The organism is Streptomyces sp. SID8352 (assembly GCF_009862265.1).
Classification (GTDB): Bacteria; Actinomycetota; Actinomycetes; order Streptomycetales; family Streptomycetaceae; genus Streptomyces.
In genome coordinates this window covers 57,672-115,342 of sequence record NZ_WWGX01000095.1, presented here as the reverse complement: position 1 = coordinate 115,342, position 57,671 = coordinate 57,672, and the positions used below count along the sequence as shown (strand labels likewise).

Annotated in this window: 42 protein-coding genes and 2 pseudogenes (1 of these 44 only partly in view); 19 read left to right on the top strand and 25 right to left on the bottom strand. The window is 74.5% G+C overall.

Annotation, left to right across the window (positions count from 1 at the left end):
* Positions 1–250 carry the start of a two-component system response regulator AfsQ1 gene (gene afsQ1, locus GTY84_RS28875; RefSeq protein ID WP_158101933.1) on the bottom strand. 428 nt of this gene lie to the left of the window's left edge, so 250 of the gene's 678 nt are visible here — the first part of the coding sequence; the start codon lies at positions 248–250; the stop codon falls past the left edge of the window.
* 334 nt (positions 251–584) lie between these two features.
* On the opposite strand from afsQ1, the gene GTY84_RS28870 reads away from it, so the two are divergent.
* Entirely contained in the window at positions 585–1,373 is a 789-nt protein-coding gene (locus GTY84_RS28870; RefSeq protein WP_161229348.1) for a SigE family RNA polymerase sigma factor, read from the top strand.
* A gap of 502 nt (positions 1,374–1,875) precedes the next feature.
* Here GTY84_RS28870 and GTY84_RS28865 read toward each other — a convergent pair.
* Positions 1,876–2,478, bottom strand: a complete 603-nt coding sequence (locus GTY84_RS28865) for a uridine kinase (protein WP_161229370.1) — start codon at positions 2,476–2,478, stop codon at positions 1,876–1,878.
* Positions 2,479–2,669: 191 nt separating this feature from the next.
* On the opposite strand from GTY84_RS28865, the gene GTY84_RS28860 reads away from it, so the two are divergent.
* Positions 2,670–3,074, top strand: coding sequence for a hypothetical protein (locus GTY84_RS28860; RefSeq protein WP_161229347.1), 405 nt, complete (start codon positions 2,670–2,672; stop codon positions 3,072–3,074).
* A gap of 94 nt (positions 3,075–3,168) precedes the next feature.
* Here the strand turns inward: GTY84_RS28860 and GTY84_RS28855 are convergent, their stop codons facing one another.
* From GTY84_RS28855 to deoC, 3 genes are read right to left on the bottom strand one after another with little or no spacing between them, the layout of a single operon-like run.
* On the bottom strand, positions 3,169–4,059 hold the full coding sequence (locus tag GTY84_RS28855) for an aldehyde dehydrogenase family protein (RefSeq protein ID WP_161229346.1): 891 nt from the start codon (positions 4,057–4,059) through the stop codon (positions 3,169–3,171).
* A complete protein-coding gene (locus GTY84_RS28850) occupies positions 4,052–5,497 on the bottom strand; it encodes an aldehyde dehydrogenase family protein (RefSeq protein WP_161229369.1) in 1,446 nt (481 codons plus the stop codon). The genes GTY84_RS28855 and GTY84_RS28850 overlap by 8 nt, the downstream gene beginning before the upstream one ends.
* 11 nt (positions 5,498–5,508) lie before the next feature.
* Positions 5,509–6,510: a deoxyribose-phosphate aldolase gene (deoC, locus tag GTY84_RS28845; RefSeq protein WP_202551951.1), complete on the bottom strand. Its 1,002-nt coding sequence runs from the start codon at positions 6,508–6,510 to the stop codon at positions 5,509–5,511.
* A 469-nt stretch (positions 6,511–6,979) separates the two neighbouring features.
* On the opposite strand from deoC, the gene GTY84_RS28840 reads away from it, so the two are divergent.
* A complete protein-coding gene (locus GTY84_RS28840) occupies positions 6,980–7,642 on the top strand; it encodes a PH domain-containing protein (RefSeq protein ID WP_161229345.1) in 663 nt (220 codons plus the stop codon).
* A gap of 385 nt (positions 7,643–8,027) precedes the next feature.
* Here GTY84_RS28840 and GTY84_RS28835 read toward each other — a convergent pair whose 3' ends face one another.
* The 3 genes from GTY84_RS28835 to GTY84_RS28825 form a co-directional block, all read right to left on the bottom strand.
* Positions 8,028–9,719, bottom strand: coding sequence for a phospho-sugar mutase (locus GTY84_RS28835; protein WP_161229344.1), 1,692 nt, complete (start codon positions 9,717–9,719; stop codon positions 8,028–8,030).
* 818 nt (positions 9,720–10,537) lie between these two features.
* Positions 10,538–11,362 carry a purine-nucleoside phosphorylase gene (locus tag GTY84_RS28830; protein WP_161229343.1) on the bottom strand — a complete coding sequence of 275 codons (825 nt, stop codon included), beginning with the start codon at positions 11,360–11,362 and terminating at the stop codon, positions 10,538–10,540.
* 94 nt (positions 11,363–11,456) lie between these two features.
* The gene (locus GTY84_RS28825; RefSeq protein ID WP_161229342.1) at positions 11,457–11,894 is read right to left on the bottom strand and encodes a gamma-glutamylcyclotransferase; all 438 of its coding nucleotides are present in this window, start codon (positions 11,892–11,894) and stop codon (positions 11,457–11,459) included.
* An 84-nt stretch (positions 11,895–11,978) separates the two neighbouring features.
* Here GTY84_RS28825 and GTY84_RS28820 point away from each other — a divergent pair, with 84 nt between their 5' ends.
* Both GTY84_RS28820 and GTY84_RS28815 read left to right on the top strand, forming a co-directional pair.
* A complete protein-coding gene (locus tag GTY84_RS28820; protein ID WP_161229341.1) occupies positions 11,979–13,427 on the top strand; it encodes an NAD(P)H-quinone dehydrogenase in 1,449 nt (482 codons plus the stop codon).
* A gap of 188 nt (positions 13,428–13,615) precedes the next feature.
* A complete protein-coding gene (locus GTY84_RS28815; RefSeq protein WP_161229340.1) occupies positions 13,616–14,584 on the top strand; it encodes a DeoR/GlpR family DNA-binding transcription regulator in 969 nt (322 codons plus the stop codon).
* A 422-nt stretch (positions 14,585–15,006) separates the two neighbouring features.
* Here GTY84_RS28815 and GTY84_RS28810 read toward each other — a convergent pair whose 3' ends face one another.
* Positions 15,007–16,779 (bottom strand): biotin carboxylase N-terminal domain-containing protein, encoded by a 1,773-nt coding sequence (locus GTY84_RS28810; RefSeq protein WP_161229339.1) that lies wholly within the window; start codon positions 16,777–16,779, stop codon positions 15,007–15,009.
* A gap of 373 nt (positions 16,780–17,152) precedes the next feature.
* Between GTY84_RS28810 and GTY84_RS28805 the strand changes: the two genes are divergently transcribed.
* Positions 17,153–17,647: a hypothetical protein gene (locus GTY84_RS28805; RefSeq protein ID WP_161229338.1), complete on the top strand. Its 495-nt coding sequence runs from the start codon at positions 17,153–17,155 to the stop codon at positions 17,645–17,647.
* Here GTY84_RS28805 and GTY84_RS28800 read toward each other — a convergent pair.
* From GTY84_RS28800 to GTY84_RS28790, 4 genes are all read right to left on the bottom strand, one after another.
* Positions 17,616–18,239 carry a nucleoside triphosphate pyrophosphatase gene (locus tag GTY84_RS28800; RefSeq protein ID WP_161229337.1) on the bottom strand — a complete coding sequence of 208 codons (624 nt, stop codon included), beginning with the start codon at positions 18,237–18,239 and terminating at the stop codon, positions 17,616–17,618. The two genes, GTY84_RS28805 and GTY84_RS28800, sit on opposite strands and share 32 nt — an antisense overlap.
* Positions 18,240–18,278: 39 nt before the next feature.
* Positions 18,279–18,407 (bottom strand): hypothetical protein, encoded by a 129-nt coding sequence (locus GTY84_RS34785; protein ID WP_265293717.1) that lies wholly within the window; start codon positions 18,405–18,407, stop codon positions 18,279–18,281.
* Between the two features lie 140 nt (positions 18,408–18,547).
* On the bottom strand, positions 18,548–18,754 hold the full coding sequence (locus GTY84_RS28795; RefSeq protein ID WP_161229336.1) for an acyl-CoA carboxylase epsilon subunit: 207 nt from the start codon (positions 18,752–18,754) through the stop codon (positions 18,548–18,550).
* Positions 18,755–18,763: 9 nt separating this feature from the next.
* On the bottom strand, positions 18,764–20,356 hold the full coding sequence (locus GTY84_RS28790) for an acyl-CoA carboxylase subunit beta (protein ID WP_161229335.1): 1,593 nt from the start codon (positions 20,354–20,356) through the stop codon (positions 18,764–18,766).
* 111 nt (positions 20,357–20,467) lie between these two features.
* Here GTY84_RS28790 and GTY84_RS28785 point away from each other — a divergent pair, with 111 nt between their 5' ends.
* Positions 20,468–21,334 (top strand): biotin--[acetyl-CoA-carboxylase] ligase, encoded by an 867-nt coding sequence (locus GTY84_RS28785; RefSeq protein WP_161229334.1) that lies wholly within the window; start codon positions 20,468–20,470, stop codon positions 21,332–21,334.
* Positions 21,335–21,843: 509 nt separating this feature from the next.
* Positions 21,844–22,983 (top strand): adenylate/guanylate cyclase domain-containing protein, encoded by a 1,140-nt coding sequence (locus GTY84_RS28780; protein ID WP_161229333.1) that lies wholly within the window; start codon positions 21,844–21,846, stop codon positions 22,981–22,983.
* Positions 22,984–23,479: 496 nt separating this feature from the next.
* On the opposite strand, the gene GTY84_RS34780 is transcribed toward GTY84_RS28780, so the two are convergent.
* The gene (locus tag GTY84_RS34780) at positions 23,480–24,241 is read right to left on the bottom strand and encodes a hypothetical protein (RefSeq protein WP_161229332.1); all 762 of its coding nucleotides are present in this window, start codon (positions 24,239–24,241) and stop codon (positions 23,480–23,482) included.
* Positions 24,242–24,500: 259 nt separating this feature from the next.
* Here GTY84_RS34780 and GTY84_RS28770 point away from each other — a divergent pair, with 259 nt between their 5' ends.
* From GTY84_RS28770 to hutH, 3 genes and pseudogenes are all read left to right on the top strand, one after another.
* The gene (locus tag GTY84_RS28770; protein ID WP_161229331.1) at positions 24,501–25,301 is read left to right on the top strand and encodes an enoyl-CoA hydratase-related protein; all 801 of its coding nucleotides are present in this window, start codon (positions 24,501–24,503) and stop codon (positions 25,299–25,301) included.
* 301 nt (positions 25,302–25,602) lie between these two features.
* Positions 25,603–26,745 (top strand): annotated as a pseudogene (locus tag GTY84_RS28765) (GGDEF domain-containing protein); the annotation flags it as partial.
* 1,011 nt (positions 26,746–27,756) lie between these two features.
* Positions 27,757–29,295, top strand: a complete 1,539-nt coding sequence (gene hutH / locus GTY84_RS28760; protein WP_161229367.1) for a histidine ammonia-lyase — start codon at positions 27,757–27,759, stop codon at positions 29,293–29,295.
* 126 nt (positions 29,296–29,421) lie between these two features.
* Here the strand turns inward: hutH and GTY84_RS28755 are convergent, their stop codons facing one another.
* Entirely contained in the window at positions 29,422–29,784 is a 363-nt protein-coding gene (locus GTY84_RS28755; protein WP_161229330.1) for a hypothetical protein, read from the bottom strand.
* Between the two features lie 568 nt (positions 29,785–30,352).
* On the opposite strand from GTY84_RS28755, the gene GTY84_RS28750 reads away from it, so the two are divergent.
* Together GTY84_RS28750 and GTY84_RS28745 are read left to right on the top strand one after the other, a co-directional pair.
* The gene (locus tag GTY84_RS28750; RefSeq protein ID WP_161229329.1) at positions 30,353–31,603 is read left to right on the top strand and encodes an Ig-like domain-containing protein; all 1,251 of its coding nucleotides are present in this window, start codon (positions 30,353–30,355) and stop codon (positions 31,601–31,603) included.
* 315 nt (positions 31,604–31,918) lie between these two features.
* Positions 31,919–35,272 carry a S8 family serine peptidase gene (locus tag GTY84_RS28745; RefSeq protein ID WP_237532745.1) on the top strand — a complete coding sequence of 1,118 codons (3,354 nt, stop codon included), beginning with the start codon at positions 31,919–31,921 and terminating at the stop codon, positions 35,270–35,272.
* A 544-nt stretch (positions 35,273–35,816) separates the two neighbouring features.
* On the opposite strand, the pseudogene GTY84_RS28740 reads toward GTY84_RS28745, so the two are convergent.
* The 3 genes and pseudogenes from GTY84_RS28740 to GTY84_RS28725 all read right to left on the bottom strand — a co-directional run.
* Positions 35,817–36,572: pseudogene (locus GTY84_RS28740) on the bottom strand (MHYT domain-containing protein); the annotation flags it as partial.
* 1,325 nt (positions 36,573–37,897) lie between these two features.
* Complete coding sequence (msrA, locus tag GTY84_RS28730) at positions 37,898–38,566, bottom strand: peptide-methionine (S)-S-oxide reductase MsrA (protein WP_161229327.1); 669 nt, start codon at positions 38,564–38,566, stop codon at positions 37,898–37,900.
* 376 nt (positions 38,567–38,942) lie between these two features.
* A complete protein-coding gene (locus tag GTY84_RS28725; RefSeq protein WP_161229326.1) occupies positions 38,943–40,061 on the bottom strand; it encodes a hypothetical protein in 1,119 nt (372 codons plus the stop codon).
* Between the two features lie 97 nt (positions 40,062–40,158).
* Here GTY84_RS28725 and GTY84_RS28720 point away from each other — a divergent pair, with 97 nt between their 5' ends.
* Entirely contained in the window at positions 40,159–41,313 is a 1,155-nt protein-coding gene (locus GTY84_RS28720; protein WP_161229325.1) for a cystathionine gamma-synthase, read from the top strand.
* 142 nt (positions 41,314–41,455) lie between these two features.
* On the opposite strand, the gene GTY84_RS28715 is transcribed toward GTY84_RS28720, so the two are convergent.
* From GTY84_RS28715 to GTY84_RS28705, 3 genes are all read right to left on the bottom strand, one after another.
* Entirely contained in the window at positions 41,456–41,713 is a 258-nt protein-coding gene (locus GTY84_RS28715) for a hypothetical protein (protein WP_161229324.1), read from the bottom strand.
* Positions 41,714–41,816: 103 nt separating this feature from the next.
* Entirely contained in the window at positions 41,817–42,323 is a 507-nt protein-coding gene (locus tag GTY84_RS28710) for an RNA polymerase subunit sigma-70 (protein ID WP_161229365.1), read from the bottom strand.
* A gap of 125 nt (positions 42,324–42,448) precedes the next feature.
* Positions 42,449–42,949 carry a MarR family transcriptional regulator gene (locus GTY84_RS28705; protein WP_161229323.1) on the bottom strand — a complete coding sequence of 167 codons (501 nt, stop codon included), beginning with the start codon at positions 42,947–42,949 and terminating at the stop codon, positions 42,449–42,451.
* Positions 42,950–43,120: 171 nt separating this feature from the next.
* Here GTY84_RS28705 and ilvA point away from each other — a divergent pair, with 171 nt between their 5' ends.
* The 3 genes from ilvA (at position 43,121) to GTY84_RS28690 (ending at position 46,879) form a co-directional block, all read left to right on the top strand.
* The gene (gene ilvA / locus GTY84_RS28700; RefSeq protein WP_161229322.1) at positions 43,121–44,350 is read left to right on the top strand and encodes a threonine ammonia-lyase; all 1,230 of its coding nucleotides are present in this window, start codon (positions 43,121–43,123) and stop codon (positions 44,348–44,350) included.
* Between the two features lie 697 nt (positions 44,351–45,047).
* Positions 45,048–46,037, top strand: coding sequence for an ATP-binding cassette domain-containing protein (locus tag GTY84_RS28695; RefSeq protein WP_161229321.1), 990 nt, complete (start codon positions 45,048–45,050; stop codon positions 46,035–46,037).
* Positions 46,034–46,879, top strand: a complete 846-nt coding sequence (locus GTY84_RS28690; protein ID WP_161229320.1) for an ABC transporter permease — start codon at positions 46,034–46,036, stop codon at positions 46,877–46,879. Before GTY84_RS28695 ends, GTY84_RS28690 begins: the two co-directional genes overlap by 4 nt.
* A 128-nt stretch (positions 46,880–47,007) precedes the next feature.
* Here GTY84_RS28690 and greA read toward each other — a convergent pair whose 3' ends face one another.
* Together greA and GTY84_RS28680 are read right to left on the bottom strand one after the other, a co-directional pair.
* Positions 47,008–47,505: a transcription elongation factor GreA gene (gene greA, locus GTY84_RS28685; protein ID WP_161229319.1), complete on the bottom strand. Its 498-nt coding sequence runs from the start codon at positions 47,503–47,505 to the stop codon at positions 47,008–47,010.
* A 166-nt stretch (positions 47,506–47,671) separates the two neighbouring features.
* Entirely contained in the window at positions 47,672–48,070 is a 399-nt protein-coding gene (locus GTY84_RS28680) for a DUF4307 domain-containing protein (RefSeq protein WP_161229318.1), read from the bottom strand.
* Positions 48,071–48,229: 159 nt separating this feature from the next.
* Here GTY84_RS28680 and mca point away from each other — a divergent pair, with 159 nt between their 5' ends.
* Both mca and GTY84_RS28670 read left to right on the top strand, forming a co-directional pair.
* Positions 48,230–49,111 carry a mycothiol conjugate amidase Mca gene (gene mca / locus GTY84_RS28675; protein ID WP_161229317.1) on the top strand — a complete coding sequence of 294 codons (882 nt, stop codon included), beginning with the start codon at positions 48,230–48,232 and terminating at the stop codon, positions 49,109–49,111.
* Positions 49,104–49,361, top strand: a complete 258-nt coding sequence (locus tag GTY84_RS28670; protein WP_161229316.1) for a hypothetical protein — start codon at positions 49,104–49,106, stop codon at positions 49,359–49,361. The genes mca and GTY84_RS28670 overlap by 8 nt, the downstream gene beginning before the upstream one ends.
* A gap of 604 nt (positions 49,362–49,965) precedes the next feature.
* Here GTY84_RS28670 and GTY84_RS28665 read toward each other — a convergent pair.
* Positions 49,966–53,466, bottom strand: coding sequence for a tetratricopeptide repeat protein (locus tag GTY84_RS28665; RefSeq protein ID WP_237532744.1), 3,501 nt, complete (start codon positions 53,464–53,466; stop codon positions 49,966–49,968).
* Positions 53,467–54,186: 720 nt separating this feature from the next.
* A complete protein-coding gene (locus GTY84_RS28655) occupies positions 54,187–57,123 on the bottom strand; it encodes an AfsR/SARP family transcriptional regulator (RefSeq protein WP_161229315.1) in 2,937 nt (978 codons plus the stop codon).
* Positions 57,124–57,671: the final 548 nt, after the last annotated feature.

Sequence of the window (57,671 nt, the reverse complement as noted above, 5' to 3'; positions counted from 1 at the left end):
CGTCGTTGCGCGCGGTGAGCAGGATGATCGGAAGCTGGTCCGTGCGCCGGATGCGCCGGCACACCTCGAACCCGTCGATGCCGGGCAGCATCACGTCCAGCACGATCAGATCCGGGCGCTGCTCGCGCAGCAGCTTCAGACCGTCCTCGCCGCTGGCAGCGGTGGCCACACGGTGTCCCTGGCGGGTCAGGGAGAGCTCCAGGGCCGTACGGATGGCGTCGTCGTCCTCGATCAGCAACAGGGAAGGCACAGGCTCATTCTGGCCCATGAACCGGCCGGTGTTTGACCCGCGGGCCGGGAACGGGCCCGCGGGAGGGCCGGGCCCTGTGAAGAAAGGGTGAGGCTGTCGTGCGGAGGCCCTGTGACAGGCCTGTGACAGTCGGCGGACACGGCCATGAAGTGGCCCCGGCAAGCTTCTCGGCACAGGCAACAGAGCGGCACACGCACCACAGCGGTGCGGACGGCACGGGCACCGGAGACGGTGTCGGCACAGGCAGTACGGGCACCGGACGGCGCGGGAACGCCGGACGGCGCGGCACAGCGGCGGAAGCCGGCACCGGACAGTCCACGACGGGGGGCGCGAGATGAACACGCTGAAGGGCACCAGCACCAGCGCAGTGGTCACGCGTCTGCACGACGTGCACGGACACCGGGGGCCGGAGAAGCCCGGGGCCGACGGGGGGCCCTCCCGGGCGAGCGCCTACGAGCGCGGGGGAGCCCGGGGCTGCGCCCGCGCCGCCGGACGCCAGCACACCACCCGCATGACGGTGGTGGACACCCGCGCGGGGGAGCGGGTGGAGACGCACGGGGGCACGGCGTACGGGGAGGTCACGGGGGACCGGCGCTCGCCGGCGGAGGCGGAGTTCACCGCCTACGTCCAGGAGCGCCGCGCCTCCCTGTACGCCACCGCCTACCACCTCACGGGGGACCGGTTCGAGGCCGAGGACCTGCTGCAGAGCGCGCTGTTCTCGACCTACCGGGCGTGGGAGCGGATCAGCGACAAGGCCGCCGTCGGCGGATACCTCCGCCGCACCATGACCAACCTGCACATCAGCGCCTGGCGGCGGCGCAAGCTCAACGAGTACCCGACCGAGGAACTGCCGGAGACGCCCGGCGACACGGACGCCATGCGCGGCACCGAACTGCGCGCCGTCCTGTGGCAGGCGCTCGCCCGGCTGCCCGAACTCCAGCGCACCATGCTGGTCCTGCGCTACTACGAGGGCCGCACGGACCCGGAGATCGCGGACATCCTCGGCATCAGCGTCGGCACGGTGAAGTCCAGCATCTGGCGGTCGCTCCGCCGGCTGCGCGACGACGAGGTGCTCAGCCTCGGCCGTGACCGGGAGGACGCCTTCGGCGAACTGGTCGCCTGAAGGCCGGTGGGACCCCAGGGGGGGGCCGCGGGGACCGGGGGGAGGGACTCGCGGAAAAACAAGTGGGATCCGGGTGTATCACGGGGGGTGGCCCGGACTCCTACTCATGGGGAAGCACCACGGGGGAGAACCCGGGGGACACGGGGGAAGAGGATCCCGGGGGAAAGCACGGGGGAAGCACGGGGGAGATACAGGGGGGAAGCAAGGGGGGAACGGGGGAGCACAGAAGAAGCGGGACTGGAGGGCCGGGGGGTCCATCCAGTCCCGCTTCCGCGTGCGCGGTGCCCGGCGGGGGCACCGTAGCGCCCGGACGGAGCGCGTCGTGGTGCGCGGGGGCGCGCGGGACTCAGGGGGGAGTGCGGCTCCGCCGTGCGCGCCGATGTCCTCTTCGACCCGGCCGTCGTACGGCCGCCCTTCCGCCGCCGCCCGGTCCACGGCGCCGCCCGCCGCGCGCCCGCCGCGCCTGGCCGCCGGTTCCGCCCCGCCCCGCTCCGTCCCGTCGTCAGGCGGCCGTGTCCGCCGTCGCCGTCGCCGTCCGGTCCGCCTCGGCCAGTCGGGTCAGGGCCTCGGCACGGTCGCAGGCGTGGGCGCCCAGTGCCGTCTGGCGGGCGATGATCGACCGCTCCCGGCGCATCAGCCGCCAGCCGCGCCGCAGCAGGAACGGCACCGACTTGCGGCCCTCCCGCAGGTCCCGCGCGAACCGGCGGCGGAAGGTCGTCAGCGGCCCCCGGCTCAGGCACAGCGCGTCCGCCAGGACCCCCGCCTCCCGGCAGCGGGCCGCGATCTCCGCCGCGAAGACGCCCTCCGCCAGGAACAACGGGCTCCGGCCGATGTCGAGCCCCGCCCCACCGGTGCGGGCGCTGAGCGAGATGTCGTACACCGGCACCTCCGTCCGCCCCGTGCGGCACAGCCCGGTGATCGCGTCGAGGGCGGCGTCCGCGTCCCAGGAGTCCGGGTGGTCCCAGTCGACGTCGGAACATCCGGCCACCAGCGGCAGGGTGGGGTCGGTGCCTTCCTTGTAGAAGTCGTCGAGCCGCAGCACCGGCAGGCCGGAGTCCGCGGCCAGCAGGGACTTGCCGGAGCCGGAGGGGCCGCAGAGCAGCACGACGCGGGTCGGTACGGGTGGTCGGGGGTTCACGGGTCACCAGTCTGGGGCATCGGACGGCCGCCGCACGAGCCCCGGGAGCGGCACTGAAGCGCGCGTCACACCCCCGGCGACCTGCCGCGGTGACCTGATCACCGTCCGCGGCGTTGACACGGCAGTCCGTAGCAACCCGCAGCAAGAGGTGGCAAGTGATGGCCCGACACACGTCCCCCCGCTCCCCGCACGCCCAGCGCGTCCTGATCGCCCTCGCGAGCGCCGGCGCGGCCCTCGCCGCCGGTGCGGCGACGGCCTCCGCGGACAGCGGGGAGACCCTCGCCGGGCTCGCCCACACCCGCCCCACCTCGGTGGGCGACATCGATCCGCAGGCCGGTGTCGAGGCGCTGGCCGGCACCGTCGGCTATGTCACCGGGCCCGTCGCCGACCTGAAGCCCAACCCGCTGGCCGGCACCGGCGTCGACCCGCTGGACAACGGCGTCGGCACCCAGATCGCCGACTTCCAGCCGCTGACCTCCACCGCCCTGACCGGCCCGGTGGCCCAGGCCCAGTCGCTCGGCGGCATCCCGGTGGTGGGCCAGGTGACGGGGCTGCTGCGCTGAGCCGGCTCCACGCGCCCCGGCGCCGCGCCCTCCCGGCGGGGGAGGACGCGGCACCGGGGCGCCGGGCCACCGGGGCGCCGGGCCACCGGACGCGTCAGTAGGACGAGCCCGAGGCGCCGAGGGCGCCCGTCGGGTGCCAGACCGTCTTGGTCTCCAGGAACGCCGTCATGCGCTCCGTGCCCGGCGCGGCGGCCCAGTCGTCCACAGGCTGTGGACGCAGTACCCGCTTGAGGTTGTCCGCCGCCGCCGTCTCCAGCTCCGCGGCCAGCTCCGCACCGGCGCCCGCGAGGTCGATCGCGTTGACGTCCTGGTGCGCGGCGAGCGGCGCCGCGATCTCCGCCGTGCGGCCGGACAGGATGTTGACCACGCCGCCGGGGACGTCGGAGGTGGCCAGCACCTCGCCCAGCGACAGGGCGGGCAGCGGCGCCCGCTCCGACGCCACCAGGACCGCCGTGTTGCCCGTGGCGATCACCGGCGCCAGCACCGAGACCAGGCCCAGCAGCGAGGACTCCTGCGGCGCGAGAACCGCGACCACGCCCGTCGGCTCGGGCGAGGACAGGTTGAAGTACGGGCCCGCGACCGGGTTGGCGCCGCCCACCACCTGGGCGATCTTGTCCGTCCAGCCCGCGTACCAGACCCAGCGGTCGACCGCCGCGTCCACCTGCTCGCCCGCCCGGGACTTCGACAGCCCCTCCGCCCGCGCCACCTCGCGGACGTACTGGTCGCGGCGGTCCTCCAGCATCTCCGCCACCCGGTAGAGGATCTGGCCCCGGTTGTACGCCGTCGCGCCGGACCAGCCGCCGAACGCCCTGCGCGCGGCCACGACCGCGTCGCGGGCGTCCTTGCGGGAGGACTGCGGGGCGTTGGCCGACCAGTTGCCCTTCGCGTCAGACACCTCGTACACCCGGCCGCTCTCGGAACGCGGGAACTTCCCGCCGACGTACAGCTTGTAGGTCTTGAGGACACTCAGTCGGGGGTCAGACATCGAGATACGCCTCCAGGCCGTGGCGACCGCCCTCGCGGCCGAAGCCCGACTCCTTGTAGCCGCCGAACGGCGAGGCCGGGTCGAACTTGTTGAACGTGTTGGACCAGATCACGCCCGCGCGCAGCTTCCCGGCGACCGCCAGCATGCGCGAGCCCTTCTCCGTCCAGATGCCCGCCGACAGCCCGTACGGGGTGTTGTTGGCCTTGGCGACCGCCTCGTCCGGCGTGCGGAACGTCAGCACGGACAGGACCGGGCCGAAGATCTCCTCCCGGGCGACCGTGTGCGCCTGGGTGACGCCGGTGAACAGCGTCGGGGCGAACCAGTAGCCGCTGTCCGGCAGTTCGCACGGGGGCGACCAGCGCTCGGCGCCCTCCTCCTCGCCGCGCTCCGCCAGCTCGGTGATCCGGGCGAGCTGCGCGGCGGAGTTGATCGCGCCCAGGTCGGTGTTCTTGTCCAGCGGATCGCCGACCCGCAGCGTCGACAGCCGGCGCTTGAGGGCGTCCAGGAACTCGTCGTGGACCGACTCCTGGACCAGCAGGCGGCTGCCCGCGCAGCAGACGTGGCCCTGGTTGAAGAAGACGCCGTTGACGACGCCCTCGACGGCCTGGTCGAGCGGGGCGTCGTCGAAGACGATGTTGGCGCCCTTGCCGCCCAGCTCCAGCGTCAACCGCCTGCGGGTGCCCGCGACCGCGCGCGCGATCCGCTTGCCGACGGCCGTGGAGCCCGTGAACGCGACCTTGTCCACGTCCGGGTGGGCGACCAGCGCGGCACCGGTGGCCCCGGCGCCCGTCACGATGTTGACGACCCCCTTCGGCAGCCCCGCCGTGCGGCAGATGTCCGCGAAGAACAGGGCGGTCAGCGAGGTCGTCTCGGCGGGCTTCAGCACCACCGTGTTGCCCGTCGCCAGCGCGGGAGCGATCTTCCACGCCAGCATCATCAGCGGGAAGTTCCACGGGATGACCTGGCCGGCCACGCCCAGCGGACGCGGGTCGGGGCCGAAACCGGCGTGACCGAGCTTGTCGGCCCAGCCCGCGTGGTAGAAGAAGTGCGCCGCGACCAGCGGGAGGTCCACGTCCCGGGTCTCCCGGATCGGCTTGCCGTTGTCCAGCGTCTCCAGCACGGCCAGCTCGCGGCTGCGCTCCTGGATGATCCGGGCGATGCGGAACAGGTACTTCGCCCGCTCCCGGCCCGGCAGCGCCGACCACTTCCCGAACGCCGCGCGGGCCGCCCGCACCGCCCGGTCGACGTCCGCCTCGGACGCCTCGGCGATCTCGGAGAGCACCTCCTCCGACGCCGGGGAGACGGTCTTGAAGACCCTGCCGTCGGACGCCTCGGTGAACTCGCCGTCGATGAACAGGCCGTACGAGGGGGCGATGTCGACGATCGCCCGCGACTCGGGGGCCGGTGCGTACGCGAACGCGGAGGACCGCTTGTCCATGGTCATCGTGATCAGTCCACCGTCACGTAGTCGGGGCCGGAGTAGCGGCCGGTGGCCAGCTTCTGCCGCTGCATCAGCAGGTCGTTCAGGAGCGAGGAGGCGCCGAAGCGGAACCAGTGGGGGTCCAGCCAGTCCTCGCCCGCCGTCTCGTTGACCAGCACCAGGAACTTGACGGCGTCCTTCGCGGTCCGGATGCCGCCGGCCGGCTTCACCCCGACCCGGACCCCCGTACGGGCGTGGAAGTCGCGGACCGCCTCCAGCATCAGCAGGGTGTTGGCCGGGGTCGCGTTGACCGCGACCTTGCCGGTCGAGGTCTTGACGAAGTCCGCGCCCGCCAGCATGCCGAGCCAGCTCGCGCGGCGGATGTTGTCGTACGTCGACAGCTCGCCCGTCTCGAAGATGACCTTTAGCCGGGCGGCCGTCCCGCACGCCTCCCGCACGGCGGTGATCTCCTCGTACACCTTCAGATAGCGGCCCGAGAGGAACGCCCCCCGGTCGATGACCATGTCGACCTCGTCCGCTCCCGCGGCGACCGCCTCGCGCACGTCGGCCAGCTTCACGGCCGGCGAGGCGCGGCCCGCGGGGAACGCGGTGGCGACCGAGGCGACCCGCACGCCGGAGCCGGCGACGGCCTCCTTCGCCGTGGGGACCATGTCGGGGTAGACGCAGACGGCCGCCGTGGAGGGGGCCGAGCGGTCCGTCGGGTCGGGGCGCACGGCCTTGGCCCCGAGCGACCGGACCTTGCCGGGGGTGTCGGCGCCCTCCAGCGTCGTCAGGTCGACCATCGAGATCGCCAGGTCGAGGGCGTACGCCTTCGCGGTGGTCTTGATGGACCGGGTGCCGAGCGAGGCGGCGCGCGCCTCCAGGCCGACCGGGTCGACGCCGGGCAGCCCGTGCAGGAAGCGGCGCAGCGTGCCGTCGGACGCGGTGACGTCCGTGAGCCCGTGGCCGGACAGGGCGTTGGCGGGGGGAGCGGCTGGGGCGGCGGGTGCGGCGGGATCAGTGGTGGGCATGGTCACCAGGCGAGCATATCTACGCGCGTAGCGGCTGTACAGCCCCGGGACGGGGTTGTGGGGGGGCGTTCGGGGGTGGTGCGGGGGTGGGGTGAGTTCGGGCCGGGGGCTGGGGGCCGGGGGCGCGGGGGCGGATCGGCGCGGGCGGGCCGGTGGTTCGGGCTCTGCCCCGGGGGTGTCCGGGATTCCCCGGAGGTGTCGGTTCGGGGGGTGGTTCGGGGGTCCCCGGGGTGTCGGCTCCGGGGTGGTTCCGGGTCCCCTGGGGTGTCGGTTCGGGGCGGCTCCGGGGCTCCCGGGGGCGCCCGGCCGTGGTGCCGCCGGGTCCCCTTGGTGCCGGTCCGGGGTGTTCCGGGGCGTCGGGGGCCGGACCCGGGGGCGTCCTGGGGCCCGGTGCGGCCCGGGGCCGCCGCGGGCGCCCCCGGTGGTGCGGGTGCGGGGGCCGCGCGCGGGGTCGTGCACAATCGGCAGCATGACCACCCCGGACCCCCAGTCGCAGTCGCCGCTACCCGTGTCCAAGGACCGGGTCTACCGCTCGCCCATGGGCATCGTCGGCGGCGTCCTGCTGCTCGCCCTCATCATCTGGCTCGGCATCGACGCCATCGTCGCGGGCGACGGGCGCACCCCCTGGATGGCACTGGCGGCCATGCTGCTGCTCGTCCCGCTGGTCGTCGCCTTCACCCTGCGGCCCGCCGTCCACGCCGACGACGACCGGCTGCGCGTCCGCAACCCCCTCCGGGTCGTCACCGTGCCCTGGGCCGAGGTCGCCTCGCTGCGTTCCGGCTACTCCAACGAGGTCGTGACCGGGTCGGGCGCCAAGTACCAGCTCTGGGCCATCCCCGTCTCGCTGCGGGGCCGCAAGAAGGCCGCCCGGCACGAGGAGCGGCGGCTCTCCGGCGCCGCGCCCCGCGGACGGCGCGGCGGCGGCCTCGGCGGCATGGCCGGGGGCGGAGTCCCCGACGGGCCCGTGCGCGCCGACACCGACCAGGTCATGGACGACCTGCGCGCGCTGTGGGAGGCCCGGGGCGAGGCCGACACCTCCAAGGGCGAGGTGTCCACCCACTGGGCCTACGAGATCATCGCTCCGGCCGTCGCGGGGGCGGTGGCCCTGGCGGTGCTGCTGGGGCTGGGCTGACGGTCCCGGGCGGGCCTTCCGGGAGGAGCCGGGGTGCTGGTGCCTGTCCGGGGCCCGCGCCCCCCGGACCTCCCCGAGGAGACCCGGGGGCGTCCGGCCGGGCCGGGGCGTCGCCCCGCGGGGGTCCCCGTCCGGGGGACCGCGCTCCGGTCCCGGGCTCCATGGGGGTTCCTGGCGGTGCTTGGCCGGGTTCCGGGTTCCCCCCCACGAGGGGTGCACCCGTTCGGGAGGCTTCGCTCCGCTCCTGACCTCTCGGGGCCCGGTCGGGGCCTGGGGCCTCTCCCTCTGCGGGGTGTCCCCGTTCAGGGGGCCGCGCTCCGGTCCCGGGCTTCCGGGAGTGCGCCGACCGGGGCCCACCCCTCAGGGGTGACACCGCCCGCCCCCGTCAGATGCCCGCCGCCGCCGACAGGTCGCGCTTCAGGGCCTCCAGCAGGGACTCCGCCCTCGCCCTGGCCACCGGGAGTCCCGCGCGGTCCCCGACCGGCACGACCACCTCCAGGTAGCACTTCAGCTTGGGCTCCGTGCCGCTCGGGCGGACGATCACCCGCGCGCCGTCCAGCGTGTACCGCAGCCCATCGGTCGGCGGCAGCGTGTCCGTGCCCCGCGTCAGGTCCTCCGCCGCCGTCACCGCCAGACCCGCCAGCCGCTCCGGCGGCGCCCCGCGCAGCCTGCGCATCGCGGTGGCGATGACCGACAGGTCCTCCACGCGCACCGACAACTGGTCCGTGGCGTGCAGGCCGTGCTCCACGGCCAGGTCGTCCAGGAGGTCGAGGAGTGTCCGGCCCTTCTCCTTCAGCACCGACGCCAGCTCCGTGACCAGCAGCGCCGCCGTGATCCCGTCCTTGTCCCGCACCCCGTCGGGGTCGACGCAGTAGCCGAGCGCCTCCTCGTAGCCGTATCGGATGCCGTCCACGCGGGCGATCCACTTGAAGCCGGTCAGCGTCTCCACGTGGGGGACGCCCGCCTTCTCCGCGATGCGGCCCAGGAGCGACGACGACACGATCGACTCCGCGAACACGCCCCGCGCGCCGCGCGCCACCAGATGGGCGGCGAGCAGCGCGCCCACCTCGTCGCCGCGGAGCATCCGCCAGGGGGCGGGGGGTGCCGGGGCCGCGCCCGGGTCCGTGCCGGTGGCCGTGGCCGTGGCCGTGCGGTTCCGGACCGCCACGGCGCAGCGGTCGGCGTCCGGGTCGTTGGCGATGACCAGGTCCGGGTCCGCGCCGTCCGCCGTCGCGAACGCCAGGTCCATCGCGCCGGGCTCCTCCGGGTTGGGGAAGGCCACCGTGGGGAAGTCCGGGTCGGGCTCCGCCTGCTCGGCGACCAGCACCGGCTCCGGGAAACCGGCCCGTGCGAACGCGGCGAGCAGGGTGTCCCGGCCGACGCCGTGCATCGGCGTGTAGACCGTCCTCGCGGTGCGGGGCGCGTCCGGGGCGAGGACGGCGTCCGTGCGGGCCAGATAGGCGTCCAGGACGGAGTCGTCCAGCGTGTCCCAGCCGGAGCCGGGGCGGGGGACGTCCCGCAGGGCGCCCACGGCCTCGATGGCGGCGGCGATGCCGGTGTCGGCCGGGGGGACGATCTGGGAGCCGTCGCCCAGGTAGACCTTGTAGCCGTTGTCCCGGGGCGGGTTGTGGCTGGCGGTGACCTCCACGCCGGCGCAGGCTCCGAGGTGGCGGACGGCGAAGGCGAGGACGGGGGTGGGGAGGGGACGGGGGAGCACGGCGGCGCGGAGGCCGGCGCCGGTCATGACGGACGCGGTGTCGAGGGCGAAGTCGCGGGAGCGGTGGCGGGCGTCGTAGCCGATGACGACGAGGCCGTCGGTGTGGCCCTCGGCCCTCAGGTACGCGGCGAGGCCGGCGGCGGCGCGGATGACGACCGCGCGGTTCATGCGCAGGGGGCCCGCGCCGAGCTCGCCCCGGAGGCCGGCGGTGCCGAACTGGAGGGTGCCGGCGAAGCGGGCGGCCAGGGCGGTGCGGTCCCCGGCGGCGATGAGGCGGGCGAGTTCCTCGCGGGTGTCCGGGTCGGGGTCCTCGGCCAGCCAGGTCCGGGCCCGTGCGAGGAGGTCGGAGTCGTCGTGCACGTGGGTCAGCCTCTCGTCTCGTCCGTGTGTCGGTGCGGTTCGCCTGCCGGCGGCTGTGGGTGGGGGTGTCTGTGGTGGGGTGTTGCCGTGTGCGAGTGGGGCTGGGGGGTGGGGTGTCTGTGGGGGGTCGTCGTTGTGTGCGGGTTCGTTGTGGTTGTGCCTGCGGCGCATCTTTTGGTGGGTGGGGGTGTTTGTTGCGCCTTTTGGTGTGTGGGGGGTTGGGGCCGGGGCGGGGGTGGTCGTCCTCGGAACGGCGCGGAACGGGGNGGTGATGAGGCGCACTCTGTTGACGCGCCAACCTCTGCGGGCGGCCACCCCCGCCCCGTCCCCTTCCCGCCGTACGCGGGTGCGGGCACCTCGCCCGTCCTTCTCGGTCGGCTTCTCGCCGTGCGCGGGTGCGGGAACCTCGCCCGGCCTTGTCTTCCAGACTCTCGCCGTGGGCGGGTGCGGGTCCACGCCCGCCTTTCTCCGGTCCCCTTCCCGCCGTGCGTGGGTACGGGGTGCACGCCCAGCCTTCTCCGTCCTCTTCCCGCCGTGGGCGGGTACGGGGTCCACGCCCGGCCTTCTCGATCGGCTTCTCGCCGTGGGCGGGTGCGGGGCCGCCCACCCTTCCTTCCGGGTTCCGCCGTGCGGGGGTGCGGGCCCACGTCTGCCCTTCTCTTCCGGCTCCCGCCGTGCGCGGGGGCGGGGCGTGCCTGCGGTTGGCCTCGTGGCTGGGGGTCCCCGGCCTTGGTCCTGGGCGGGTGCCGGTTCCGTGCCGTGGTGTTCGGGCGCGTGGCACGGGTGCGGTTCGGTGGGGGAGTGGGGCGCCGGGGGTGTTACAGGCGGGAGAGGACCCTGGTCAGGAGGGTGCCCATGCGGGTCGCCGAGTCGCGGCCCGCCTGGAGGACCTCCTCGTGGTTCAGCGGCTCGCCCGTCATGCCCGCCGCCAGGTTGGTCACCAGCGAGATGCCCAGCACCTCCGCCCCGGCCTCCCGCGCGGCGATCGCCTCCAGCACCGTCGACATGCCGACCAGGTCCGCGCCGATGACCCGGGCCATCCGGATCTCCGCCGGGGTCTCGTAGTGCGGCCCCGGGAACTGGGCGTAGACGCCCTCCTCCAGCGAGGCGTCGACCTCCTTGCACAGTGCCCGCAGCCGCGGCGAGTACAGGTCCGTGAGGTCGACGAAGTTGGCGCCCACGATGGGCGACGTCGCGGTCAGGTTGATGTGGTCGCTGATCAGGACCGGCTGACCGGGGCGCATGCCCTCGCGCAGCCCCCCGCAGCCGTTGGTCAGGACGATCGTCTTGGCGCCCGCCGCGACCGCGGTGCGCACCCCGTGGGCGACAGGGGCCACCCCGTGGCCCTCGTAGTAGTGGGTGCGGCCGAGGAAGACCAGTGCCCGCCGGTCGCCGATGGCGTACGAGCGGACCCGGCCGCCGTGTCCCTCCACCGCCGGCTTCGGGAAGCCGGGCAGGTCGGTGACCCGGAGGTCGGCCTCGGGGGCGCCCAGCGCGTCCGCCGCCGGAGCCCAGCCGGAGCCCATCACGAGGGCGACGTCGTGGGTCTCGGCGCCGGTGAGTTCGCGCAGGCGGGCCGCGGCGGCGTCGGCGGCGGCGTAGGGGTCGCCCTGGATGTCGTCCGGGAGAAGAGATGCGTTCACGCGGACGAGAGTAGCCGCTTTGTGCCTACGCGCGTAGATGACAGGAGGAACGGTGCCGGGATCGTTGCCTTGTCGTTTCCGGAGGGGCGGGTCCTCAGCAGGGGCGCTTGCGCAGTTCCATCACGTAGTCGTGCGGTGCGCCGGCCGACTCCGCGGCGTCCGCGACCTCGCCCAGGTAGCGCGCCGAGGGCAGCCCGCCCTCGTACCCGTTCAGGACGTACGTCCACGCGCCCTCCTCGCCGTCGAGGGTGTGGACGCGCACCCGGGTGCGCCGGTAGACGTCCATGCCCACGCCCTCCCAGCGGTCGAGCGACTCCTCGTCCATCGGCGCGAGGTCGTACAGCGCCACGAAGACCTGCGACAGCGGGTCCTCCACCAGCGTCGCCAGGGCGCCCTCCCAGCCCATGTGCTCGCCCCCGAACGTCAGCCGCCACCCGTTCAGCCAGCCGGTGGCGCGCAGCGGCGAGTGCGGTGCGCGGCGGGTCATCAGCCGCGCGTCGAGGTTGCCGGCGTAGGCGGCGTAGAGGGACATGGGGGCAGGGTACGGCAGCGTCCCGGGCGTCGCTCCGGTCACGGGCGTGCCCCGGGGACGCCGCCCGCCGGGGGGTGCGGGACAATGGAGTACGTGACTCGGATCGTGATCATCGGTGGCGGACCCGGCGGATACGAAGCGGCGCTGGCGGCCGCGCAACTCGGCGCGGAGGTGACCGTCGTCGACTGCGACGGCCTGGGCGGGGCGTCGGTGCTGACCGACTGCGTCCCGTCCAAGACCCTCATCGCCACGGCCGAGGTGATGACCACCTTCGACTCCTCGTACGAGGAGCTGGGCATCATCGTCGCCGACGACACCCCGCCCCTGGAGCGGTCCGCCCGGGTGGTCGGGGTGGACCTGGGCAAGGTCAACCGGAGGGTGAAGCGGCTCGCGCTGGCGCAGTCGCACGACATCACCGCCTCCGTGACGCGCGCCGGCGCGCGGGTCGTGCGCGGGCGCGGGCGGCTGGAGGGCATGCAGGCCCTCGACGGCTCCCGCAAGGTCGTGGTGCGCGCCGCCGACGGCAGCGAGGAGACCCTGACCGCCGACGCCGTCCTCATCGCCACCGGCGGCCACCCGCGCGAGGTGCCCGACGCCCGCCCCGACGGCGAGCGCATCCTCAACTGGACCCAGGTCTACGACCTCACCGAGCTGCCCGAGGAACTGATCGTCGTCGGTTCCGGTGTGACCGGTGCCGAGTTCGCCGGCGCCTACCAGGCGCTGGGCTCGCGGGTCACCCTGGTCTCCTCGCGCGACCGGGTGCTGCCCGGCGAGGACCCCGACGCCGCCGCCGTCCTGGAGGACGTGTTCCGGCGGCGCGGGATGAACGTCATGTCGCGCTCCCGCGCCCAGTCCGCCAAACGGGTGGGCGACCGGGTCGAGGTCACCCTCTCCGACGGCCGGGTCATCACCGGCTCGCACTGCCTGATGGCCGTCGGCGCCATCCCCAACACCGAGGGCATGGGGCTGGAGGAGGCCGGGGTCCGGCTCAAGGACTCCGGGCACATCCGGACCGACCGCGTCTCGCGCACCTCCGCCCCGGGCGTCTACGCCGCCGGTGACGTCACCGGTGTCTTCGCGCTCGCCTCGGTGGCCGCCATGCAGGGCCGCATCGCCATGTACCACTTCCTCGGCGACGCGGTCACCCCGCTGAACCTCAAGACCGTCTCCGCCAACGTCTTCACCGACCCCGAGATCGCCACCGTCGGCTACAGCCAGGCCGACATCGACGCCGGGCGGATCGACGCCCGTGCCGTCAAGCTGCCGCTGCTGCGCAACCCCCGCGCCAAGATGCAGGGCATCCGGGACGGCTTCGTCAAGATCTTCTGCCGTCCGGGCACCGAGATCGTGGTCGGCGGCGTGGTCGTGGCGCCGCGCGCCTCGGAGCTCATCCACCCCATCGCGATCGCGGTCGACAACAACCTGACGGTCGAGCAGATCGCGAACACCTTCACCGTCTACCCGTCCCTGTCGGGCTCGATCGCCGAAGTGGCGCGGCAGTTGCACACCCGGAAGCCCGGCGGCGAGGGCTGACCCCCGAGGGGCGGCGACCGCCCGGGCGGCCCGTTCCGTCCGGCGGTCACGCGCGGTCGCGGCGCGTGCGGTTGGCATAGGCGGCACGGGTAGGCGCTATACCACTTCTCGTGCTGTCGTGCGAACAACTTCTGTTATTCGGTGCATACTGCTGAAACCAGACGGTCGTTGGGGTTACTGTCAGTTTCGTGTTCGCTGCAGAACGTCGCCAATTGATCCTCGAAATGGTGCGGGCGAACGGAGCGGTGTCGCTCCGTGAACTCGCCCGCGTCGTCCAGACCTCCGAAGTGACCGTACGGCGGGACGTGCGCGCACTGGAGGCAGAAGGACTCCTCGACCGCCGGCACGGCGGTGCCGTGCTCCCGGGCGGGTTCACCCGTGAATCCGGCTTCCCGCAGAAGTCGCATCTCGCGACCGCCGAGAAGACGGCCATCGCCGACCTCGCCGCGAGCCTCGTCGAAGAGGGCGAGGCCATCGTCGTGGGGGCCGGGACCACCACGCAGGAGCTGGCCCGTCGGCTCGCCCGGGTGCCCGGTCTGACGGTCGTCACCAACTCCCTGCTGGTCGCGCAGGCGCTTGCCCACGCCAACCGGGTCGAGGTCGTCATGACCGGCGGCACCCTGCGGGGCTCCAACTACGCCCTGGTGGGCTCGGGCGCCGAGCAGTCCCTGCACGGGCTGCGGGTGTCCAGGGCCTTCCTGTCGGGCAGCGGTCTGACGGCCGAGCGCGGGCTGTCCACGTCCAACATGCTGTCGGCCTCCGTCGACCGGGCGCTGGTGCAGGCCGCAGCCGAGGTGGTGGTGCTCGCGGACCACTCCAAGCTGGGCACCGACACCATGTTCCAGACCGTGCCGACGGAACTCATCACCCGTCTGGTCACCGACGAGCCGCCCGGCCACGACGACCGTGCCGCCACCGAGTTGCAGGCCCTGGCCGACCAGGGCGTGCAGATCGCCGTGGCCGGGGCGCCGGGCGGCTCCGGGGGGTCCGGCGGTCCGGGGGGCGACTCCGTCCCCGCCGGCCGGCAGCGCCGCGACGTGCCGCTGCCGGGGCCCCGGCGCCAGGTCACCGGCACGGCAGCCGGGCTGCGGGCCGCGCCGTCCCTGGGCGAGCAGGGCGCCGAGCGGGCGCGCGTCGCGGACCTGCGCCGCCGCTGACGCCTCGCGGCGGAGCCGCCATCGACGGGGGTGGTGCGGCGGTACCGCGGTGGGGCGGCGCTCCGGTGTGCCGGTACCGCGGTGGGACGCGCTCCGGTGTGGCGGTTCCCCTGGGGCGGTCGCCCGGTACGGCCGTTCCGCGAGCGGGTGGTTCCGCGGGGGCCGGTGATGGCGCCCCTCCGTCGGCCGGGGGCTCCCGGCGGCGTGCGGTCCTCCTCCGGCCGCCGTCGTGGCCCGTGACCGGCGGCGGCCGTGTACCGCGCGCCGCCCGGTGGCCGTCACCGGCCGGGACGACGGAAGGGCGGGCGGCACGAAGGGCCCGCTGCCAGTGCACGGCGGGGCGGGGCGCTACGACGACCGGGGCTCCCGGCGGACCCGTCGAGGTCCGCCGGGAGCCCCGGTCGTCGTGCCCGGTGCCCGGGTCAGTCCTTGATCTCGCAGATGGCCGCGCCCGAGGTGACGGACGCGCCGACCTCGGCGCCCAGGCCCTTGACCGTGCCGGCCTTGTGGGCGTTGAGCGGCTGCTCCATCTTCATCGCCTCCAGGACGACGATCAGGTCGCCCTCCTCCACCTGCTGGCCCTCCTCCACCGCGATCTTCACGATGGTGCCCTGCATCGGCGAGGCGAGGGTGTCGCCCGAGACGGCGGGGCCGGACTTGCGGGCCGCGCGCCGCTTGGGGCGGGCCCCGGCGGCCAGCCCGGTGCGGGCCAGGGACATGCCGAGCGAGGAGGGCAGCGAGACCTCCAGCCGCTTGCCGCCGACCTCGACGACCACCGTCTCCCGGCCCGACTCCTCGTCCGCCTCGGCGTCGGCGGGGGTGGTGAAGGGCTCGATGGTGTTCTCGAAACCGGTCTCGATCCAGCGGGTGTGGACGGTGAACGGCTCGGCGGAGCCGGTCAGCTCGGGGGCGAAGGCAGGGTCGCGGACCACGGCGCGGTGGAACGGGATGGCGGTGGCCATGCCCTCCACGCGGAACTCCGCCAGCGCCCGCGACGCCCGCTCCAGCGCCTCCCTGCGGGTGCGGCCGGTGACGATCAGCTTGGCCAGCAGCGAGTCCCAGGCGGGGCCGATGACACTGCCGGACTCCACCCCCGCGTCCAGGCGCACACCGGGACCGGTGGGGGCCTCGAAGCGGGTGACGGTGCCGGGGGCGGGCAGGAAGTTCCGGCCCGGGTCCTCGCCGTTGATGCGGAACTCGAAGGAGTGGCCGCGCAGCTCCGGGTCGCCGTAGCCCAGCTCCTCGCCGTCCGCGATGCGGAACATCTCCCGGACCAGGTCGATCCCGGCGACCTCCTCGGTGACCGGGTGTTCGACCTGGAGGCGGGTGTTGACCTCCAGGAAGGAGATGGTGCCGTCCAGGCCGACGAGGAACTCGACGGTACCGGCACCGACGTAGCCGGCCTCCTTCAGGATCGCCTTCGACGCCCGGTACAGCTCGGCGGTCTGCTCCTCGGACAGGAAGGGCGCGGGGGCCTCCTCCACCAGCTTCTGGTGGCGGCGCTGGAGGGAGCAGTCACGGGTGGAGACGACCACGACGTTGCCGTGCCGGTCGGCGAGGCACTGGGTCTCCACGTGGCGGGGCCGGTCGAGGTAGCGCTCCACGAAGCACTCGCCGCGCCCGAAGGCCGCGACGGCCTCGCGCACCGCCGACTCGTACAGCTCCGGGACCTCCTCCAGCGTCCTGGCCACCTTCAGGCCGCGTCCGCCGCCGCCGAAGGCCGCCTTGATCGCGATGGGCAGCCCGTGCTCCTCGGCGAACGCCACGACCTCGTCCGCGCCGGACACCGGGTCCGGGGTGCCGGCGACGAGGGGCGCCCCGGCCCGCTGCGCGATGTGCCGGGCGGCGACCTTGTCCCCGAGGTCGCGGATGGCCTGCGGCGGCGGGCCGATCCAGATGAGACCGGCGTCCAGCACGGCCTGGGCGAACTCGGCGTTCTCCGAGAGGAAGCCGTAGCCGGGGTGGATGGCGTCCGCGCCGGACTCGCTCGCCGCGTTCAGCACCTTGGCGATGTCGAGGTAGCTGGTGGCGGGAGTGTCACCGCCCAGGGCGAACGCCTCGTCGGCGGCACGCACATGCAGAGCGTCCCGGTCCGGGTCCGCGTAGACCGCCACGCTCGCGATCCCCGCGTCCCGGCAGGCCCGCGCCACGCGGACCGCGATTTCGCCACGGTTGGCGATGAGCACCTTGCGCACGATTGAGGCTCCCTCCTTGAAACAAGCCGAGTTTAGGGACTGCCGACACGGCACATCGACCCGTCCCCAATGGTGAGCTTGCCCACACGGAGCGTGATTCGAGGTCCGCTCGACCCGCGAAACCCCTTGTCGTACCGCGATACCCAGGGCTCCCCCGGGAAACCCTAGCCGTCCGGGGCGGGCCAGGTCTCTGTGAGGGCGCGCTGCGGCCCATCGCGATTCTTTGTGGAGTCCCTACGAATGGCCCAACGATTCTTTGCCCTCCGCGAACCCCTTGTCCCCAGGTTTACCCGTTAGTAGCGTTCGCGATGTCTCGGACGTACTTCGGGTAACAGCCGTCCCGTGCGGGCGGCGGTCGAAAGGGGGCGGGGCCGTGTCGGTGCGCAGACCGGTGGCGTGGATCGTGGCGGTCGTGCTCTTCGCCGAGGCGCTCGGCGTCGTGGCGCTGAACTGGTTCCTGGGGGTGGTGGTCGACCGGCAGCGGATGTCCCTGGCCGGTCTCGACCCCGAGCTGATGTCCCGCTCCTCGAAGATCGGCGGCGTCGTCCTCGGCCTCTACTTCGCCCTGTGCGCGCTGGTCGCGCTGCTGGTGGCGGTGCGCGGGCACCGGCCCGCCGGGGCCGGCCGGGCCCTGCTGGTCAGCGCCGCCGTGGTGCACGGGCTGCTCGCCGCCCTCGCCTGGGGGCCGGTGGGGCCGGGCGCCTTCGTCCTGCTGACCGCCGTCCTCGGGCTCGTCGTGCTGCTCCTGATGACCCACGACGGCCACCTCCCGGACGGCGTCCCCGGCGGCCCGAAGGAGTACGCCGCCGGGCCGCCCGGCGAGGGCGCGGCGCCGGTCAGTCCGCCGCCGGAGCCCACAACTCCGTGATGCCGACGCCCAGTTCGTTCAGCAGGCGGCGGACGAGGGGGAGGCTGATGCCGATGACGTTGCCGTGGTCGCCCTCGATGCCGTCGATGAACGGCGCCGACCGGCCGTCCAGGGTGAAGGCCCCGGCGACGTGCAGCGGCTCCCCGGAGGCGACGTAGGCGGCGATCTCCTCGTCGGTGGGCTCGCCGAACCGGACGACGGTGGACGCCGTCGCCGCGGCGTGGCGCCCGGTGGCGGTGTCCCAGACGCAGTGACCGGTCTGGAGCGTGCCCGCCCGGCCGCGCATCGCCTTCCAGCGGGCGGTGGCCTCCTCGGCGTCGGCGGGCTTGCCGAGCGGCCGTCCGTCCAGGTCCAGCACCGAGTCGCAGCCGATCACCAGTGCCCCGGAGACCTCCGGCCGGGCGGCCACCACGGACGCCTTGGCCTTGGCCAGGGCGAGGGCCAGCTCGGCCGGTGTGGGGGCGCTCACGGCCTCCTCGTCGACGCCGCTGACGAGCACCTCGGGAGCGAGCCCGGCCTGGCGCAGCAGCCCGAGCCGGGCGGGGGACTGGGAGGCGAGGACGAGGCGGCGGCGCGGCTGCTGATCGGTCATGGGGGTCAGCGTAGCGGCGGCGCCCGGTCCCTCCGCGTCCTACCGCACCCCGATCACGATCATCGCGAGCACCATCGCCAGCGCCAGGAAGAGCCCCAGCCGCCGCAGCATGACCTGCGTCTCGCGGAGTTCCTCGGGCGGCTCGTTCTCCGGATCGGACCACAGCATTCCACCAGGGTGGGGCCGGGGCGGGAACGGCGCCTGAGTACGGGTACCTAGCGCGGCACACGGCCCCGGGTGGGCTTCGCCACACGGGGGGGCGGGCACAGGGCCGGGCGGTCAGGGGGGCCGTGCCGCGCCCGTGCCCGTCAGCCCGGCCAGTACGTGCGGGCCCACGACGCCGGGCCCGGGGCGGGCAGCCGGGCCCCGGCGATCCGTCCCGGGTCCGCCCACGCGTCGCCCGGCCCCGGCAGCGTCGGCGGCTCGGCCGTCAGCGCCGCGGCGCGCGCCCGGACCACCGCCAGGGCGGCGGCCAGTTCCTCCGGGGTCGGGTTGCCCCGTACGACCTTGATCACAGAGGCTCCTTAGAGAGGGATGTTTCCGTGCTTCTTCGGGGGCAGCGACTCGCGCTTGGTGCGGAGCTGGCGCAGCCCCCGCACGATGTGGCGGCGGGTGTCGGACGGCATGATCACCGCGTCCACGTAGCCGCGCTCGGCCGCCGTGTAGGGGTTGAGGAGGGTGTCCTCGTACTCCTGGATCAGCCGGGCCCGGGTGGCGTCCGGGTCCTCCGCCCCGGTGATGGTCCGGCGGTGCAGGATGTTGACCGCGCCCTGCGCCCCCATCACCGCGATCTGGGCGGTCGGCCAGGCCAGGTTGAGGTCGGCGCCCAGGTGCTTGGAGCCCATCACGTCGTAGGCGCCGCCGAACGCCTTGCGGGTGATGACGGTGATCAGCGGCACGGTGGCCTCGGCGTAGGCGAAGATCAGCTTGGCGCCGCGCCGGATGATCCCGTCGTGCTCCTGGTCCACGCCGGGCAGGAAGCCGGGGACGTCCACGAAGGTCAGCACCGGCACGTTGAAGGCGTCGCAGGTGCGCACGAAGCGGGCCGCCTTCTCGGAGGCGGTGATGTCCAGGCAGCCGGCGAACTGCATCGGCTGGTTGGCGACGATGCCCACCGGCCGCCCCTCGACGCGGCCGAAGCCGGTCAGGATGTTCGGCGCGAACAGCGGCTGCGTCTCGAAGAACTCCCCGTCGTCCAGCACGTGCTCGACCACGGTGTGCATGTCGTACGGCTGGTTCGCGGAGTCCGGGACGACGGTGTCCAGTTCCCGGTCCTCGTCGGTGACCGCGAGATCGGCCTCCTCGGGGAAGACGGGCGGCTCGGAGAGGTTGTTGGACGGCAGGTACGACAGCAGTTGCTTGACGTACTCGATGGCGTCCTTCTCGTCCCCGGCCATGTGGTGGGCCACGCCCGAGGTGGAGTTGTGGGTGCGGGCGCCGCCCAGCTCCTCGAAGCCGACGTCCTCGCCGGTGACGGTCTTGATCACGTCGGGGCCGGTGATGAACATGTGCGACGTCCCGTCCACCATCACCGTGAAGTCGGTGATGGCCGGCGAGTACACCGCGCCGCCCGCGCAGGGCCCCACGACCAGGCTGATCTGCGGGACGACACCGGAGGCGTGGGTGTTGCGGCGGAAGATCTCCCCGTAGGCGCCGAGCGAGGCCACGCCCTCCTGGATGCGGGCGCCGCCCGAGTCGTTGATGCCGATGACCGGACAGCCGGTCTTCAGCGCGAAGTCCATCACCTTGACGATCTTCTGGCCGTAGACCTCGCCCAGCGCGCCGCCGAAGACGGTGAAGTCCTGCGAGAAGACGGCCACCGGGCGGCCGTCGACGGTGCCGTAGCCGGTGACGACGCCGTCCCCGTAGGGCCGGTTGGCGTCCAGCCCGAAGTTGGTGGAACGGTGCCGGGCGAACTCGTCCAGCTCGACGAACGAGCCCTCGTCCAGCAGGAGGGCGATCCGCTCGCGGGCCGTAAGCTTGCCCTTGGCGTGCTGCTTCTCCACGGCGCGCGCCGAACCGGCGTGGGTGGCCTCGTCGATGCGACGCCGGAGGTCCGCGAGCTTGCCCGCGGTCGTGTGGATGTCGGGCTGCTGCTGCACTTCCGGCTCGGACATCGGGATTGCGGCTCCCTGCCTGCTCAAGAGTGAGAACGGTTACTCATCCGTAGAGTAGTGCGACGCTCCGGGGTCGGCAGTGCGGTCTTTCCCACACCTAGGGTGGGTTGCATGACGCCGCGAGACTCCTCCCCCTCCCCCGACAGCCGCTGGTCCGACCTGGGCAGGCCGCCCCTGAACGCCACGGCGCTGCGCCGGGGCCTGGTGCGGGCGGGCGGGCTGTGGACCCGGGTGGACGTGGTGCAGCGCACCGGGTCCACCAACTCCGATCTGGTCGCCAGGGCCGCCGAGGGCACGGTGGCCGAGGGGGCGGTGCTGGTCGCGGAGGAGCAGACCGCCGCCCGCGGGCGCCTGGACCGGCAGTGGTCGGCGCCGCCCCGCTCGGGCCTCTTCTTCTCCGTGCTGCTCCGGCCCGCCGAGGTGCCGCTGTCCCGCTGGGGCTGGCTGCCGCTGCTCACCGGGGTCGCGGTGGCGACCGGGCTGTCCCGCGCCGCCGGTGTCGACACCGCCCTGAAGTGGCCCAACGACCTGCTCGTCACGGTCGGGGGCGAGGAGCGCAAGGCGGGCGGCATCCTGGCCGAGAGCGCGGGCCCCGACGGGGTCGTCGTCGGCGTGGGCCTCAACGTCACCCTCACCGCCGCGGAGCTGCCGGTGGCCCGCGCGGGCTCCCTGGCCCTGGCGGGCGCCGCCACGACCGACCGGGACCCGCTGCTGCGGGGCGTGCTGCGCTCCCTGGAGGACTGGTACGGGCGCTGGCGCTCGGCGGGGGGCGACCCCGTCGCGTGCGGGCTCCAGGAGACGTACGCCGCGGGCTGCGCCACCCTCGGCCGGACGGTCCGCGCGGAACTGCCCGGCGACCGCAGCCTGGTCGGCGAGGCGGTCGCCATCGACGGCGACGGCCGCCTGGTGCTGGCCACGGAGGGCGGGAGGCGCGAGCCGGTGGGGGCGGGGGACATCGTCCACCTGCGGCCCGCGTGACGGGGCGGTCGGGCGGAGGGACGGCCGGCCGGGGCGGTCGGGGGGAGCGGCGGCCGGAGGGTGCCGGTTTCCGGGGCGGGGCCGGGCCCGCCCCGCGGGACGGCCGGGGACCGGACCGGGCGCGCGGGACACCGGCCGGGACGCGGCACCGCCGCGCCGGGGGTCCGCCGCCGTCGCCCGGTGGTCCCGCGGCCCCGGGCCCGTGGGGGAGTTCCCGGGGCGTACGGGGCGCGGCGCGGGGCGTACGGGGGCGTGGCGCGAGGGCGCGGACGGGGGTGGTGCGCGGGGGTGCGCCGCGCCGCCCGCCGCCCGGGCGCGGACTCCGGTCGCGGGACGGACGCGCTGGTGGTCGGGTGGGAGGGGCGGCCGGGCGGCCTCCGGGGGCGCTCGCGGGACGCCCGGTGAGCGGGCGTCCGGAGCGGTCGCCGGTGGGGAGTGAGCTGGGGCACACCTGACGTAAAGTTGGGGCCGGTCGAACCTGACCGCGGCAGATCGGAAGGGCAGCAGGCGTGACCGTCGACGACACGGGCTCCGGCGCGGACGGGGACGGCCGGGTGGACCCCGAGCCCGACCCGGGCTCCGCCGACTCCGGAGAGGACCCGCTGGCGCTGCGCCTGGAAGGTCTCATCCTGGGCGCCGAGCGCCGCTACACCCCCTTCCAGGCGGCCCGCAGCGCCGGTGTCTCCATGGAGCTGGCGTCCCGGTTCTGGCGGGCCATGGGCTTCGCCGACATAGGGCAGGCCAAGGCGCTCACCGAGGCCGACGTCCTCGCGCTGCGGCGGCTGGCCGGTCTGGTCGAGGCGGGCCTGCTCAGCGAGGCGATGGCGGTGCAGGTCGCCCGGTCCACCGGGCAGACCACCGCCCGGTTGGCCGAGTGGCAGATCGATTCCTTCCTGGAGGGGCTGACCGAGCCGCCCGAGCCCGGCATGACCCGCACCGAGGTGACGTATCCCCTGATGGAGCTGCTCCTGCCGGAACTGCAGGAGTTCCTCGTCTACGTCTGGCGGCGCCAGCTCGCCGCCGCCACCGGCCGCGTCGTCCAGGCGGCCGACGACGAGGAGATGGTCGACCGGCGCCTCGCGGTGGGCTTCGCGGACCTCGTCGGCTTCACCCGGCTCACCCGCCGCATGGAGGAGGAGGAACTCGGCGAACTCGTCGAGGCCTTCGAGACCACCGCCGCCGATCTGGTGGCCGCGCGCGGCGGACGGCTGATCAAGACCCTCGGTGACGAGGTGCTCTACGCCGCCGACGACGCCGGGACGGCCGCCGAGATCGCCCTGCGCCTGATCGAGACGATGACCAATGACGAGACCATGCCGGAGCTGCGCGTCGGCATGGCGTTCGGCACCGTGACCACCCGCATGGGCGATGTCTTCGGGACGACCGTCAACCTGGCCTCCCGGCTGACCTCCATAGCGCCCCGGGACGCCGTCCTCGTCGACAGCGCCTTCGCGGAGGAGCTGGTCCGCACCCACGAGGCCCCGGCCTCCGAGGCGGCGGCGGCCGAGGAGGCCGCGGCGGCGGAGAAGGAGGGCGACGAGGCACCGGCGTACCGCTTCGCGCTCCAGCCTATGTGGCAGCGGCCGGTGCGCGGGCTCGGCGTGGTCGAGCCGTGGCTGCTCACCCGGCGGGGTGGCGCGGAGGCGTGACCGGCGCCGGGGCGTGACCCGGGCGGCGAAGCGCGCTCCGGGCGCGGCGGCCGGCGCCGAACCCCGGACATGACGGTGCCGCCGGATCGTTCCCCCACGGGCGCACTCCCTTCCCGGGGGGCCGCGGCGTGCCGTGCTTCCGGGCGCCGGGCCGGGCCCCGGCCGGTGTTGGGCCCCGACGGGTGTTGGGCTCCGGCCGGTGCCGGTGCCGGTGCCCGACACCCGCCGGGGCCGGGCCGGTGCCGGTCCGGAGCCCCGGGGCGGTGTCTTCCGGTCCTCCAGGGCTTCCCCCGGGCAGCCGGTGCCGCACGGCGGCCGAGGGCGCGCCCCCTTCTCCCGCGCCGCGCGCACGGGGACGGCGCGCGCCCCCTCCCCGCCGGAGGACGACGGCCCGCTGCCCGGCCGGGCAGGGCGCACCTCCCGGCGGGCGCGGCCGGACCGCGGCCCCGGCGTGTCCGCCGTGCGGCGGCGGTGCGGTGCGGGGGCGGTGCGGAGGTCATCCGGCGCGCAGGTCCAGACACAGGCGGATGATCGGCAGGCACAGCCCGGGGCGGGTCGGGGCCGGGCTGGGCGAGGGGGCCGGTTCCGGAGGGGGCGGCGGCGCGGGCTCGGGGGAGGGCGCGGGCGGGGTGCCCGGGCCCGGCGCCGGGGTCCTGGTGGGCGGCGGCGCGGGGGTGCGCGGGGGCGCCTCCGGGGGCGCGGGCTCCGGGGCGCGGGGCGGGCGCGGACCGGGGGACTCCGCGGGGGCGTCGGGCGCCTCCGGGATCGTCGTCACGGGCGGGTCCGGCAGCGGACCGGCGCCGGAGCCGCCGGCGCGCGCGGAGCCGTCCCGATCGCCGGGACCGCCGGGACCGCCGGGTATGAGGGGGACGCCGGAGGACGAGTTCAGCCCGCCCATCGCCGAGTCGGCCGGGCCACCTCGCGCCGGGGCCCGGCCGGTGCTCCCGCCGGTGCCGTCCGCGCCGCCGGGGGTCGGCCACCGGGCCGCGACGCCCGCCCGGTCGTCCGCGTCCCCGTCCGTCCGCGCGCCGCCCCCGTCCGGGCCCGCGTGCGGCGCCGCGCCCAGCACCGGGACGTTCCCGGGCAGCGCCGACCCGGACATCAACTGGGTGAGCCCCAGCACCCCGGCCGCCAGGGCGAACCCGCCGGCCGCGAGCAGCGTCTTGCGCGGCCGGTAACGGCGGTGCCGGCCGCGCCGCGGCCCCGGATACCGCCCCGTACGCGGCCGTGGTTCCGTCGGTGACTCCGTGGTGGTCATGATCCCTCCCCGCCGCGCGGCCCCCCGCCGCGTCCTGGCTGGGCGACCGTATGCGCTCCCCGGGACACGGGGCCGGGAAGTCGGGCATATGTCACTCGAACGGGTAATCGGGACCGGAGAGCGGGTGGGCGGGGCGGTAGAACGGGCGGGCGCGCGGCGCGGTCCGGGGTTCCGCCGGACGGGCCCGCCTGCGATGATCGGGCGGCCGGGTTGTTAACCCGCGTTAACCGTTGGGCACGGGCGTCGACCGGAGGGTGTCATGGGCGAGGAGCGGTTCGGGGAGTTCGTCGTGGTGCGGCGACACGGGGACGGGCATGTGGCGGAACTCGGGCTGGACCGGCCCCGGGCCATGAACGCCGTCTCGACCGCCATGGCCCGGTCCCTCACCGCCGCCTGTGCCGCGCTGGGCGGGGACCGGGAGGTGCGGACGGTGGTGCTGACCTCCACCCACGAGCGTGCCTTCTGCGTCGGGGCCGACCTGAAGGAGCGCAACTCCTTCACCGACGCCGACCTGCTGCGCCAGCGCCCGGTGACGCGGGCGGCCTACACGGCGGTACTGGACCTGCCCGTGCCGACGGTCGCCGCGGTGCACGGCTTCGCGCTGGGCGGCGGCTTCGAACTCGCCCTGTCCTGCGACGTGATCGTGGCCGACGCCACGGCGGTGGTGGGGCTGCCCGAGGTGTCCGTGGGCGTGATCCCCGGCGGCGGCGGCACGCAGTTGCTGCCGCGCCGGGTGGGGGCGGCGCGCGCGGCCGAGCTGGTGTTCACGGCCCGCCGGGTGGAGGCCGCGGAGGCGCGGGAGCTGGGGCTCGTCGACGAGCTGGTGGAGCGGGGGCGGGACCGGGAGGCGGCGCTGGAGCTGGCCGCCCGGATGGCGGCGAACTCCCCCGTGGGGCTGCGCGCGGCCAAGCGGGCGCTGCGGCTCGGGCACGGGCTCGACCTCCGGGCCGGGCTGGAGGTCGAGGACGCGGCCTGGCGCGCGGTGGCCTTCTCCGGCGACCGCGCGGAGGGCGTGGCCGCCTTCAACGAGAAGCGCCGTCCCGAGTGGCCGGGGGAGTGACCGGCCCCGGACGCTCGCGGGGCGGGCGGCGGGCGGGCCCCGGCGCGGCTCCGCGATGGCCTCGGGCCGAGGTGTCCGGGGGCGGCGGGCTCGTGGGCGGCTGAGGGGGCGGGCTCCGGGGCCTCGCCGCCTCCGGCCCGGGATCCGGGTCCCCGTCGGGCCCGCCCCGGTGTCCGCCGGGGCCGACGCGGTGGGCGTGATCCAGGGGGTCCGGGCTGCTCGGAGGGGTTCGGGAGGCACCCCGCTCCCCATTCGCATCATCAATGTCCACATTTTCGTTGAAGCTCCCTAGCCTGGAGTGATGGGTGAGGACGGACGGCTCGCGGCCGTCGTGTCGTTGGCGCAGGGCATGGCCGCCGCGCACACTTCGCACGAGGTGTGGCGGGCGGCGGCCCTCGGCGCCTGCCGCGCGCTGGGCGGCGGCTTCGCCGCGCTCTCGGTGTGGGAGCGCGAGCTGGGCCGCCTCCGGGTGCTGGTGAACGTCGGGGAGCGGGCCGAGGACGAGGAGGAGTTCCCAAAGGACGAGTCGTACCCGGTCCACCAGTTCGCGGAGATCACCGAGTTCCTGCACGAGCGCTGGGCCGGCGGCGGCGAACCCAACGCCTGGGTCGAGACGGCCGAGGGCCCCGCCACCGGGCGCCCCGGCTACGTCCACCAGCGGGTCGCCGCCCTGCGCCGCAGGGGGCGGGGCTGCTGCGTGGTCGCGCCGGTCGTGCTGCACGGGCGGGCCTGGGGCGAGCTGTACGTGGCCCGGCCGGCCGGCGCCCCCGTCTTCGAGCGGGCCGACGCCGACTTCGCCACCGTCCTGGCCGCCGTCGCCGCCGCCGGGATCGCCCAGACCGAGCGGCTGGAGGAGGTCAGACGGCTCGCGTTCACCGACGCGCTGACCGGGCTGGCCAACCGCCGGGCCGTGGACACCCGGCTCGACGAGGCGGTCGAGCGCCACCGCGCGGAGGGCGTCACCGTCAGCCTCGTCGTCTGCGACCTCAACGGGTTGAAGCGGGTCAACGACACCCACGGGCACGCGGTCGGCGACCGGCTCCTCGAACGCTTCGGCTCGGTGCTGTCGCTGTGCGGCGCCATGCTGCCGGGCGCGCTCGCGGGGCGGCTCGGCGGCGACGAGTTCTGCCTGCTGGCGGTCGGCCCGCCGGCCGAAGCGGTGATCGAGGCCGCCGGTGAACTGTGCCGCCGGGCCGCCGAACTGGAGCTGGGGGACGGTGTGGCCTGCGGGGTCGCGTCCACCGACATCTCTGTCGGACCGGTGCGCTCCGCCCGGCGGTTGTTCCGGCTGGCCGACGCCGCCCAGTACCGGGCCAAGGCCGAGCGGGCGGCCCATCCCGTCGTCGCGGGGCGGGAGGGGCCCTGTGACCCGGTCGTACGGCTCGCGGACGAGCCCGCTCGCGAGGACGGGGAGCGCCGCCGCTTCCGGGGCCGCCACGCGCCCCACGACGGGCCCGAGCCGCCGCGCCCCGCGGGACCCTCCGGCCCGGCGGCCCCGCCCGCCCCTGGGCACCGGGAACCTCTCGGCGGCTCCGGTGCCACGCCCGCTCCCGGGGACGGGGAGCCTCTCGGCGGCTCCGGTGTTCAGCGCGCGGCTGGGGGCCGCGAGGTTCTCGGTGGCCCGGGTGCCGCGCCCGCTTCCGGGGAGGGAGAGCCTCTCGGTGGCTTCGATGCCCAGCGCGCGCCTGGGGGCAGCGGGTCTCTCGGCGGCTCCGGTGCCGCGCCCGCTTCCGGGGAGGGGGAGCCCTTCGACGGCTGCGGTGTTCAGCGCGCGCCTGGGGGCAGCGGGTCTCTCGGTGGCTCCGGTGCCACGCCCGCTTCCGGGGACGGTGAGCCCTTCGACGGCTCCGGAACCCCGCCCGCTCCCGGCCCCCCGGACGCCCTCGGCCCTCGGAAGGCCCCAGAGCCTTCCGATTCCCTTTGCGGCCCCGGGGCCCCGGCCGTCCCGGAGACCCCGGGCGGCCCCGGCATCCCCGACGGCCTCGTGACCCCCGATCACCCCTACGCCCCTGACTCCCCTTACGGTCCTGACTCCCTCCACGGCCCTGAGGCCCCCTATGTCCCCGAGACGCCTCACGGGCCCTCGGCTCCCCTCGGCACGGACACCCCCTACGTCCCTGAGATCCCCTACGGCTCCAGAGCCCCCTACGGCACCGGAACCCCCTACGGGTCCATAGCCCCCCGAGGGACCGAGGCCCCACACATCCCCCCAGCCGCGCACACTCCGCCCGGCCTCCCGGGAGAACCGGCCGATCCTCCCGACCCTCCCGGCCCTCCCGGCCGCCCCGGGGAGCCGCGTCCTCCGGACCTTCGCGTCCCCCCGGCCGCCGTCCCCCGCCGCCCGCGGGGGTCCCGCCCCGGGCGACCCCGTCAGGTCTGACGCGTTGCCGCCGTGCGGGCGCCGAATCCAGTGGTGACATCATTGAATTCACTGCGTACGCTCCTGAATATGGATATGCACACTGTGGTGGTGGGGACGTCCGGTGTCACCGCGTCCGACGTCCTCGCCGTGGCGCGCGAGGGCGCCCGGGTCGAGCTCTCCGAGGAGGCGGTGGCGGCCCTGGCCGCGGCGCGCGCGATCGTGGACGCGCTGGCCGCCAGGCCGGAGCCCGTCTACGGCGTCAGCACCGGCTTCGGGGCCCTGGCGACCCGGCACATCAGCCCGGACCTGCGGGCCCGGTTGCAGCGCAACATCGTCCGCTCGCATGCCGCGGGCATGGGTCCCCGGATCGAGCGCGAGGTCGTCCGCGCGCTGATGTTCCTGCGGCTCAAGACGGTCTGCTCCGGGCACACCGGCGTCCGCCCCGAGGTCGCGCGGACCATGGCCGACGTGCTCAACGCCGGCATCACCCCGGTCGTGCACGAGTACGGATCACTCGGCTGTTCCGGCGACCTCGCCCCGCTGTCCCACTGTGCGCTCACCCTCATGGGCGAGGGCGACGCCGAGGGCCCCGACGGCAGCGTCCGCCCGGCCGGGGAGCTGCTCGCGGAGCACGGGATCGCCCCCGTCGAGCTGCGCGAGAAGGAGGGGCTCGCCCTCCTCAACGGCACCGACGGCATGCTCGGCATGCTGATCATGGCCCTCGCGGACCTCGGCACCCTCTACACCTCCGCCGACATCACCGCTGCCCTCTCCCTGGAGGCCCTGCTCGGCACCGACCGGGTGCTCGCCCCGGAACTGCACGCCATCCGCCCGCACCCCGGGCAGGCCGCCAGCGCCGCCAACATGCTCGCCGTGCTCGGCGGCTCCGGCCTGACCGGCCACCACCAGGACGACGCCCCACGCGTCCAGGACGCCTACTCGGTGCGCTGTGCCCCGCAGGTCGCCGGGGCCGGGCGGGACACCCTCGCCCACGCCCGCCTGGTCGCGGAGCGCGAGCTGGCGGCCGCCGTCGACAACCCGGTGGTGCTCCCCGACGGCCGGGTGGAGTCCAACGGCAACTTCCACGGCGCCCCGGTCGCCTATGTCCTGGACTTCCTCGCCGTCGCCGTCGCCGACCTCGGCTCCATCAGCGAGCGGCGCACCGACCGGCTGCTGGACAAGAACCGCAGCCACGGCCTGCCGCCGTTCCTCGCGGACGACGCCGGTGTCGACTCCGGGCTGATGATCGCCCAGTACACCCAGGCCGCCCTGGTCAGCGAGCTGAAGCGGCTGGCCGTACCGGCGTCGGCGGACTCCATCCCGTCCTCCGCGATGCAGGAGGACCACGTCTCCATGGGTTGGTCGGCGGCGCGCAAGCTGCGCACCGCCGTCGACAACCTGACCCGGGTGATCGCCGTCGAGCTGTACGCCGCCGCCCGCGCCGTGGAACTCCGGGAGGGCCTCACCCCTGCCCCGGCCACGCGGGCCGTGATCGACGCCGCCCGCGCGGAGGGCGTCCAGGGGCCGGGCCCGGACCGCTTCCTGGCCCCCGACCTCGCCGCCGCGGACGCCTTCGTGCGCTCCGGGCGGCTGGTCGCGGCGGCCGAGACGGTCACCGGTCCGCTGAGCTGAGCGCAGCCGGCCGGCGGTGGCCGCGGGGCGCGGCGGACGGAGCGGCGCCCCGCGGTGCACCGCCGCGCCCTGCGGGGCCCGTCGGCGGCCGGAAGGTCAAAAATGCCAAAAGAACGTCAAGTGATCTCAAAGACCCAGGCGTTCGCGGCGCATCGAATACACCACGAAGCCCGCGCCGAGCCCCAGGCACAGGGTGCCCCCGACGACGTACGGGGTGCTGTCGAAGCTGCCCGTGTCGGCCAGGCGTGCGGTCTGCGGGGAGGTGTCCGGGACGTTCACCGAGACCATCCGGGCGCCGGCGGCGGGTGTCTCGCTGGGGTCGGTGCCGTGCGCGGTGATCTCCCGGTTGACCTGCGAGGACGTGGTCGTCGTGAGGGCCCGTTCGACCGGGCCGTCGGGCGTCGCGTTGGCGGACGGGACGAACCACAGGGCGCACAGCAGACCACCCGCGGCGGCGGCGGTCAGCAGTGGACGGCGAGCGGATGACACGGAATATCGATCCCCTTGTGGCGCTGGCGAATTGGCCGTGTGGGCCGATGTTAGTGAAAGGCGCGGGCCACCGGAAAGCCACCGGGGCGGGTGAGCGCGTTCTCCGGACCCGGGACCTTTCGACATGTCCCGTTTGCCGGATTCCTGCGGAGAGTTGTGCCGGAACCGCCCGCGGACGGCGGCGGCGCCACCGTGACCGTACCGTGCGCGCCCGCCCCTGTGTCACCTCCCCGATTCGACCGGTCGCGAGCCGGTGAGCATGATGGGCGGCCGGAGCGACGGCGAACGGGCGGCCCGCGGGTGCGGACCGCCGGTCGGCCCCCGGTGCGCCGGGGAGGCGGCGGTGCGGGGCGGCCGGTGAAATGCGCCACGGACCGGCAACCGCCACCCGGGTTTTCGTCGTCTCACCCGGCGCACCGGCCGCCCCGCGCCACCGCCCTCCGCGGCGGACGTGGCGTGCCCCACACCCACGAGGCGTGTGGAACGGGAGGAACCGGTCGTAGCGTTGAAGGTCTTGACGGGGCAGCTCGGGGTTTTTCGGGAATCGGCAGCGATGGAGAAGCGTGTGATGACGGACGGTAGGCGGCGCAGGGGAATAGTGGCCGCGTCCGCAGTGCTCGGCGGTGTGCTGGTGCTCTCGGCGTGTTCCAACGGCGACGCGGGGGCCTCCGGCGGCGGGGACGACAAGACCTCGCAGGCCCAGGTGGACGAGGCCGCGGCCAGAAAGACCTCCGAGGCCCAGATCAAGATCACGCCCGGCGACGGCTCCGACAACGCCTCCATCAACAACTCCGCCGCCGTCACGGTGAGCAAGGGCACGCTGACCGAGGTGAGGATGACCGCGGCCGACGGCGCCGAGGTGAGCGGGCAGATATCCCCCGACAAGGCGAGCTGGAAGCCCACCGCCCCGCTCCAGCGGGCCACCACCTACAAGCTGACCGCGACCGCGCAGGACTCGGAGGGCCGCGCGGCCCACGAGAACGCCTCCTTCACCACGGTCTCCCCGAAGAACAGCTTCATCGGCACCTTCACCCCTGACGACGGCACCACCGTCGGCGTCGGCATGCCCGTGTCGATCAACTTCGACAAGCAGATCACCAACAAGGCCGCCGTCCAGAAGGGCATCAAGGTCACCACGAGCAGCGGCCAGGAGGTCGCCTGCCACTGGTTCAGCACCCAGCGCATGGACTGCCGCCCCGAGCAGTACTGGCAGGGCGGCTCCACCGTCACCCTCGACCTGGCGCTCGACGGCGTCGAGGGCGCGTCCGGTGTCTACGGCGTCCAGCAGAAGTCCGTCACCTTCAAGATCGGCCGCAACCAGGTCTCCTACGTCGACGCCGAGACCAAGCAGATGAAGATCACGCGGGACGGGAAGACGATCAAGACCATCCCGATCTCCGCCGGTTCCCCGGACAACAAGACCTACGAGGGCCAGATGGTGATCTCCGAGAAGTTCAAGGAGACCCGGATGAACGGCGCCACCGTCGGCTTCACCGACGACGACGGCGAGGGCGAGTACGACATCAAGGACGTGCCGCACGCCATGCGCCTGTCCACCTCCGGCACCTTCATCCACGGCAACTACTGGGGCGCCAAGTCCATCTTCGGCGGTGCCAACACCAGCCACGGCTGCGTCGGCCTGTCCGACACCAAGGGCGCCGGCGACCCCGCCACGCCGGGCGCCTGGTTCTACGACAACTCCCTCATCGGTGACGTCGTCGTCGTCCAGAACACGGGTGACAAGACCATCGCCCCGGACAACGGCCTCAACGGCTGGAACATGGACTGGGCCCAGTGGAAGGCCGGTTCGGCGGCCTGACCCGACTCCGCACGGGACGCCACGCGTCCCCCGGCGCCCGCCGCCCCGCACCCCGGGGCGGCGGGCGCCTCGTCGTTTGCGCGCCCCGGAGACCCCCGGAACGGTACGGTGCCCGCGCGGGTTCGGCGCCGCCGTGAAGGGCCGCGCACCGCGAATCCTTCGATCACGTAACGGACTTCGCGCGGAGGCGTAACTTCCCCCCGTTGAGCCGAAGTTTGTCGGCATAATCCGAGATCCGGGGGACGCACATCAGTGCGAGACCGCCCCCGGCCGGGTGAACGGGGATGTCGCCCGGTACTTCCGCAAGGGGGAACTTTGCGCACACAAGTCAACAGGGTCGGCGTGGCCACGGTCGCCGCGGCGGCCGCCGTGGCCCTCGCGGCGGGCATGACCAGCCCGGCCGCGGCCGACACGGCGAACGCGGGCCGGTCCACCGCGCGGACCGGGGCCGTCCCGGCTCCGACCGCGGGCGCGGCCAAGCACCGCGTCACGCTCATCACCGGCGACCGGGTCGTCCTGGACGCCAAGGGCCGGGTCGTCGGCCTGGAGCGGGCCGAGGGACGCGAGAACATACCCGTCCAGATACGCAGGGCCGGCGGGCACACCCTCGTCGTCCCGGCCGACGCGGCCCGCCTGGTCGCCACCGGCACGCTGGACCAGCGCCTCTTCGACGTCACCGAGCTCAACAAGGCCGCCACCCGCAAGGCCCAGAAGAACGGCCTGAAGGTCATCGTCGGCTACAAGTCCGGTGCCTCGTCCGCCACTCGGGCCGACGTCCGCGAGGCGAGCACGCTGCGGCGCACCCTGCCGGCGCTCAACGCCGACGCGGTGCAGGCCCCGAAGGAGGCCAACGCCGACCTGTGGGAAGCGGTCACCACCGGCGGGAAGACGGCCTCCGGCATCTCCCGCGTGTGGCTCGACGGCGTCCGCAAGGCCAGCCTCGACACCTCCGTGCCGCAGATCGGCGTCCCCAAGGCGTGGGCCGCCGGCTACGACGGCAAGGGCGTCAAGATCGCGGTCCTGGACACCGGCGTCGACACCACCCACCCCGACCTCAAGAGCCAGGTCGTGGCCTCCAAGAACTTCAGCGGCGCGTCGAGCACCGCCGACAAGTTCGGCCACGGCACGCACGTCGCGTCCATCGCGGCCGGCACCGGTGCCAAGAGCGGCGGCAAGTACAAGGGCGTCGCGCCCGGCGCCAAGCTGCTCAACGGCAAGGTCCTGGACGACGACGGCTACGGCGACGACTCCGGCATCCTCGCGGGCATGGAGTGGGCGGCGGCGCAGGGCGCCGACGTCATCAACCTCAGCCTCGGCGGTTCGGACACCCCGGAGATCGACCCGCTGGAAGCGGCGGTCAACAAGCTCTCCGCCGAGAAGGGCGTCCTGTTCGCCATCGCCGCCGGCAACGAGGGCGAGTTCGGCGACCAGACCATCGGCTCCCCGGGCAGCGCCGCCGCGGCCCTGACCGTCGGCGCGGTCGACAGCAAGGACCGGCTGGCCGACTTCTCCAGCACCGGCCCCGGCCTCGACGGCGCCATCAAGCCCGATGTCACCGCCCCCGGCGTCGACATCACCGCCGCCTCCGCCAAGGGCAGCGTCATCGCCAACGAGGTCGGCGAGAAGCCCGCCGGATACCTGACCATCTCCGGCACCTCGATGGCCACCCCGCACGTCGCGGGCGCCGCCGCGCTCCTCAAGCAGCAGCACCCGACCTGGAAGTCCGCCGACCTGAAGGGCGCCCTCACCGGCTCCACCAAGGGCGGCAAGTACACGCCGTTCCAGCAGGGTTCGGGCCGTGTCCAGGTCGACAAGGCGATCCAGCAGACCATCGTGGCCGACCCGGTGTCGCTCTCCTTCGGCACCCAGCTCTGGCCGCACACCGACGACAAGCCGGTCTCCAAGAACCTGACCTACCGCAACCTCGGCACCAAGAGCGTCACCCTGTCGCTCTCCGCCGCGGCCAGCGACCCCAAGGGCAAGGCGGCCCCGGCCAGCTTCTTCACCCTGGGCGCCACCAAGGTCACCGTCCCGGCGGGCGGCAGCGCCTCCGTGCCGCTGACCGTCAACACCCGCCTCGGCGGCACCGTCGACGGCACCTACTCCGCCTACGTCACCGCCACCGGCGGCGGCCAGAGCGTCCGCACGGCCGCGGCCGTGGAGCGCGAGGTGGAGTCCTACGAGGTCACCGTCAAGGCCCTCGGCCGCGACGGCAAGGCCTCCGGCAACTACAACGCCAGCCTGGTCGGTGTCGGCGGCCTCGCCGAGGGCAAGTGGTTCGCTCCCTACAGCGCCAAGGGCACCGCCACGGTCCGCGTGCCGAAGGGCAACTACGTCCTCGACGCGGCGGTCTTCGTCGGCAACAACCCGGACGTCTACAAGGGCGCCGACTGGATCGCCCAGCCGAAGCTGGACGTCACCAAGAAGGCGACCGTCACCCTGGACGCGCGCACCGCGAAGCCGGTGAACATCACCGTCCCGGACAAGGCCGCCAAGCCCCAGTTCGCCACGGCCGACTTCACGGTTCGGAGCAAGAAGGGCGACCAGTACGGCTTCGGCTGGCTGCTCGACTCGTACACCAACTTCCGTTCGCGCCACCTCGGTCCGCAGGTCACCGACGGTTCGCTGGCCCAGCAGTGGGACGGCCACTGGCTCAAGGGCGCCACGGAGCAGTGGGACACCGTCGCCGGCGGCAAGGTCAAGCAGCTCGCCACCGGATACACCCGTGCCTACAAGGCCGCCGAGCTGGCCACGGTGAAGACCGGCCTCGGCGCCTCGGCGGGCGGCAAGAAGGGCTCCGTCGCCCTGGTCGGCTGGCTGCCGGACAGCACCGGCGCCTCCGCCGTGGCCATCGAGCAGAAGCTCCCCAGCACCCGCACCAACCACGTCTCCACCGGCAACGGTGTGCGCTGGGACCTGGAGTTCGAGCAGAGCGGCGGCCGTGACTCCGAGGGCTTCCCGGTCACCGAGGCCGTGTACTTCATCGGTGCGAAGCAGTACAAGGCCGGCAAGAGCTACTCCGAGACGTTCAACACGGCCGTCTTCGGCCCGCGTCTGAACTCCGCGTTCGGCCTCTACCGCGAGGGCAACGCCGTCTTCGGCCAGATCCCGCTCTTCGCCGACGGCAAGGGCCACGAGGGCTCCTCCCTCTTCAGCTCGGCCACGACGACCCTGTACCGCAACGGCACCAAGGTCGGCTCCAACAACGACCCGCTGTTCGGCGAGGGTGTCTTCACCGTCCCGGCCGGTGACGCCGCGTACAAGCTGACCACCTCGGTCAAGCGGTCCGGCAGCGTGGCCACGGCCACCAGCCGGGTCGACGCGACCTGGACCTTCCGCTCCAAGAAGACCGCCTCCCTGACCAAGCTCCCGGCCTCCAGCGCCCGCTTCGGCGTCACCACCGGCCTGGACAGCAAGGTCGCGGCCGGCAAGACGGTCAGCGTTCCGGTCACCGTCGAGGGTGCCGCCGCCGGCAGCAACCTGAAGTCGCTGACGGTCTACGTCTCCTACGACGCCGGCAAGACCTGGAAGAAGACCACGGTCACCAAGGGCAAGGCCGGCATCAAGAACCCCGCCAAGGGCAAGGCCGTCTCCCTGCGCGCCAACATCACCGACAAGAAGGGCAACACGTCCTCCATCACGATCTACAACGCGTACTACGGCAAGTAGTCCGCGCGTGTAGGGGACCCGCCCCATGAACGGCGGCCCGCCCGGAACTCCTCGTTCCGGGCGGGCCGTCGTCGTGTGCGGGGTCGTTCAGCTGCGGGGTCGTTCAGCGGGGATCGCCGGAGTGGGCTCCGGGCCACTGCGGCCCGCCCCCGGGGGACTGCGCCTGGGGCCGCGGTGCGGCCGGGGCCTGCGGCCCGGCCTCGTCGTAGCCGGGGAACCGGGCGTACGAGTGGGGGCGGCCGTCGCCCTGCGCGGGGCCGTCACCCTGCGCCCCGCCCTGATGGCCGTACGTCTGAGGTGGGCCGTACGCCGGTTCCTGGCCGTACGCCGCTTCCTGGGCGTATGCCGGCGGCTGGACCTGTCCGTACACCCGGGCCGGACCGTAGGGCGGATCGGCCCGGTCGTAGGACCGCGCCGCGCCGTGGGCGGGCCCGGGGACGGGCGGAGTGGTGACCGGGAACGGTGCCGGGTCCGGGGCCTGCGCGGCGAACGGGGCCGCCTGGGGGCCGGTCGCGGGGACCGTCCGGGGGGCGTCCGCGGACTCCGACTCGTCGTCGCCGAGCACCAGATCGGGGTCGAACATGACGATCGCCGCCGCCAGGACCAGCACCACGACCGGACCGGCGACCATGGCCAGCAGGAACGACATCAGTCCGACCGAGGACTGGGCCGTTGCCGCCGCTCCCTGTTCCAGATGGACGCTGACGGCCGCCATGCCCGTGTAGTGCATGCCCGTGACGGCGATGCCCATCACGAGGGCGGCGCCCAGGCTCGACCACAGCCCGCGGATGGTGACGGCCGCCCACAGCGCCGCCGTGGCCGCCGCCACGGCGATCAGGACGGACAGGGCCACCGTCATCGTGTCGTAGCGGATCTCGCCGTGCACGCGCATCGCGGACATGCCGATGTAGTGCATCGCCGCGACGCCCAGCCCCATCAGGACGCCCGCGCCGGTGAGGATCTTCGGGCCGGAGCCCAGCCTGCCGACCAGGAAGACGCCCAGCGCGGTGACGACGATGGCGACCAGGAGGCTGAGCACCGTCAGCCGGGTGTCGTACTCGACGGTGGCCCCGTCGATGCTGAACCCGATCATCGCGATGAAGTGCATGGTCCAGATGCCGCAGCCCAGGGACACCGCGCCGAGGAAGAGCCAGCCGTTGCTCCGGGCACGGGCGCGCGGTCCGCCGCGCACCGACCGCACCGTGCAGCGCAGTCCGAGCGCCGACCCCAGGCACGCCATCAGATACGCGGCGATCGGGGTCACCGCCCCGTAGTGGAAGTCGGTCACCGTGGCAGTCACGACCCGATGCCTCTCATGTCATCCCCGTCGAACACGCCGGACGGGAAGGCGGAATGAAACGGGCCGAATGATTCAGGCCACATCGCCTAATTAATCACAGGAATCAGGAACCTCTTGCCAGTGATGGTGTGCCGTCCGTCACGGAGGGTGCCGTCCGGAGCGGATGTCGGACGGCCAGCTCTCGGACCTCCTGGGGCTCCGGCGCAAGAACGGCGCCGGGTTGTCCGGCACTCAAATGGGCCTCCGTGGAGTCGAGTTCCGGGAGGTTCCAGTGGCTCGATCCCGGGCCGGCGGGGCCCGGCCGTCGCCGAGGGGATGCGGAAACCCGGCGGACGTCGTCACCGTCCGTGGTCTCCGGTGGTTCCCGTTCGCCCCCGGGTGACGCCTCTCCGACGGCTTACCGGAGGGCGGCGGTATACCTCTCGCGCCGAAAGGGACCAAAACCATTTCCCCGTGGCCGACTTGCCGCTGGACCACAGGGGCCCGGGCGGCCGGGCCGAATGAGCCGGAGGGCGTGATTCCGGTCGGGGAATCCTTCTTATGGTCCGTCAGGAAATTGCCGAATGGATTTCCCGCCACGTTCCGGTGGTTGGCCGTACGAATGGGGGAAACGTCTCCGTCACCGGCTCCCCCTTTAGTAGGAGGCGGCCGGGCCGCGTGTGGGGGAGGTTCCGTCACGAAGCCCCGCCGTTCCGGTCGTCCTCGGGGAAGGACGGCCGGACGATCTCCGGTGCCCGCCCGGTTCCCGCCCGCGGAACCGGGCGCCCGCGCCCTCCTGAGGAACCACGCGCCGCGCGGGACGTGGCACGTCGGAATGTGAGCGGGCGCCGGGCCTGTTCGACCGGACGAGCCTGTCCGCGCCGCTCGCCACGCGCCACTTGCCGCTCGCCGTCCGGCAGGGGCCGTCGGCCGCCCGCCGCCTTCCGTCCGCCGTGGGCGACTGACCGCACGCCCTCCCGCTCGGCCGGGGACGGACAGCCCTTGTTTCCGCCGGGCACCTTGGTGTTGGGCGCGGTTCAGTGCCCAGGAGTGCCCCCTCGGGCGGTATCGCCTTCGCGCCGGGCCTGCTTCACGCGTGAGCGCCCCGCGTCGCGCCGGAGGTCGCTCACCGCGGTGCGCCTGAGGCCCCTCCGCGCCCGGCCGACTCGGCGCCCGTGCATCGTCACGCCGGGGCGTCTCCGGGCCCGGTCGTCATCACGTCGGGGCTTCCGGGGTTATGCCTCCGGGGTAGGCCGGCGTCGCCTCCGGCCCTGTGTGCTCGGGGTCGCGCGACATCTCGGGGTCGCGCGACATACAGGGGCCGCCCCGTCTCGGCGGCCCCTCCGTCAGCCCTCTGCGGGGGCCACGCCGACGGGGCAGGACACCCCGGTCCCGCCGATGCCGCAGTACCCGGCCGGGTTCTTGTCGAGGTACTGCTGGTGGTAGGGCTCCGCCGGGTAGAAGGGGCGGTCCCCGGCCGGGAGGATCTCCGTGGTGATCGTGGAGTGCCCGGCGGCCGTCAGCACCTTCTGGTAGGCGTCGCGGGACGCCTCGGCGGCTGCCGCCTGCGCGGGGGAGTGGGTGTAGACCGCCGAGCGGTACTGGGTGCCCACGTCGTTGCCCTGGCGGAAGCCCTGGGTCGGGTCGTGGGACTCCCAGAACGTCTTCAGCAGGCGCTCGTACGGGATCACCGCGGGGTCGTACACCACGCGCACGACCTCGGTGTGGCCCGTCAGCCCCGAGCACGCCTCCTCGTAGGTCGGGTTCTCCGTGAAGCCGCCCTGGTAGCCGACGAGAGTGGTCCACACACCTGCGGGGAGCTGCCAGAACTTCCGCTCCGCGCCCCAGAAGCAGCCCAGCCCGAAGTCGGCGGTCTCCAGGCCCTCGGGGTAGGGGCCCAGCAGCGGCGTGCCGAGCACGGTGTGGCGGTCGGGGACCGGGAACGAGGGCTCGGAACGGCCGCGCAGGGCCTCCTCGGCGGTCGGCAGCTGGGGCGTCCGGTGGTAGAGGAACATGCGGCGGTCTCCAATCGGGGGCGACAGTCGTACAACGTGTGCGGAGCGGCGGGAATTCCGGCGGGGTGCCGGGCGGGGCGGCCCGGGACGGGGCCGCTCCGGGACCGGCCCCGTCCGGGGCGGCCCGCTGCCGTCGGGCGGCGGAGCGCCGACGGAGGCCGGGCGGTTGGGCGGTCGGTCGGGTGCGGTGGGGACCGAGGCGGATCGGACGCGCGGGCCGGACAGGGGGCGCAGTCCGGTCCGGGCAGCCGGGCCGGGACCCGGGCCCGGGCGGCGGCTCAGGCGCGGCACGGGACGCTGTCCCCTGCCGGCACCGGGACGCGGTCTCCTCTCGGGGCGGGCGCGGGCCCCCGCCCTCCTCCGCGCCGCGAGCCGCTCAGTGGGGGAGCGTCGCCGGGCTGCCGCCGTTCGCCTCGTAGCCCGCCACCGCCAGGGCGCGGAACACCGCGAACTCCGCCGCCGGATCGCCGGACAGGACCCACGGCAGGGCGCCGACATGGCCGTCGATCACTATGAGCTGGTTCATGGCCTCCGCCCAGCGCTCACCGCTGACCAGGAAGAAGACCAGCAGATGCCGCACATGCGCCTGCATCGGGTCGTCCCGCCGGGCGGAGTGCACCGCGTGCAGCGCTCCATGGACCGCCTTGGTCACGACCTCGCTCTGGTGGAAGCCGCGCACCAGATTCAGCTCGGGCAGGTGCTCGAAGACCGCGAACAGCGGCATCGCGGCCAGCAGCGAGCCCTGCGGCGCGCGGGCCGCGGCGGCCTCCGCGAAGGAATAGGCCAGGTCCCGGGAGCCGTGCCACTTCTCGCACCAGTAGTGCAGCGCGGCCAGGTGCGCCCCCATGTGGTTCGGCGCCCGGTCCAGGATCTTCAGCCAGAGCTGCTCGAACTCCTCCCGCGAGTAGCCCAGGCCCCGCGCGATCGACAGCTCCACGATGTACGGGACCGGATCGCCGGGGGCCAGCAGGGCAGCCTGGCCGCAGGCCGTCCGCGCCTCCTCCATGATGATCCGGAACTCGTCCGTGCCCGGCGTCGCCGTCCGCCACGCCTGCTGCACCAGGAACTCGGCGTGCACGGCCGCGCCCCCGGCGTCCTTCGGCGCCTCCGTCCGCCACACCCGCAGCCACTGGCCGCCCGGGGTCTCGGAGACGCCGCCGGGTCGCTGCTGGAGCTCCAGCGAGGCGGCGCCCGCGAAGGCCTGCACCCGCTGCCAGCGCCGCTCGCCCTCCTTCTCCGTCCCCGCGAGCAGCTGCAGGGCCGCCCGGTGGTCCTGGGTGCGCTGGACCAGGTCCAGCACGTCCAGGAGGTCCTGGTCGGGGCCGGGCATGCGGATGTCCAGCTCCTCCTCCCGCGCGAAGCCGTAGTGCGCGGGGTCCGCCGCGTCCGGATGGCCGGGCTGGACCAGCCCGACCGCGCCCCGGCGCCGCCGCAGGACAGGGAGCAGCACGAAGCCGAGCATGACCAGTGCCATCAGGACCCAGAGAATCTCCATGCCCACAAGCGAACCAGACGAGGCCGACAATTGGCCAACGTGTGCCGCGACCTGTGGAAAACCCACGGAGGCGCTCGCGGCACTACGCTCTGTGCCCATGAGCGACAGGCACATCAGTCAGCACTTCGAGACGCTCGCGATCCACGCGGGCAACACCGCCGATCCCCTGACGGGCGCGGTCGTCCCGCCGATCTACCAGGTGTCGACCTACAAGCAGGACGGCGTCGGCGGCCTGCGCGGCGGCTACGAGTACAGCCGCAGCGCGAATCCCACCAGGACCGCGCTGGAGGAGAACCTCGCCGCCCTGGAGGGCGGCAGCCGCGGCCTCGCGTTCGCGTCCGGACTGGCGGCCGAGGACTGCCTGCTGCGCGCGCTGCTGAGCCCCGGCGACCACGTGGTCATCCCCAACGACGCCTACGGCGGCACCTTCCGGCTCTTCGCCAAGGTCGCCGCCCGCTGGGGCGTCGAGTGGTCCGTGGCCGACACCGCCGACCCGGCCGCCGTTCGGGCCGCCCTCACCCCGAGGACCCGGGCCGTCTGGGTGGAGACCCCCTCCAACCCGCTGCTCGGCATCACCGACATCGCCGCCGTGGCCCAGGTGGCCCGGGACGGCGGGGCCCGGCTGGTCGTCGACAACACCTTCGCCACGCCGTACCTCCAGCAGCCGCTCGCCCTCGGCGCGGACGTCGTCGTGCACTCGCTCACCAAGTACATGGGCGGCCACTCGGACGTCGTCGGCGGCGCGCTGATCGTGAACGACACGGAGCTGGGCGAGGAACTGGCCTTCCACCAGAACGCCATGGGCGCGGTCGCCGGGCCGTTCGACTCCTGGCTGGTGCTGCGCGGCACCAAGACGCTGGCGGTGCGGATGGACCGGCACAGCCGGAACGCGGGGCAGGTCGCCGAGATGCTCAGCCGCCACCCGAGGGTGTCCGGCGTGCTCTACCCGGGGCTGCCGGACCACCCCGGACACGAGGTGGCGGCCAAGCAGATGCGGGCGTTCGGCGGCATGGTGTCGTTCCGTGTCCGGGGCGGCGAGGAGGCGGCCGTCGAGGTCTGCAACCGGGCGAAGGTCTTCACCCTCGGCGAGTCCCTGGGCGGCGTCGAGTCGCTGATCGAGCACCCCGGGCGGATGACGCACGCCTCGACGGCCGGTTCTGCCCTGGAGGTGCCGGGCGACCTGGTGCGCCTCTCGGTCGGCATCGAGAACGCCGAGGACCTCCTGGAGGACCTGAAGCAGGCCCTCGGCTAGGGAGGACGCGGCGACCCCCACCGCGGCCCCGCGCGGGGCCGCGGTGCCGGGCGATGTCCCCGGGGGGCGTCGGCGGGGCCGCGCGGCCCCGCCATGTCCCGTCACCTCGTGGGGCCGGTGGCGGTCGGGTCCTCCGGTGCTCTCACCAGTGGTCCCAGCCGGTCATGGGCGGGACCGTCTCCGACGGAGGCCGGTCCCAGGGCCGCACGACCGCGGCCCACACCGTGAACGCCAGCGCCGCCGCGCCCAGCACCAGCCACAGCAGCTGCCGTGCCGCCGCCCGGCGCCGCAGCGCCCGGCGGCCCCGACGGACCGCCTCGGCGTGCAGTCCCGGCGGCACCCGGGGCGGGGACTCCGCCAGGATCCGCCGCACGGCGGCCTCCCGCCCGGCCCGGTTCACCGTGCCCGCCCCGGTCCCGGCGCGCGGCCCGCGGACGGCGCACCGCCCCTGCCGGGTGCGCGTCCCGGGCGGGCCCGTTCCGTGCTCGTACCGCCCGTGCCGCTCATGTCGCCGCCTCCGCCCGTGCCGCCGGGCGGAGCGGGGCGGTCGGCGGGGGCGGGTGCAGCAGACGGGAGACGGTCCGCTCGCAGACGGTCCGGATCCGCTCCACGGGCAGCCCCAGCAGCGCCGCGGTCTGCTCCTCGGCAATGCCCTCGTGGATCCGCAGTACCAGGATCAGCCGTTCGGAAGGGGTCATTCCGGCCAGGGGGCCCGCAGGCTCCCGCCGGGCGCGTCCGAACGGGCCGGGGGCGGGGCCGGAGGTGTGTGCGAAGCGGATCGCCAGATGGAGGCGGGCGCGGTCGTACGGGTCGTCCCCGCGCGCGCCGTCCCAGGACGCGTAGGTGTGCGCCAGACAGCGGACGAGCAGGTCCCGCGCGCGCGGGTTGTCGTCCGGGGGCTCCGCGGTGAGCAGTGTGGCGGTGTGCAGCAGCCGCCCCGCGGCGCCCGCGACGAAGGTCTCGAACTCCTGGTCCCGGTCGGCCTCCCGGGACGCCCGCCGTGCTCGCACCACGCCTCCCGCCCGCGCCCCGGTGGCCGGGTGCCGTGTTCCTCGCCAGGGGCCCGCGCTCCACTATCGGGCCAGTGGTGGCCCACCGGTCAAGGGCCCCGGCGCACCCGCGTGCGCGGGGGGCGTCAGGATTCCGAGGGGGCCGGGGCGGGAGCGGCACCCTGGGGGGCCGTACGGGCGGACAGGGCGCCGTTGAACCGGGTGAGCAGGGCGCAGAACGCCTCGCGCTCCTCCGGCTCCCAGTCCTGGGTCAGCTCAGCCATCAGCAGGCGCCGGGAGGCGCGCACCTCGTCCAGTCGGGACACCCCGCGCGGAGAGAGCTGGAGGACGACCGCGCGCCCGTCCTCGGGGTGCGAGGTGCGCTTGACCAGGCCGGTGTCGACCAGCGGGGCCACCTGCCGGGTGACCGTGGACGAGTCGATTCCCATGCTCGCGGCGAGCGCCTTCACTCCCATGGGGCCCTCCCGGTCGAGCCGGTTGAGCAGCAGGTAGGCGGCGCGGTCCATGGAGTTGCGCACCTGGCCGACCCCGCCGAGCCGGGTCTGCTCGGCACGTCGGGCGAAGAGCGCCACCTCGTGCTGGAGCGTGTCGAGAAGACCGGTGTCACCGGTGGTCGTGACGTCCATCGACGTTCCAGGTGATGCGGGCATGGCCGGGGGCTCACTTCGTGGAGGCTGCTGCTGGTTGCTGGACAGGGTACGCGGCCCGGCGGCGGGGCGTACCTGCCCTGCGCCAAGCCGGTCCCAGAGCTTGGTCACAACCGTCGCCGTCGCCCGTTGGCTGCGATGCTGGACCGCATGAGGCACAGCATGGCCGCCGCCCTCCGCCGGGTCACCCTCGACGATGTGCGCGGGGCCCGGAAGATGCTCTCCGGCGTGGCCCGGGTGACCGCCATGGAGGGGAGCAGGCACCTGACCCGGCTGGTCGGCGCGCCGGTGCACCTCAAGTGCGAGAACCTCCAGCGCACCGGTTCCTTCAAACTCCGCGGCGCCTATGTGCGGATCGCCGGGCTGCTGCCCGAGGAGCGGGCCGCGGGCGTGGTCGCGGCGAGCGCGGGCAACCACGCGCAGGGCGTGGCGCTGGCGTCGTCGCTGCTCGGCGTGCGGTCGACGGTGTTCATGCCGGAGGGCGCCCCGCTGCCGAAGATCAGCGCGACCCGGGAGTACGGCGCCGAGGTGCGGCTGAAGGGCCAGGTCGTCGACGAGACGCTGGCCGCCGCCCAGGAGTACGCGGAGCGCACCGGCGCGGTCTTCATCCACCCCTTCGACCATCCGGACGTCATCGCGGGCCAGGGCACGGTCGGGCTGGAGGTCCTGGAGCAGTGCCCCGAGGTGCGGACGGTGGTGGTCGGCATCGGCGGGGGCGGGCTGGTGGCCGGCATGGCGGTCGCGCTGAAGGCGCTGCGGCCGGACGTGCGGATCGTGGGGGTGCAGGCGGAGGGGGCGGCGGCCTATCCGCCGTCGCTGGCGGCGGGCCGCCCGGTCTCCGTGGACCGTCCGGTGACGATGGCCGACGGGATCAAGGTGGGGCGGCCCGGCGACGTGCCGTTCGGGATCGTGGAGGAACTGGTGGACGAGGTCCGCACGGTCTCCGAGGACGCGCTGTCCACCGCGCTGCTGCTCTGCCTGGAGCGGGCCAAGCTGGTCGTGGAGCCGGCCGGGGCGAGTCCGGTGGCGGCGCTGCTGAGCGATCCGAGGGCCTTCGAGGGACCGGTGGTGGCGGTGCTCTCCGGCGGCAACGTGGACCCCCTGCTGCTGCAGGGCGTGCTGCGGCACGGGATGGCCGCCCAGGGCCGCTACCTGGCCGTGCGGCTGCGTCTCACCGACCGGCCCGGCGCCCTCGCCACGCTGCTGGGGGTGCTGTCCGCGGCCGACGCCAACGTCCTGGACGTGAGCCACGTCCGCACCGATCCGCGGCTGGGGCTCACCGAGGCCGAGGTCGAGCTGCGGCTGGAGACGAAGGGGCCGCAGCACTGCGCCGAGGTCCAGGCGGCCCTGCGGGAGGCGGGCTACCCGGTCATCGGCTGACCGGGCGCGGGGCCTCGGCTGACCGGAAGCGGGTCATGGGCTGACCGGTCGCCGGTCGCCGGTCGCCGGTCGCCGGGCGGGCTCCGGGTGCGGCGGTCTCGCGCGGCCGGTGCCGCCGCACCGACACGGCCAGGGTGGTGCGTGGCCGTCCGCACCGGTGGTCCGCCGGGGTGCGGCGGATGGGGCTCGGGCACGTCCGCGAGCGTCGGCCGCGTGCCCGCCACGTCCCGCCGGGCGTCCGCGCCCCTCCCCGTGATCCCGCCGGTTTCTTCACGCACCGGTTCCTTCACGCACCGGTTCCTTCACGCACCGGTCACTTCACGCGCTGGGCCCTTCACATACCGGCGCCGCTCACCGGCCGTGCGGTGTAGCGGCCGCATCGCCCGGTGCCGCGGGCCGCTCCCGCCCGCGCCCCTCGTCCTGCCTCCGTCTCCGGTTCCCGCTCGCCCCGGCCCGGTTCCGCGCCCCGGCCCGGTTCCGCGCCCCGGCCCCGGCGCCGCGCGGCGCCCGTTCAGTCCTCCGCGCGGGATCTTCACTCGTTCGAGCAATGCGTTGGCATACGCGATACATCGCGATACTGTGTGTCGCGTACGGATCGCCGAGTGCGAACCTCGTCGCGGAAGTGCGCGGGGGGAGACGGGCGGACGAATACCTGCAAACCTAGTCTTTTCGCAGACCCCATGACCTGGAGGCTCAAATGCCCGGCGCCATCTACGCCGAAGGACTGGTGAAGACCTTCGGCGACGTCAAGGCCCTGGACGGTGTCGACCTCGACGTGCCGGAGGGCACGGTCCTGGGCCTGCTCGGGCCGAACGGCGCGGGCAAGACCACCACGGTGCGCTGCCTCACCACCCTGCTGCGCCCGGACCGGGGCAGGGCCTTGGTCGCCGGGATCGACGTGCTCGAACGGCCGGACGCGGTCCGCCGCTCCATCGGGCTCTCCGGCCAGTTCGCGGCGGTCGACGAGTACCTGACCGGCCGGGAGAACCTGCACATGGTCGGGCAGCTCTACCAGATGCGGGCTAAGGACGCGAAGCGCCGTGCGGGTGAGCTGCTGGAGCAGTTCCACCTCGCCGACGCCGGCGACCGGCCCGCCAAGACCTATTCCGGAGGCATGCGCCGCCGGCTGGACCTCGCGGCTGCCCTGGTCGTCTCGCCGCCCGTGATGTTCATGGACGAGCCGACGACGGGGCTGGATCCGCGCAACCGCCAGCAACTCTGGGAGGTCATCAAGCAGCTCGTCTCCGGCGGTACGACGCTGCTGCTGACCACGCAGTATCTGGAGGAGGCCGACCACCTCGCCCACGACATCGCGGTCGTCGACCACGGCCGGGTGATCGCCAAGGGCACCTCCGACCAGCTCAAGGCGCGCACCGGCGGCGAGCGCGTCGAGGTCGTCGTGCGCGAGCGCGAGCACCTCGGCACCGCGTCCGAGGTGCTGCGCGGCCTCGGCGAGGGCGAGACCACGGTCGAGGAGCACATGCGCAAGCTCACCGTCCCCGTCGCCGGGGGCGCCAGACTCCTGGCGGAGGTCATCCGCGAGCTGGACACCAGAGGCATCGGGATCGACGACATCGGCCTGCGCCGCCCCACCCTGGACGACGTCTTCCTCTCCCTGACCGGCCATGTGGCCGAGGCCGGAGCCGGGGAGAGCGAGAACCGGAACGACAAGGAGCCCGCCCAGTGACCACCGTCAGCGAGACCGTCCGGGCCGGAGTGCCCCGGCACCCGGCCATCCGCTCCGTCCGGGACTCCCTGGTCGTCGCCAAGCGCAATCTGATCCGGATGACCCGCATCCCCGAGATGGTCATCTTCGGCCTCATCCAGCCGATCATGTTCGTGGTGCTGTTCTCGTACGTCTTCGGCGGGTCCCTGAAGATCGGCGGGACCACGGATTCCTCGGTCTACCGCGAGTTCCTGATGGCCGGCATCTTCGCCCAGACGGTCACCTTCGCCACCGCCGGGGCCGGCGCGGGCATCGCCGACGACATGAGCAAGGGGCTGATCGACCGCTTCCGGTCGCTGCCCATGGCGCGCGGCGCGGTGCTGACCGGGCGGACCCTCGCCGACCTGGTGCAGACGGCGCTCACCCTGTTCGTCCTGGCGATGGTCGCCCTGCTCGTCGGCTGGCGCACCCACACCAATCTGGGACAGGTCCTCGGCGCCTTCGGCCTCCTGCTGCTGCTGGGCTACGCCTTCACCTGGGTCGGCGCGCTGATCGGCCTGAGCGTGCGGACCCCGGAGGCCGCCACCTCGGGCGGGCTGATCTGGCTGTTCCCGGTCACCTTCGTGTCCAACGCCTTCGTGGACTCCAGCCAGATGACCCCCTGGCTGCGTCATGTGGCGGACTGGAACCCTTTCAGTGCCACCGTCCAGGCATGCAGAGAGCTGTTCGGGAACCCGGGCGTCTCGCAGTCCGACGCCTGGCCCATGCAGCATCCCGTATGGGCCTCGCTGATCTACTCGGTACTGATCATCGCCCTCTTCCGGTCCCTGGCGGTGCGCAAGTACCGCTCCGCCGCCTCCTGACCGGGCCGACCGCACGGCGAAGCCCCCGGCGGTCACGGGGACACACCGGGGGCTCCTGTCCTGCGCGGGGGCCGGCGGCCGTACGTACGGCGGGGCCGTGACATCAGGGCGGGCGGCGGCGCCCCGGGTCAGCCGTTGTAGGGGACGGCCTTGAGGATCTTCACCGAGGCGGTCTTGCCGTTGGGCAGTTCATACTCCGCGTCGTCGCCGACCTTCTTGCCGACCGCGGCGGACCCCAGCGGGGACTGCGGAGAGTAGGTCTCGATGTCGGTGCTCGCGTACTCGCGGGAGGCGAGCAGGAACGAGAGCGTGTCGTCCTCGTCGCCGTCGAAGGCGATCGTGACGACCATGCCGGGCGCCACCGTGCCGTCGGCCACGGCGGGCTCGCCGACCTGGGCGCTCTCCAACAGCTGGGTGAGCTGGCGTACCCGGAGCTCCTGCTTGCCCTGCTCCTCCTTCGCCGCGTGGTACCCGCCGTTCTCGCGCAGGTCCCCCTCCTCGCGTGCCGCCGCGATCTTGGCAGAGATCTCGGTGCGCGCAGGACCAGTAAGGTACGCAAGCTCCTCCTTGAGCTTGTTGTACGCCTCCTGGGTCAGCCAGGTGGCGTTCTCGCTGGTCTGGGTCACAGGTGCTCCTCGTCGGTGCTGGGAATACAAATGAACGCCCTACACGAAGGATGGTCCTTCCTGGAAGGGCGAAACCACGAGCCTAACAATTCGTGGACGAAAGGGGGAGGACATAAGCCACCAGATTTATGTCACCGCAGGTCAGACCCGTGAAGGGGAGGAGGGATCACTCCGCCTGGCAGCCGAGCAGCTCGGCCGAGGTGCCCCGCGCCTTGGTGCGCAGCGTGACGGTCTGGTCCACCCGGGTGTCGTCCTTGCCGAAGCGGAAGTCGGCCCGGCCGACCTCGTCGCCGTCCTCGGCCTGGGAGCGGACGGTGCAGTAGCCGGAGACCCCGGCGTCCTTGTGGACCTCCAGCTTCACCTGCACCGAGCGGTCGGAGATCTCGAAGGTGACCACCTGGGCGCTGATGCTGCTCTGCCCCACGTAGTGGTAGCCGAACCAGCCGATCAGGGCGACCAGCGCGACGCCGAGCACACCGCCGACGATCTTGAGGGTGCGGTCGGCCCGCTCGTCCGAGGAGCGGCCGTAGCGGCTCGCGGGCGTTCGTGTGCTCGCCGTGCTCATGGTCGTCCTCTCGGCAGGAGCGGGACGGAAGCCGTCCCGGGCTGGGCCCCGGCCCGGGGTACCACCCGCTCCGGAATTTCTCGCCCCCCGATTCGGTCACTATAGAAGCCTGTGACCGCGTCGCCGCACACAGGGCGCCGACTGACTTGAGGATGAGTCTTGACTGACCAGCTGCGACTGATGGCCGTCCACGCCCACCCCGACGACGAGTCGAGCAAGGGCGCGGCCACCATGGCCAAGTACGTGTCCGAAGGGGTGGACGTGCTGGTGGTGACCTGCACGGGCGGGGAGCGCGGCTCCATCCTCAACCCCAAGCTCCAGGGCGACAAGTACGTCGAGGAGAACATCCACGAGGTGCGCCGCAAGGAGATGGACGAGGCCCGCGAGATCCTCGGCGTGAAGCAGGAGTGGCTGGGCTTCGTCGACTCCGGTCTCCCCGAGGGCGACCCGCTGCCGCCGCTCCCCGAGGGCTGCTTCGCCCTGGAGGACGTCGACAAGGCAGCCGGGGAGCTGGTGCGGAAGATCCGCGCCTTCCGGCCCCAGGTGATCACCACCTATGACGAGAACGGCGGGTACCCGCACCCCGACCACATCATGACCCACAAGATCACGATGGTGGCCTTCGAGGGCGCGGCCGACACCGAGAAGTACCCGGAGAGCGAGTACGGTGCCGCCCACCAGCCGCTGAAGGTGTACTACAACCAGGGCTTCAACCGCTCCCGCACCGAGGCGCTGCACAACGCGCTGCTGGAGCGCGGGCTGGAGTCGCCGTACGGGGACTGGCTCAAGCGCTGGGCGGAGTCCGAGGGCAAGGAGCGCACGCTCACCACGCACGTGCCCTGCGCCGACTTCTTCGAGATCCGCGACCGGGCGCTGATCGCGCACGCCACTCAGATCGACCCCGACGGTGGCTGGTTCCGGGTGCCGATGCAGGTCCAGAAGGAGGTCTGGCCCACCGAGGAGTACGAGCTGGCGAAGTCCCTCGTGGACACCTCCCTCCCCGAGGACGACCTCTTCGCGGGCATCCGGGACAATGCCTGACATGAGCGCAAGCGCAAGCCTGGCAGTCACGCACCTGGTCACTCTCGCCGAGTACGACAAGGACAAGGTCACGCCCGGTGTCCTCGGGTTCATCGTCTTCGCCGTGATGGCCCTCGCCGTGTGGGGGCTGATGAAGTCCATGGGGCGGCACATGGGCAGGGTCGACTTCAAGGAGAGCCCGGACCCGGAGGCCGAGGCCGCCGGTGCCGCGGGCAAGGGCGCCGGAGGGTCCGAGCCCGGGCAGGGCTGACCCCGGCGCACCGGAGCGTGCACGGGGAGCCGCGGTACCGCCGGGCGCGGTACCGCGGCTCCTCCTGCCGTGGCGCGGCCGGGTCATGGCGGGGCTGACGACAGCGCCGCCGTCCCACTGTGATGGGGCGGCGCCACGGCCTTCCGCCCGCGCCGGGGCCGGCCGCCGTGAACCGTCGTTCGTGGTCCGTGGGGCCGTGAACCGTCGTTCGTGGTCCGTGGGGCCGCGAACCGTCCGCCGTGGTCCGTGGGACCGCGAACCGTCCGCCGTGGTCCGTGGGACCGCGAACCGTCCCGGTGCGGTCCGGGGCCACCGCGACCGGTCCTGCCGTGGTCCGGGCCGCCGCGATCCCCCGCCGTGGTCCGGGGCACTCTCGCGGGCCGCCGCCAGCCTCCGCGTCGCCATCGCCACCCGCCTGCCGGGTGACCCCGCGGTCTCCGTCCGCTCCCGGCCGTTCTCCGTCCCTGGCCGTTCTCCGCCCCCGGCCGTCCCCCCGCCCCCGGCCGTTCTCCGCCCCCGGCCGTCCCCCCCCCGCCCCCGGCCGTTCTCCGTCCCGGCCGCTCCGACGAGGCCCAGGGGCGCCAACGCGGCTTCATCGGGGGTGTCACTCCCGGGACGGCCCCGGGACGCCCATCACCTCCCGCGCTTGCCGGTCAGGGGTCATGCCGAGGCGCCACGCCTGCCAGCCCGCCTCCAGTCGCACCCCCCGCTCCAACAGCAGCCCGTAGGTGCCGAGGAAGCCGTCCAGCTTCGGGTCCCGGGCCGGGTGCGCGGCGCGCGCCAACTGCGCCAGCTCCTCCTGCGCCACGGCCGCGCCGACCTCCACCCCGCCCGGTGCCGCGTACGGCAGCAGCGTGCAGCGCAGGAAGCGGGCCCAGTCCTCCCCGCGCCGGTCGCCGTACGCCGCGAACAGGGCCGCCGCCTCCTCGCACAGCGCCAGCGCCTGCGGCGTACGGGCGTTGCCCGCGTCCACCACCGCCAGCTCCAGGCAGGTCCACGCCTCGCCGTGGGTGACGCCGATGCGCTGGAAGTCGGCGCGCGCGTCGACCAGGAGCTGCCGGGCGAAGCCCGAGTTGCGCAGCGATCCCGTCAGGGCCGCCCGCTGGTCCCTGGTGACCCGCGCCGAATGGTGCCGGGCGCAGGCCAGGCCGTACCCGTCGCGCATCCGGGAGAACATGGTGCGCGAGCGCTCCAGCTCGCGCACCGCCCGGTCGGTGTCGCCGCGCTCCTCCAGGGCCTGGCCCAGGTAGTACAGGCTCCACGCCTCGCCCCGCGCGTCCTCGTTGTCCCGGTGCCGGGCCGCCGCGCCGGTCAGCTCCCCGACGGCCTCCGGGGCGTCGCCCTCGACCAGCCGGGCCCGCGCCAGCTGGGTCAGCGCCCACGCCTCGCCGCGCCGGTCCTGGGTGCGGCCGTACAGCTCCAGGGCGGCCCGCAGATCCGACCGCGCCCCCGGTACGTCGCCCATCCGCAGCCTGAGCTGGCCCCGCTGGTAGTGGGCCCACGCCTGGCCGTGCACCGACCCACCGGCGCGGTGCAGCGCCAGCGACTCGTCGAGCAGTTCCCAGGCCCGTGCCAGCCGCGCCCGGTCCCGCTCCACCGCCGCCAGGGCGTGCAGCGTCCACGCCCGGTCGGTGGCCAGCTCCGGCGCCGCCTGGAGGTCCAGCGCCTCCAGCAGCTTGGCCGCCGCCTCGGCCAGATTGCCCTGGTGGTGCAGGGTGATGCCCAGCGAGCACAGGGCGCGCGCCACGCCCGCGTCGTGATGGGCCTCCCGGTAGAGGTCGACGACGGAGGCGAGGGTCGTGCGGGCCCGGTCCAGTTCGCCGAGCTGACGGGCCGCGATGCCGGTCCGCCACTGCACCGATCGCACCAGCAGCCCCTGGTCCACCGACTGGGCCAGCTCACTGATCTCCCCGAGCCGGTACAGGTCGCCGCGCAGCAGGCAGTAGTCGCACAGCGCCCCCAGCAGGTTGAGGACCGCGCGCTGGTCGACGCCCTCGGTGTGGCGCAGGGCCGCCGTGATGAAGCTCGACTCGTCGTCCAGCCAGCGCAGCGCCTCGTCCAGGGAGGTGAAACCGTACTGCCCGAACCGGTCGGAGCGGGTGGACATGTTGCCGTCGACCAGCCGCAGGACCGAGTCGGCCAACTCCGCGTAGTTGGTGATCAGCCGCTCCTGGGCGGCCGTCCGCGCGGCCGGTTCCTCCTCGTCGGCGAGGCGGGCCCGTGCGAAGGCGCGCACCACGTCGTGCAGCCGGTAGCGGCTGCCGCGCACATGGGTGATGAGCCCGGCCCCGGCCAGGTCGGCCAGCCGCCGGGCCGCCTCGGCCTCGTCCGTGCCGAGCAGCGCGGCGGCGGCAGCGGCGCCCAGGGAGGCGCGCCCGGCCAGGGCCAGCCGGCGCAGCAGGCGGCGGGCGGGCTCGTCCTGGTCGGTGTAGCGCAGCCAGAGGGCGCGCTCCACCGGCCCGACCGGGCCGTAGGCGCCGAGATCGGCGGCCAGGGCGCGGGGGGAGCGCGGACCCAGCGAGGAGCCCGCGACGCGCAGCGCCAGCGGCAGCCCACCGCACAACTCCCGGATGCGCTCGGCGGCTTCGGCGTCGTACGGCGCCGACGTGTCCCGGGCGACGGCGCCGAGCAGTTCCTCCGCGCCCGCCGTGTCCAGCGGCCCGACGGCGAGCTGGTGCACCCGCGCGGGCAGATCGGCCGGAAGGTGCAGGGGCTCGCGCGCGGTGACCAGGACGAGGCTGTCGGAGCGTTCCGGCACCAGGGCTCGCACCTGGGCGGGATCGCGGGCGTCGTCCAGGACGATGGTGACGGGGACGCCCGTCAGATGCCGGTGGTACAGCTCGCTCAGCCGTTTGACCTGCTGGTCCGCCGAGGAGCGTTCCCGGAACAGGAGCTGTTCGCGGGGGGCGCCGAGGCGGTTCAGGAGATGGAGCAGGGCCTCCCGGGTGCTCAGCGGCACCCCGCCGCCGAGGGTGGCGTCGTCGCCGGTGGCCGCGGGCCGTCCGGCCGTCGCCGGGCCCCCGGCCCCGGCGGGAGCACCCGTGGCCGCCGGGCCGCCGGTGCCGCCCCGGCCTCCCGGCGCCCGCACGCCTCCGGCCTCCGCCGGGCCGCCCGCGGGACCCGTGGCGCCCCCGGCTCCGGTACTGATCGCGGCCTCCGCCGCACGACCGGCTCCGGGTCCCGCCGCGGCCACGGCTCCTCCCGCGCCTCCGGCACTCCCCGTGCCCCCGGCTCCGTCCGGTGGCCAGGCCAGGGCGGCGGCCCCGGCGGTGGAGCCGCGCAGGTCGACCACGCAGGCGCCCCGGAAGTGGTCCCGCAGTTCATGGGCGGCGCGCACGGCGAGGGTGGTGCGCCCACTGCCCGGCGGTCCGTGCAGGACGACCACCGTGGGCCGGGTCTCCGTGCTCGCGCGGGCGGTCCGCACCCACTGCCGCAGCCGCTCCATCTCCGCGCGCCGCCCCGCGAGGACCCCCTCCGGCTCGGGAAGCTGGGCGAAGGACTGCTCCAGCACACTGCGCCCCAGCGCCGCCGCGCTCTTGTCCGCGCCCCGCAGCCTCGGCCCCGGCCCTGCCGGTCCGGTGGACGCGGCCAGGATCTGCTGCTGGTCCAGGAAGGGCCGGATGCCGCGTACCTCCAGGGCCGTCAGCCACTGCAGCCGCAACTGCTCGGGCCCGCCCGGCTGGCCCGCCGCCCCGGCGCGGTGGTGGGCGGCGGGCAGATGCGAACCGACCACCTTCACCACCGTGGTCGCCGCCCCGGCCAGGCCCACGGCGACCCCCGCGCCCACCGCCGTGCCGGTACCGGTGTCGAGGACCAGGTCGGCCACCACCGCCGCGACGGCGGCCACGGCGGCGACCAGCAGGGGCGTCCCGGCGCCCTCCCGGGCGTAGCGCCGGCCGAACGACACCTGTCCGGCCGCGGCCTCGTCCAGGGCACGGGTGTAGAGCGCGTACTCCTCCTCCGCCGCGACGGCCATCGCGTCCAGCGCCCCGCGCGCCCGGGACAGCAGCACCGTGCCGTCGACGCGTCCCCCCGAGCGCCGCACCTCCTCCTCGACGGCCCGCGCCAGCAGCCGTTCGGCCTCCGTCCGGTGACTGTCCCGCATCCCGCTCCCCCTCCGGCGGCTCGCTCCCGGGTGGGTCCACCCGGGCCCATTCCGGTACTTCCCCGGCACGGACGCGGTCAAGTCCCGCACGGCGTGAATGCTCTGGGGAGAGGCTCGCGGCAACGGTGCGCCGTCCGCGGGACCGTGGGGTCGAATTCGGGCCATGGTGGCGGGGGAGGGGGCGTGTTGGCGGGGGAGTCGGTGCCGGTGGGGTGGGAGGGAGGCGGGTGCGGTCCAAGTCGCCCGACTGAAAACGGGTGTTGAGGAGGCGCTCGCCGAACGGTTCCGTTGGTGCGGTGCGGTGCGGTGCGGTGCGGTGCGGTGCGGTGCGGTGCGGTGCGGTGCGGTGCGGTGCGGTGCGGTGCGGTGGGGTGGGGTGGGGTGGGGTGCGGTGCGGTGCGGTGCGCGGCATGGCGACAGCGACGGCGACGGGCGGGGTCGTCCCGTTCCGGCCGACGGGGCGCTCGTCCGACCGGAGGGGGCCGCTCACTGTGGATGACGGCGTCCGGGCCGCCGCCCGGCCGCTCCGGGCACACCGGACGGCTCCCGGAACCCCCAGGGCTCCGGACACCCAGCCTCTCGGTCGCCCGTGACACTCCGGATCGGGGGCACCCCGGGGCGCCCGGGACACCCGGATCCCCCGGTTCCCGCCCATGCCCCACCCCCGTGGCCCCGCCCCCGGCGCTGCCCGGGCCCGGCCGCCGGGCCCCGCTCCCGCCGTCACCCCTCCGTCGAGGCCGCGAGCCGTGCGAACGCCGTCCCGGCCTCCGCCAGGCAGGCCCGGCCCCGGTCGTGCTGCCCGAGGTCGCACAGGGCGTGGCCGAGGGCCGCCAGCGCGTTGGCCCTGCGGTGCTCCAGCCCCACCCGCTCGGCGATCACCAGCGCCTCCTCGGCCGCCTCCTGCGCCCGCGCCGGATGCCCGGCGGCCCGGCAGGACTCCGCCAGGCCCACCAGCACGCCGGGCATCCGGTCCCGGGATCCGAGCGCGCGCAGGGCGGCGAGGCAGGAGCGGTAGTCCTCGCAGGCCGCGTCGAACTCGCCCAGTCCGTGCAGCGCCGTCGCGCGGGCGTAGAGCATGTGGACCTGGCCCACGAAGTCCCCCAGCTCACGGAAGGCCGCCAGAGCCCGTTCGGCCCGGCTCCGCGCCGACCCGTACCGTCCGAGGTCCACGTCGGCCAGGGCCGCCATGCCCTCGACGAAGGCGTGGGAGGACCGGTTCCCCAGCCCGGCGGCGCGGTCGAGGGCCTCGTCGCACCAGGCCGCGACCTCGTCGTCGGCGTGGTGGCCGACGCCGGTCAGCGCGAGGGCGATCAGCGCGCCGGGCAGCAGGGCGGTCTGCCCGGTCCGCCGTCCCAGCGCGATCACCCGGGCCGCCTCCGTACGGGCCCGCCGGGTGCGCCGCATCTCCCGCAGGGCCCACAGCAGGGTGTAGCGGGCGCGGGCCTCGCTGCGCGGCAGGGCGGCGGCGCGGGCGGCGTCGGCGACGCGCCCGGCCAGGTCGCACAGGTCCGGCACGGCCATGCCCAGGTCGATGAGCTGGATCAGCACCAGCGTCAGGTCCGCGACGAGGGCCAGTGGTCCGTCGGGGTCGCGGCCGGCCTGACCGGCGACGGCCAGGACGGTGGTGATCTCCCCCCGCAGCCGGCGCAGCGCCTCGGCCGGCCCGTCGAAGGCGGGCCCGGCGGCCTCCGGCGCGACCAGATCGGCGAACGGATAGCCGGGCCTGACCACCCGGTACAGGCTCGCCACCGTCACCAGATAGTGCCGCAGCAGCCGCTCGACCGCGGCCCGCTCGGCGACGGCGCCGTCCTCCTCCCGGACCAGCTGGCGGGCGAACAGCCGCAGTAGGTCGTGGTACTGGTAGCGGCCCGGATACGGACAGGACAGCAGCCCCAGATCGGCCAGCGACTCGGCCAGCCGCTCGGCCTCCTCCTCCGGCAGCGCCAGCAGCACCCCGGCGGCGGCCGACGACACCCCCGGCCCGTCGGGCAGCGACAGCAGCCGGAACGCCCGGGCGGTCTCCCGGTCGAGCTGGTCGTAGCTGAGCCGGAACGAGGCGGCGACGGCCAGTTCGCCGCTCTCCAGCTCGGCCAGCCGCCGCCGCTCGGAGGCCAGCCGCTCCACCATGTGCGACAGCCGCCAGTTCGGGCGGGCCGCCAGGCGGGACGCGGCGGTCCGTACCGCCAGGGGCAGGAACCCGCATGCCTCCGCCATCCGGTGGGCCGCGTCGGGTTCGGCGGCCACCCGCGGTTCCCCGGCGATGGCCGCGAGCAGCCGCACCGACTCCTCCGCCGCCAGCGGCTCCAGGCCCACCCGCCGTGACATCGGCATCTCGGCCAGCCACGCCCTGCTCGTCACCAGCACCGCGCACGAGCGGTTGCCCGGCAGCAGCGGCCCGACCTGGGCGGGATCGCGGGCGTCGTCCAGCAGGATCAGGACGCGCAGGCCCGCCAGCCGGGACCGGAACAGCGCCGCCCGCTCCGCCGTGCCCCGGGGGACCGCGGCGTCGGCCACGCCCAGCGCGCGGAGAAAGGCGGACAGGACCTCGCCCGGGTCGGCGGGGAAGCGCCCGGCGCCCCGCAGGTCCACATGGAGCTGGCCGTCGGGGAACCGGTCGCGCACCACGTGGGCGACATGGACCGCGAGCGTGGACTTGCCCACCCCGCCCATGCCGGAGATCCCCACCACCGGCATCGCCGGGCCGTCCGGGACCAGTTCGGCGCGGAGCGTCGCCACCAGTTCCTCCCGGCCGGTGTAGTCGGCGATGTCGGCGGGGAGTTGCGCGGGCGGGAACGGGACGGAGCCGGCCGGTGCGCCGGGGGCCGGGGCGGGCGGAGCCGAGGGCGCGGCCAGTCCCGGATCGTTCCGCAGGATTCCCTGGTGCAGCTCGCGCAGCCGCGGCCCGGGGTCGATGCCCAACTGCTCCAGGAGAGCGCGGCGGGCGTCGGCGAACACCCCCAGGGCCTCCGCCTGCCGTCCGCTGCGGTACAGCGCCAGCATCAGCAGCTCCCGCATCGGCTCCAGCAACGGATGCTGGTTGACCCACATGGTCAGCTCGCCGATCACCTCGGCGTGCCGGCCCGTCTCCAACTCCGCCTCCAGCCACGCCCGGACGGCGTTCAGCCGCCGCTCGGTGAGCCGTGCCCGGTGGGCCTGGGCGAACGGCCCCGGCAGCCCGGCCAGCGGCTCGCCGCTCCACAGCCCGCACGCCTCCCTCAGCAGCCCGGCCGCGGTGGCCGTGTCGCCCGCCGCGCGCGCCCGGCCCGCGGACGCGACCAGCTCCTCGAACACCTCGGTGTCCAGGGACGGGTCGGGCAGCCGCAGGACGTAGCCGCTGCCGGACGAGACCAGGACCGCAGGGCGGGCCCGGTCCGGCTCCAGCACCCGCCGCAGCCGCGAGACATAGGTGCGGACGACTGTGGCGGCACGGGCCGGAGGGTCCTCCCACAGCGCGTCGAGCAGCTCGTCGACGGAGACGATCCGGCGCGCCCGCAGCGCCAACGCGGCCAGCAGCGCGCGCTGTTGCGGGGACCCGAGGTCCAGTTCGGTCTCCCCGCGCCAGCCCTGGACCGCTCCGAGCAGACAGAGGTGCGGTACCTCCGCGTCCTCCGCGTCCTCCGCGGCGGAGGCGCCGCGCGGCTTCCCGGCGCCGCTCACCGCCGGTCGCGGGGGCGGCCGGAGCAGGCGACGGGTCGATCCGCGCGCACGGCGGTCACCGGCGGCGGACCGGGAGTCGCCCGGTCCCGGCTCGTCGTCGGCGGGGTCTTGTCGGTCACGTGTCCTCACGCGGGGATCCGCACACACGCGCGGAACGGCTGGGGGTGCCGATCGTCCTCCCCAGGGGTACGGCGACGCAAGCCGGGCCCGCCGGAACGCGTCACCGGTACCGGGATCAGGGCGGGGCCCGGCGAGTGCGAGGCGGCGGTCGGCGAGTGGCGAGCGGAGGGCGGCGTTCAGGCGACCGGGGACGCGACGACCGGTGCGCGGAAGACCGGCGGTCGGCGCCCGGGGTCCGCCGCCCGCCGGCCCGGAGTCCGCCGCCCCGGGGCCTATCGCCTCTGGCCCGGAACCTTTCGCCTTCGGCCGAGCCCGCCGACGGCCGACCACCACTTCCGACGCCCGCCGCCGAAGGCCGCCGGATCGCGGCCGAGGACCCGGCGCCCGCCGTCCAGCGATCCGGCGTCCACCGGCCCCACACCCACCGG

Bases quoted from the DNA above. Each gene is read 5' to 3' on its own strand.
- GTY84_RS28870 (WP_161229348.1), top strand. From the start codon at position 585: ATGAACACGCTGAAGGGCACCAGCACCAGCGCAGTGGTCACGCGTCTG.
- GTY84_RS28860 (WP_161229347.1), top strand. From the start codon at position 2,670: ATGGCCCGACACACGTCCCCCCGCTCCCCGCACGCCCAGCGCGTCCTG.
- GTY84_RS28855 (WP_161229346.1), bottom strand. From the start codon at position 4,059: ATGTCTGACCCCCGACTGAGTGTCCTCAAGACCTACAAGCTGTACGTC.
- GTY84_RS28850 (WP_161229369.1), bottom strand. From the start codon at position 5,497: ATGGACAAGCGGTCCTCCGCGTTCGCGTACGCACCGGCCCCCGAGTCG.
- deoC (WP_202551951.1), bottom strand. From the start codon at position 6,510: ATGCCCACCACTGATCCCGCCGCACCCGCCGCCCCAGCCGCTCCCCCC.
- GTY84_RS28840 (WP_161229345.1), top strand. From the start codon at position 6,980: ATGACCACCCCGGACCCCCAGTCGCAGTCGCCGCTACCCGTGTCCAAG.
- GTY84_RS28825 (WP_161229342.1), bottom strand. From the start codon at position 11,894: ATGTCCCTCTACGCCGCCTACGCCGGCAACCTCGACGCGCGGCTGATG.
- GTY84_RS28820 (WP_161229341.1), top strand. From the start codon at position 11,979: ATGGAGTACGTGACTCGGATCGTGATCATCGGTGGCGGACCCGGCGGA.
- GTY84_RS28800 (WP_161229337.1), bottom strand. From the start codon at position 18,239: ATGACCGATCAGCAGCCGCGCCGCCGCCTCGTCCTCGCCTCCCAGTCC.
- GTY84_RS34785 (WP_265293717.1), bottom strand. From the start codon at position 18,407: ATGCTGTGGTCCGATCCGGAGAACGAGCCGCCCGAGGAACTCCGCGAG.
- GTY84_RS28790 (WP_161229335.1), bottom strand. From the start codon at position 20,356: ATGTCCGAGCCGGAAGTGCAGCAGCAGCCCGACATCCACACGACCGCG.
- GTY84_RS28785 (WP_161229334.1), top strand. From the start codon at position 20,468: ATGACGCCGCGAGACTCCTCCCCCTCCCCCGACAGCCGCTGGTCCGAC.
- GTY84_RS34780 (WP_161229332.1), bottom strand. From the start codon at position 24,241: ATGACCACCACGGAGTCACCGACGGAACCACGGCCGCGTACGGGGCGG.
- GTY84_RS28770 (WP_161229331.1), top strand. From the start codon at position 24,501: ATGGGCGAGGAGCGGTTCGGGGAGTTCGTCGTGGTGCGGCGACACGGG.
- hutH (WP_161229367.1), top strand. From the start codon at position 27,757: ATGCACACTGTGGTGGTGGGGACGTCCGGTGTCACCGCGTCCGACGTC.
- GTY84_RS28750 (WP_161229329.1), top strand. From the start codon at position 30,353: ATGACGGACGGTAGGCGGCGCAGGGGAATAGTGGCCGCGTCCGCAGTG.
- msrA (WP_161229327.1), bottom strand. From the start codon at position 38,566: ATGTTCCTCTACCACCGGACGCCCCAGCTGCCGACCGCCGAGGAGGCC.
- GTY84_RS28725 (WP_161229326.1), bottom strand. From the start codon at position 40,061: ATGGAGATTCTCTGGGTCCTGATGGCACTGGTCATGCTCGGCTTCGTG.
- GTY84_RS28720 (WP_161229325.1), top strand. From the start codon at position 40,159: ATGAGCGACAGGCACATCAGTCAGCACTTCGAGACGCTCGCGATCCAC.
- GTY84_RS28705 (WP_161229323.1), bottom strand. From the start codon at position 42,949: ATGGACGTCACGACCACCGGTGACACCGGTCTTCTCGACACGCTCCAG.
- ilvA (WP_161229322.1), top strand. From the start codon at position 43,121: ATGAGGCACAGCATGGCCGCCGCCCTCCGCCGGGTCACCCTCGACGAT.
- GTY84_RS28695 (WP_161229321.1), top strand. From the start codon at position 45,048: ATGCCCGGCGCCATCTACGCCGAAGGACTGGTGAAGACCTTCGGCGAC.
- GTY84_RS28680 (WP_161229318.1), bottom strand. From the start codon at position 48,070: ATGAGCACGGCGAGCACACGAACGCCCGCGAGCCGCTACGGCCGCTCC.
- GTY84_RS28670 (WP_161229316.1), top strand. From the start codon at position 49,104: ATGCCTGACATGAGCGCAAGCGCAAGCCTGGCAGTCACGCACCTGGTC.
- GTY84_RS28665 (WP_237532744.1), bottom strand. From the start codon at position 53,466: ATGCGGGACAGTCACCGGACGGAGGCCGAACGGCTGCTGGCGCGGGCC.